This window comes from Streptomyces sp. NBC_00483 (assembly GCF_036013745.1).
Taxonomy (GTDB): Bacteria; Actinomycetota; Actinomycetes; order Streptomycetales; family Streptomycetaceae; genus Streptomyces.
The window spans coordinates 4,447,024-4,500,500 of the sequence record NZ_CP107880.1; the positions used below are offsets into that span (position 1 = coordinate 4,447,024).

Genomic DNA, 53,477 nt, shown 5'->3' on the forward strand with positions numbered 1-53,477 from the left:
CTGGTTCGACATCATCAGGGCGCGCTGGTCGTGGTCGAGGCCGCCCATGCCGTGCCGCACGTACCGGCCGAACGCGTCGCGGTACGCAGCGTTGTGGTCGATCTCGCCGCGGCCCTCGGCGTCCTCGCCGCCGCCGGTGGTGATGACGGCCTGGTCGCGCTGCACGGTGTCGAGGCGGGCCGCGCGCTCCATGCGCTCGATGTCCTGCGACAGCTCGGTCAGTTCGGCCTCGGCGCGGTCCCACTTCTCGCGCTCCTCGGCCGTGAGCGCGTCGCGGCCCTCCGTCTCGGCGCTCGACTGGATCTCCTGCATCTGGGACCAGACGTTGGCCCGCTTGTCGAGTGCTCGGGTGAGCAGTGTGCTCATGGTGGCGGTGTCCTTTCACGGCACGCCAGACAGCCCCACGGCGGACGCCAAGGGGCTGCAGGGAATGGATGGTGGTGTGGCTAGCGCGACAGCCCGTAGCGGGCGGCCAGCGCGTTCATGCGCATCGACAGGGGCAGGCCCTGGGGCTGAGTGGACACAACCGGCTCAGCAGGTGCCTGTGCGTCGCGAGTGGGCTCTCCCGGCTCGCGGTCGATGTGCACGAGGTCGAGCAGCTCGGGCCGGTGCCGGGCGGCGGCCTCGACCGCGGCGAAGTCGCCGCGCCGATCCAGCGCCCGGGCCACGGCCTTCAGCTCGGCCTCGGTCTCGGGGTAGGCAGGGAAGGTGACGGCACTGACCTCGACGAGGCGTACCTCGCGGATCACGCGGACCTCGACGTCGACCGGGTCGGCGCCCTCGACCTCGAGGGTCTCCGTGTTCCATTCGTCCTTGATGACGTAGAACCCGAACGACATTCCGGTGATGTTGCCGTTGGCGAGGTTCGCCTGCAGGTCGCGCACGTACGACAGTTCGCCGTCGAGGGCCGAGTCGACGGCCAGGCCGTGCTCGTCCTCGGCGAGGGCGAGGGTGCCGGCCGACATGCGCGACACCACGTAGTACGAGTCGTGGTCGATGAGCATCCGCGCGTCGCCCTCGGCGAGCGTCTTGGTGAACGCCCCCGGGGCGATCTCCTCGTAGAAGCCCCAGCGCAGCGGGTTCCCGATCGCGGTACGGGAGTTGAACACGGACGCGTACCCGGCGAACCGGCGCGCCCCATCCTCGCCCGCACGTACCGTCACGTCTGCATCGGAGAGCGCCAGACGGCGCCGCTCCTCACTGCTCGTCATCGTCGGCATGGACGTCGCCTCCTTGTGCCTCGTGGTCGGCCAGCAGGCGGCGAGCCTCGGCCATGAGCGCGGCCGCGCGGACCGGCGCCGGCGCATCGTCCGGCGCGAGCGGATTCGAGCCGAGCGGCGCCATGTACGTGGGCTGCAGATACGTGTCGCCCTCGGGCCCCGCGATCGGCGGGAGTTCCTCGAGGGCCCTGATGTCGTTGGCGGACATGACGCCCGTGTCGCGCATCGCCCGGTAGAACGTGGCGCGCGACGAGCTGTCGCCGCGGAGCAGGCCCTGCAGCCGGTAGTGCGCGTACTCGCCGGGCGGCAGCAGCTCCTTGGTGATGCGCTGCTCGGTCGGCGCCAGCCACGCGGGGCCGAGGTCGAACGTCACCCAGCCCTGCGCCTGCTGCTCCAGGCCGGTCCCCCACGAGGTGCTCTTGGCGGTCTCCATGAGCAGGAACAGCGGCACGCCGAACATGCGCGCCACCTCGGTGATCTGGAACTCGCGGGACTCCAGGAACTGCGCGTCCTTCAGCGGCATCGACACCGGTTGGAACGACGCGCCCGAGTCCAGTACGGCGACCTCGTGGGCGTTCTCGATCCCGCCCACCTTGGCCCGCCAACTGGCCTTCAGCGCGGCCGCCTGCTCTGAGTTCAATCGCTGCTCGGTCTGCAGGACACCGCTCACCAGATTGCCGCGGCCAAACAGCCGGGACGCGCCCAGCTCGGCGGCCTGCGCGAGCCCGATGCCCTGCGCCGCGGCCCGTACCGGCGAGCAGCCGGTGAGCCCGTCGTAGCCGAGGCCGGGCAGGTGCAGCAGATCGCGCGGAGTGAGCCGGTGCAGCACGCCCCAGTCATCGGTCGCGTAGAACCATTTGCCGCTCGGGTTGGCGTCGCTCGGTCGTTCGCGGTCCACGGACACCCGGTCCGGGCTGATCGGCCACAGCTCCTTGACCTGCCCGGACGGGGCACGCAGCTTCTGAATGTAGGCGTTGCCCCACAGCACACGGTGCGCGTAGGCCAGCCGCCACAGTTCCAGCGGCGTCAACTCCGGGTGCGGGTCGGCGAGCAGCGCGTTCTCGGTGCGGTCCTTGGTGCCGGCCTTGTACGTATGCAGCGGAAGCGCCGCGGACACGCCCGCGATGACAGCGACCGACCGCCACACGGCCGGCATGTGCAGCGCGGATCGCTCGGACACCTGCACCCCGGCCTCGACCTTGGGGCCGCCGAGCCAGTCCAGCAGCGACGAATCGGTGATCGGCACCGCCGGATTTTCCGGCGACGAGCGGCGGTCGAACAGGCCGAACAGGCTCATGACGTCGGCTCCTTACGGTGCGCGGCCGACGGCGGGGCGAGCTTCTGCTCGGCGGCCACGATGCCCATGACGCCTGCCAGGATGAGCGCCGCGGGTACGTACACGAGGGCGACGCCGTAGAGCAGGGCCAGCAGGGACACGACTTCCAGCACGGTCAGCACGACGTTTCTCACCACAGGTTCGGCGCCCCTTCCTCTTCCACTTCAGCGCCGAGCCCCCACTTGGCGAGCGTCACCGCCACCAACGGGCTGATATCCACCGACACGACCCGCCGGGCCCACGCCCACGCATCGCCCAACCGGCGCTGCTGTGCGCCCGCGAGGGCCGCGGCGAGCGGCGCCTGGTCGAGGTGCGACAGGTTCTGTTCGGTCACTGCGTCGTAGAACTGGCCGGTGGCCTGCACGACGTCTCGCGTCTTGGCCTGTACGACCGGGGCGAGCAGCTGGGGGTCTTCGGACGTGTCGTCCGGGTCGACCTTCAGTGCGTCGGTCAGGTCGCCGATGAGCGAGGCTGCAGGGCCGCCCGAGTCGATGACCCAGCAGCGGGGCCCCCACTTCTTGGTCAGCTCTCGTGCGCGCTCCTTGAACCAGCCCGTGCCCGGGCGGTGGTCGACGACCTCGACGTGCGTGCCGCCGCGCCACGAACCGGCCACGGAGATGGCGACGTGCGACCGCTCGGGCGTCATGTCGACGGCGAACGACACCGGGTCGGAGGGCGACGAGTCGGCGGCCGCGAGCGCCCGCCACGCGTCCTCGCCGATGACCTGCCACGTGTCCGCCGTGTCCGACGGGTAGTCGCCGACGCCGAGCCGCTCCCGTTCGAAGATGCCGCCGCTGCCGAGGGACGCGCGCTCGTTGCGCACGAACTCCGGCGTGATCAGGATCCCCAAACTGGGGTTGGCCTTGGCCCAGTTCGCGACGTCGTCGGGGTCGTCGTGGTCGGTGCACGCCGGGCCGCATTCGTCCCTGTGCGGGTCCACCGACCATTCGAAGTAGGCGAGGCTCGGGTCCGGCGTGCCGGACTCCAGGGCGGCCTCACAGCGGCGCCGCAGGCGGGCCAGCTGTACGGACGGATGGCCGATGCCGGCCGAACCCAGGTACCAGATCTGCGGGTTGGGGACAGCCGACAGCGTGGGCATCAGCGCGCCCATGGCGTCGTCACCCAGGATCATGTCCTCGTCGAGGATGATCGTGTCCCCGGTGAAGCCACGACCGGAGCCCCCGGAGCGGGCCAGGAAGTACAGCTTCTGCCCTGTGACCAGCTCGATGCTGGTCTCGGTGGTGTTGTTCAGGACCCGCTTGACGCGCTTGCTCAGGGCGGGCGTGCCGAGGATCAGGGAGCGGATCCGCTCGAACGCGACGCGCGCCGTCTTGAACTCGTGCGCCGAGTGGATGATGACGCGCTCGCCGAGCAGGAACAGCCCGGCCAACTCTCGCGCCTCGAGGACGCCGCCCTTGCCGTTCTGTCTGGGCACGTTCACCGCGACTTCCATCGCGGCCCATTGCCCGTCGGCGCGCTCGCGCATCCCGATGTCGAGGACGTGCTGCTGCCACGGGAACAGATCAAGTCCGGCCTTACTTGCCAGCTTGATCGCCTCGCGGCTGGCGGACGACGCCCAGTCGGGTGGCACGGTGGTCAGCCGCGGGGTCTGTACGCCCACGATCGCTTCAGGTTCGGCGAGCACGGACACGGCGTTCCACCCCCTCTTGCAGCAGCTGGTCGACGTCGTCGTTCTCGACCTTGGGCGGAGCGAGCTTGCGCAGGGTCTCCATCACCGTGCGTAGCTCGCGGCCTGTGTTCGCGAGGGCGGTCGCATTGCCGCCCTTGTCCATGATCATGGCGAGGGTTAGAGCGAGTTGCGCCAGGCCGGGAGCGATATCGCGCACACCAAGAAGATCAATCTCGGCGGCGGTCGCGTCCTCGTTCTCGAACATGATCACCCCCGTCGTCACTCAGGGTGATGTCACGGAGAGTCGCTAAATCGCTGGCGTTCGCTTCGGCGGATTAGCGAGTACAGACCCCGTGTGTACAGCCGGGCGACAAGGGCGTTTGGGTCGCCCCCTCCGGAGCCCAACTTTTGATCCACTCTCCCCACCAAGCCATGATCCACAGTGCGCGTCGACCAGTGATCGGGCCAGGTCACGGGGTGCAACCACCCCCCGGTGGCTTTGAGTTACCAGCGGCGCGAGGTCTGCGGCATGCCGGTGGCGGCCTGGCGTCGGCGGGCGTTGTACCACCGTGTGGCTACGCGCTCCATGGCTGGTGATCGCATCGCTTTGATTCGGTTCATGACGACTTCACGGCCTGGATCTACAGGCACGATGCGCGCGCCGAGCCGCTTGTACTGCGCCAACGCCTTGGCCTTGGGCATGGTGTGGATGAGGTAGACGTCGACCTTGTCGAGGTGCTTGATCGCCTCGTCGATGGCTGCGTAGCGGGCGCGCTGGGCTACCCGCTGCTGCACCTCGCCGTGGTTCCAGTGCGGTGCGCCTGGTCCGGTGAGCGCGACGGTGATGCGGTCGAGGTCGATGACGATGTCCTCGGGCTTGGCGTGCCCCTCGATCCAGCTGCTCTTGCCTGCGGCCGGCGGGCCGGTGATGACGTACAGCACGGGGCGTCACCTCACATGGACCGCTGCCAGCGGGACACTGCTACGGGGCGGCCATGTCGGTCCTGCGGTGTTGGCCAACCGATCGCGATGGGCCCGAACATGTGGACGGCGAGACGGCGGGTGCGCTTGGCGCCGCATCGACACCGGTAGTAGGCGTAGGCGCCCATGACCTGCCAGTGCGGATCGCGGTGGATCAGGTGAGGGAGGTGCAGGGTCACCACCTCCGTGAGGCTCGCTGCGGCTGCGCTCGTGGCGTGCGGTTGCCCTTGGCGCTGTTGCACCGGCGGTGTGCGGCGCGGGCGTTGGCCGGGTCGAGCAGGTCGCCGCCGCGCGAGAGCGGCCGCTCGTGGTCGAGGGTGAAGGACAGCGGGTGCCGGGCGTGCAGCTGGTAGTTGATGTTGTGGCCGCAGAGCCAGCACGGCAGTTGCTGGGCTCGGAGCCAGGCGCACAACCTGCGGTAGGGGCGCCCGTTGCGCGGGTTGCCGGCCACGGGCGCCCACCTCCTTACGCCTTGGGCACGGCCCACTCGATGGGGCTCTCGCCGTCGATCGCGTAGTCGATGGTGGCCGGCCTGGTCTTGGCGTGGACGGGGAAGGCGACCTTGCCGCGTGCGCACTTCTCGGTGCCGAGCACCTTGTCCATGGGGAACTCGGGCTTCGGCATGTCGCCGCCAGACAGGCCGGTGGACTCCATGGTGGTGCCGTCCTTGTAGGACAGCGACCATGGGGTTTGGCTGACGCTGATGTCGTCGCTGCCCGTGTTGCAGACGCGGATGTCGGCGGTGGCCCACGAGTCGCCGCCCAGCTCGTCGCCGGGCGCCTCGGGGCCCTGCTCGGTGTGCGTGTACGCGAGGACCTCGATGGAGGCCGTGGCGCCCTCTGCGCCCTCGACGGGCGCCTTGTCGCCGAGGGCGAGCGGCCCGTCCTTCTTGGGTGCGGCCTGCTCCTTGGGCGCCGCGGTCACGGTCTTGGTGACGGTGACCGCGGGCTCGGGGTCGCCGCTGCTGCTGCAGGCGGTGAGAGTGCCGAGCAGTAGGCCGGCCGCGATGGCACCGATGGTGCTGCGGTTGTGCATGATCCCCCCTGGGATGAGCTGTTGAAGCTGCATCATCCGCGACGGGAATGATCGTTGGGGAAGCCGTGATGGGCCTGTGACGCGACGAACCCCCGGCGGTGGGCCGGGGGTTCGTCGTGTGTCTGTGGTGCCGTATGCGGGCACAGTTGTTCACCGAGATCGTGACACCGGCCTGACCTGCACGTCAAGCGGCGGCGGGGGTGTCGCGCTTGGCGGCATAGGCCTGGACGTCGTCGAGGGCGAACCAGCGCTGCCGCGGCGTGCTACCCGGGGCGGGGGTGAGGTGGCCGCGGCGGACGAGCTGGCGGACGCCGTCGAGGCTGATGCCGAGGGCGGTGGCTGTCTGGTGGGCGGTGAGGTAGCCGGGGCGCAACAGCTGTGACTCCATGCGCCCCATGGTGCGCTACGGCCGCCAGAGGTCGCGCCAGTCCTCGGGGTAGTGCGGGCGTTCCTTGCGGATCTCGCGCCATGCCGCGTCTGTCTCGGCGGTGCGCCGTTCCTCGGCGGCCTGCGCAGCGTGGCGGGCTTCGTCGACCGCGCGGCGCGCTTCCGGCGTCACCGGGGCGGCTCGGTGGCCGTACAGGTAGGCGCCGTCGTCTGCCCGGCGCGGCCAGCCGCCGTCACGCAGGGACTCGTACTCGGCGTGCTTCGTCGGTTCCGGCTCCGCGCTCGCGTTGAAGAGTTCGGCAAGCGGCGGTGAGACCGGGAACAGGTAGAGCGGCTGTGGTGTCTCGTCGGGCATCTCGTATGTGCGGCCGTCGGCGGGGCCACCGACGAAACTGATCCTGACGGTCATGGGGTCATCCTCTCGCGGTCAGTGGCCGCAGTGGGGCTTGGTCCACCATCCGCAGGTGGCGCAGTACTCCAGGCCGAGCATGGTCAACAGGTTGTGGATCATTGGTCGTTCACGTCCTTCGGGGTGGTAGATGTCCGGGAGATGCCCCGGTAGATGGCGGTAGATGAGCCGGTAGACGTGCAGGTCAGACGGCGGTAGATGCGTCGGTAGACGTCTCTGGCTCCGCGGGCGGGGAAGGGGCGAGGTCGTCGCGGTGGACGCCCCGTGTCGGGCCTCCACCGGGGGCCTTGACCTTGGGTCGCACGGGGATGCCGAGGGCCTCCAAGCGGGCGCGCAGATCGGCCACTGTCCAGCCCTGCCCGTGGCCCTGCTGTTGGAGGTGGGCGAGGACGGTCCGCAGGTGCACCGCGGAGGCCTCTCCCATGAGCGTCAGCAGCAGGGTCCGCACGGCCTCGGGGTCGAGGGGTTCCGGGGCGGCCGCTGTGTCCTCGGTGGGCGTTCGGCCGGCCCTCCATGAGGCGGCGCACCAGAGCGAGACGAGGACGCCGAGCAGCCAGGGTGCGGCGCGGGCTGCTCGGTAGGCGGCCCATGCCAGGGCGCCGAGGAAGACGAGGCGGGCGAGGGGGCCGAGTGCTGCCTTCCAGCCGGTGAGGTCATCGCGGCGGCCGCGGCGAACCCAGCGGGCGAGGGCGGCGGTGCGGCGGTGCCACATCAGCGTGCTGCCGTGTGCGAGCCGGTTGGCCGCCCGCGCGCGGGCCGCATGGTTCAGGCGCTTCACAGGATGCCCGCCCCTTGCACAGCGGCCACGACCGCGTCTCCCACATCGTTCAGGGCGCCGGGAAGCCAGGACAGGGCCCCGGCGATGCCGGCAGTGAGCAGCAGTACGGAGCCGACGAACGCGCCGCCGAGGGTGCGCCGCCTGTCCTTGCGTCCGGCCGCCTTGTAGGAGAGGCCGACGAGGAACACGACGACGACCACGACAACCGCGCCGGTTGCGCCGAGACCGGTGAGCTGTCCGGTGGTCAGGCCGCTGGTGGCCGGGGCCCCAGTTGCCGCCTGTCCGGTGCGTTCGCCTGCACCGTTGGCGAGTCCGCCGGTGTGGGCGTGGGCCCATCCGAGGATGCCGCCGGGGCAGGCGGCCGCGCAGGCGGCGCCGCCGAACCCCTTGCCGAACGCGGCGAGTTTGGAGAGCTCGCGGCCGCCGGTCCACCAGGGGTGGAGGTTTGCGGTGAGGACGAGCAGGGCTGCGAGCAGTCCGCCGATGGTGAGGCCGGTCATCGGTGGACTCCTGTAGCGAAGGTGATCGGGTCGAAGAGGTCGAGGACGCCGAGGGTTCCGATCGCGGTGGTGATCAGGGCGAGGCGGGTGAGCCAGCGTCGGCGCCGCAGGTCGAGCAGGTAGGTGGCGCCGAGGACGATGCCCGCGGTGGTGTAGGCACCCGCGAGGGTGTCGGCGCGCATGTCGTGCAGTACGAGCGCCCAACCGGTGGCGGGAGACCAGCCGTTGAAAAGCGGGAGGACGCTCACGGCGCCGGCGGTGAAGGTCTGCCAGGGGCGGAGCCATTGCCACAGCCACGACCAGTCACGGCGTTCGCGGGGCTCGGCGGTGGGCTCCGTCTCCATGGCTCTGCGCGGCGCGCGCTTGGGTCGCGGGGTGGGCTGGTCGGCGTTGCCGTCGAGGATGTCGTCGAGCCAGTCGCGGGTGCGCGGCTCGAACCCGTCCGGGAGGCTCGGCGGAACGTCGGGGAGGGTGACGGGCTCGGCGTCGGGCCCGACGCCGAGCCTGCGGAGCAGTGCCTGTACGCGGCGCTCGTCGGCGCCGGATTCGGTGTGATGCGGGGTCATACGGTCCTCAGCGGAGGATGGCCACGGCGAGCGCGGCGAGTGTGATCAAGAGAGCGACGGCACCGGGGATGCGGGGCACGTCGGATGGCGCGACGGCACACAGTCCGATCAGCGCGACCAGTGCAACAGCGGGTATGAGCGCTGCGAGCACCGTGTTACGCGGCGCCGGATCCGGCGCCGCGGGCGTCCCGGACGATGTCGACGGGGCCCAAGTTCGGAGGTGGGGGCGCGTCGTGGTCCATGTGCCGCTCGACCAGGTAGCCGGTGATGCGGGGCAGGACGTCGCGCGGGTATGACCCGTGATCCCACACGTACCGGTAGCTGTGTGCGACGAGTGAGGCGGCGTGCTTCACGGCGTCGGTGAGCGTCATACCGGTGGACATGAGGGTCACGAGGTCGTCATACAGCGCCTGGTCGACGGCGACGGAGAGGCGCTTGCCGGCCTCGGGGGGCGTCTTGCGCGTCATCGCGCGTTCACCGCCTCGGCGGCGTAGGAGCACAGGTGCGCGTCGTCGCGGTGGTTCTGCATGCGGCGCGGGGCGGCCGAGGCGTAGTCGGCGGCGCACTGGCGGAGCAGGCGGGCGACGCGCATGCGGTGGGCGATGGCGGCGTTGGCCGGGGTGCGGCGGAGGATGCCCGAGGCGATCAAGTAACGCCGCGGGGCGATAGGGTTCCGCTGGGTCATGACGAGGTCCGATCTCGTTCGTGATCAAGTGGTGGTCCCGGACGGGCGGTAGGGTCGCCTGCTCCGGGATTGCCCGCTTTACGGGCCTATTCGGTTGTGGTCGGGGAGCTGTCGGCGGGGGGTAGGGTCCCGGTGCCGTGCTCGCGGATGGCACGTCTTACTGCGCTCGGGCTGATGCTTCGGTCACGGGCAACGGCCGACTTGGTGCCCAGTTCGGTCACTCCGTCTTCCAGGGCTTGGGCCCGGCGTCTGGCACTGTCCGAGATCAGGGCGAGTAAGCGTTCCTGCTCGCGGTCCTCAGCGTCAACTCGCGTGCGCCAATCGGTGGTTGGCACGCCTGCACAGTACTAGAACACTAGGGTTCTAGGCGACCGATTCGACAGAACTGGCCGCCTGCTGTGCGCGGGCCAGCGCGAGCGCGCGGGACGGCGGCCACATCGTGCCGCACCAACGGCACGTGATCGTCGACTCGTTGGGACGCCGCAGCAGGACGGCACCACACCGGGTGTCCTCGGCGTCCAGGACCGTGGGGCACAGGCCCATGCGGACGGGGCGCTCGGCCGGGTCGGTGGGGGCGACGATCGAGCGGACGTCTCGCTCGAGGCCGCGGATCTCGGCGGCCATGTCGCCGGCCATCGGCCAACTGGACGCGATCCACTCCATGTTGATCGACAGGGCGCGGGCGGCGACGACGATGCGCCGGCCAATGTCGTGCGCGATGACGGGCTGGCCCCATCCGCGGTCGTGCTGCATCGCAGCGCGCCAGTCCTCGAGGACGCCGACGATGCCGCCGGGGCCGCGGAGGCTGAAAGGTGCCTCGGCGACGGGCAGGGGAGCCTCGGTGCGGCCGCCGCTCCGGGTGCCCTCGGCGGGGCCGGTGACGGCGGGCTGCAGGAATCCGGCGAGGGCCGTGTACCAGCGGGGCGCGTCGTCGAGACGTTGCCCGGTGGCGATGGTGCAGCCGGGGCAGAGGTAGCCGTGCTCGAGGTCGCGTTCGCACAGGCCGCAGGTGGCGCTCATGGTGGTGCTACTCCTTGGGGTCGGCGAGGGCCGCGCGGACAGCGCGCGCGTATCGCAGGTCGGGAGCGAGGGCGTTCTCCCACCGCTCGGCGAGGGCGCGCACGCGATCGAGGGAGGCCTCGACCCGGTTGGACGTGTCATGCGCGATGCGCAGCAGTTCCTCGGCCTGGTCGGCCCGCTCCTCGGCCCTCTGGCGCGCCTGGTGTGGGGTGAGTGCCCCCGGGGCGACGCGCTGCAGGACGAACGCGAACCGCTCGGGCGACTCGCCCACCTTGACCTCCATCTCGATCGGGGTCTCGGTGTAGTTGGGAGCGTCCCCGAGCATGGCGCGCGCGGCGCCGACCCAGTGCGCGACCAGCTCGCGGGCGGGCTCGATCTCCATGGCCATGCCGTTGCGGAAGTCCATGGCCTTGAGCCCGGTCTCGGCGAGCTGCTTCTCGATCCAGCGATCGCGCGCTTCCTCGTCGCGGCCGCCGAGCTCGACGAGCAGGGCGTCGCGCTCGGCGTACAGCTCGTCGAGCGCCTGGTCGTTGATGCTGCTCGCGGTGTGGCGCTGCTTGGTCATGCAGCCCACCCGGCCCGCGCGCACTCGTCGTCGTGCGCCTCGCCGCGGGACGTCCACCACGTCTCGCAGCAGGCGTCCTCGAGGGCGAGGACTACCTCGTCGTCGGCGGCGATCGCCCCGACGGGGACGACGCGGATGCGGGCGGTGCTGTGGCCCACCACCCAGCCGAACGCGAGGGCGAGCAGGATGAGAACGAGGTCGGTCATCAGCTGGTCTTCTCTCTGCGGATGGCGCGGGCGATGGCGACGGCCGCGGCGGCGGTGAGGATGGCAGCGCCGGCCACCCACGCGGCGGCGCCGTAGATGACGGTGAGGAACGCGTCGGACAGCGCGATCACAGGTACTCCCCGGTCATCTCGACGGTGGTGACGCGGGCGCCGGGGTGGAGGCCCTGGCCCCACATGTCGGCGTGCTCCCCGAGGTAGCTGCGGCGGGAGCAGGCGCAGGTGCCGGTGGCGGGGGCGAAGTGGCCGCGCGGGCAGCGGGGTCGGCTCTTCACTAGGTCCTCCGCGGGGTGACGGGCTTGGGGGTGATGTGCCAGCCGAGGTCGCGGAGTTCGGTGACGACGAGGCGGGCGAGCAGCTCGGGCGAGGCGCCGGGGTGGTCGGCCATGACGGCGGTGAGGACGGCGCGGACGGCGTCGGGGATCACGCGGCGGCCCTCCCCTCGGCGGGGCGGTGGGGGCAGTGGCCGACGCGGACGCGGGCGAGCAGCTGCTCGACGGCGGCCTTGCCGGTGGCCCGCTCGTGCTCGCCGCACGCGCACAGCCAGTCAGCGACGGGGCCGCCGGTGTCGAGGCCGCGGGCTTGGAGGCCGGGCTGTATGCCCTCGATGCGGGCGGGTTGCTCGCTCACGCGGCGGCCTCGCTCTCGTAGCTGTGGCCGGGGCACCAGATGCTCGGGTGGTCGGCCCACGGGTGCGCGTCGTGGTAGTCGTCGTGGCCGCACTGCCGCACGTCCGTGCCGCTGGCCGGGTCGTGGAAGGCGCAGTGGCACGGGCCCTCGGCGTAGCCCGGGGTCTGGCACTCGGTCACCGGGGCGGGCACGTCGGTCCAGTTGGTGGCGTCGCTGATGACGAGGACCAGCTGGCCGCCGGGCACCTTGTTCCCGAGTCGCATGTCGGGGCCGATGAGCCGGGTGTGGTCGTCGTCCTCGAGGAGCCCGGCGTCGACGAGTCCGTCGACGGCGGCCTTGAACGACGGGTACCAGTTGGCCGGGTCGGCGCGGCCGGCGCGGGCGGGCCGGTAGTAGGCGACGATGCGGGCTCGCTGGTAGAGGGCGCCGGGCTTGGCCGCGGCCAGCATGCGCATCAGTGCCGGGTTCTCGGTGGCGGCCTGCATGGCGGCGGCGCGGAGCGTGCGGGTGCGGTCGGCGCGGACCCGGTGGTGGTGCCGGCGGTTGGCGTTCAAGAGCGGGAGCCCGGCGGGCAGTTCGATCGTGAAGGTGAGGCTCACAGCAGGGTCTCCTGTATCGGGCGTGGTCGACAGCGGTGGTCGGCGATGACGGTGTGGGTGCAGCGGCCGCCGGCGATGTGCCATCGGTCGCGCCAGCGGATGCGGTCTCCGGTCAGCTCGCTGGTGGCCAGGCACCAGGTGAGGCGGCCGTCCAGGCGGGCGAGGATCTCGGCGGCGAGGTCGAGCGGGGTGGGGTCGGCGCGGACGTCGACGGCGGCGACGCGGTCGGGGGTGCGGGCGACGAGGGTGTCGGCGCCACAGCGGGGGCACGGATCGCTGCGGGCGGTCTCGACACGGGCGTCGATCTTGGCCTGCAGCCGGTCGGCGAGCGTCGCCTTGGGACGCGCGGTCACGGCGGGCCTGCGAAGGGGTGCGAAGGGGTTGCGAAGGGATCCGCGAAGGGGTGCGCGAAGGGGTTGACCTGCGGTGCGTAGGGGTCGAAGGGGTTTCGCGATGCTCGCCTTGCATAGGGCGACCCGTCTTCTTCCTTCTTCTTATGTGCGTGGGTGAGGAAAAACCCCTTCGACCCCTTCGACTTGCAGGTCAAAGCCTTCGCAGACCCCTTCGCAAAACCCTTCGCAACCCCTTCGCACCCCTTCGCACCGGCGGTCATCGGGCACCGCCGAAGTGGGCGAGCGCGAGACCGACGGTGACGGAGCGGCGGGTACGGCTGTCCTTGGTCTGCTCGTAGCCGCCCTCGGCCAGGCGCATCGTGAACGCCTTCAGCGACATGGGGTTGCGGACGCCGGCCTTCTCGGCCCACTTGGTGTAGCTGGCGTACAGCTCGCTGTTCTCGGTGGCGGCGGCGAGGACGTTGTCGGTCTCCTCCTCGAGCCACATGGCGAGCGGGTTGGACTGGGCGATGTGCTCGCGGGTCTTGGCGGTGACCGAGTCGGGGACGGCGAGGCCTTGGCGTTGCCAGTCGAGGCAGCCACGGATGATCCAGTTGAGGACGCCGGGCGCTTCGCGGGCGAGGATCTGCTCGTCGAGTCCCTTGATCCGCTTGGCCGGGGGAACGATGACGTCCCATCCGATGTCGTGCAGGCGGCGGGCCATGCTGTGGCTGCCGGATACGTCGGGCAGGTGGTTGGTCGCGAGGTGGATCTTTCCGACGGGCCGGAAGTCGAAGAACTCGGCGTTGAGGAAGCGGGCGCTGATGACGTCCTCGCCGGTGAGCCGCTTCACCAGCTCCTCGTCGAGGGGCTTGCCTCGGCCCTCGGCGTTGCGGCCGGTCTCGCTCGTCGACAGCAGGCGCTTGCCGACCATGCGGGCGATATCGTTGGGGATGCCGCCGTCGTTGCGCTTGGCCATGAGGGTGGAGCCGGGCACGGCTTGGGCGTAGTCGCCGAGGATGCCCATGAGGATGCGCATGAAGACGCCCTTGCCGTTCTGGCCCTCGCCGTGGTGGATGAACATGACCTGCTCGCCGGTGCCGCCGGTGGCGGTGTAGCCGGTGACGCGGGCGAGGTAGGCGCGGCGTTCCTCGTCGGGCATGACGCTCGCGAGGAAGTCGTCGAACATGGGGCAGGTGGCGGTCGGGTCGTAGGCGATGGCCGCCTGCTGCATGAGGTAGAGGCTGCGGTCGTGGGCGCGGAGCTGGCCGGTGGCGAGGTCGACGATCCCGTTGGCGACGTTGAGCAGCATCTCGGGCCGGTCGAACGCGTCCATGGTGGAGTGCACGGCGGGGTACGCCTGGAGGACTTCACGGGCGGCGGCGATCTTCGGGCGCATGCGTTGCTTGCGGGCCCATGCGAGGAACTGGTCGCGCTGGCTGGCCTTGTCCTTCTTCGGGTCGCCGGACGGGTCGTCCTGTGGGGCGTCGTCGTACTGGTCGGCCTCGTCTTCGAGCCGGTTGACGGTGTCAACGGCGCGTGTCCAGACGCCGGTGTTGGCGGCCTTCAGCGACCAGCGGCCGGCGGTGTAGTACGCCCAGCGTTCGATGTCGGCGAGCCACCGGACCTCGCTGCCGTAGCGGTCGATGATGCGCTCGGCGGTGCCGAGGTCGTCCCATTCGCGGGCGGGCATCGGGGAGGGCAGCGGGACGGGCTGCTCGGTGGGCGCGGTCCAGGCCGCGGTCGCCGCTGCGCGGGTGGGGGCGGGCTGTTGTGGGAGCAGCAGGGTGTTGCGGTCGCGGCGGACGGGCGGCCACGGGGTGCGCGGGTGGGCGATCCCGGCGGTGAGACCCGAGTTGATGGTGGGCAGGGCCCGGCCCTCGGGGTGGTTGCCCGCGCGGGCCGCGGCGAGCAGGGCGTGCCGGGCCTCGGACTCGGCGATGGCGCCGGCGCCCACGAGGGTGCCGAGGTTGAAGGCGCTGGTGTTGATCTGGTTGTTCTGGTCGCCCTCGGCGGCGGCCGCAATGGCGTTGCACTCGGCTTGTACGGCGCTGCGGGTGTACGCGTCGAGCTGGCCGACGTGCAGGTCGAGCGGCGCTGCGTTGGCGGCCGACGCGGGGGTGGGCGTGGTGTGGACTTTGGTGGTGAGCGCGGTGAGTAGCCAGGCCGGGGCGGCGACCGGGGGCTGGTCGACGCTGTCGAGTTCGTAGATGACGCCGGTGGCGTGGACGGAGCCGGGGCCGATGACGTAGGCGTTGCCCGCGCGGACGTCGCCGGTGAACTGGCCGCGCAGGGCGCCGAGCCGGTTGCCGAGGCGCAGGTCGGCGGGTGCCCAGTAGTAGTCGTGGTGTCCCTTGGCGGTGTGCACGCGCATGGTGGGCGTGTGCTGGTGGCCGAGGCGGGCGGCGGTTTCCTCGAGGGCGCTCGGCTCGTCGGAGTCGACGACGAGCAGTTGCATCCCGTCGGGTCCGGTGCATGCGCCGATGGCGACGCCGACGTTGCGGAGCTGGTTGCCGAACAGGGCGCGGGCTTGCTGCTCGTCGCGGGCGTGGGTGCGGGTGAAGGCGACGGCGGTGTGCTTACCGCGCTGGGTGCAGGTGGCGGGGTCGTGCCCGTCGCCGACGCCGGCGCATTGGTCGAGCCCAGGATGGTCCACGGGGAACACGGCGAAGCCGTGGGCGATGAGCCACATGGCGCCGTCGATGGGCGTGGCGCGAACCGTGGTGGTGCTCAAGGTGCGGGCTCCTCAAAGCGAGGCGGACGGTGGCGAGTTGATGGGGTGGGGGTGTCCGCCGCCGGGCGGGGGCGTGGGGAGGATCCCGGCGGCGGACGGTCAGGTGGTGCTGCTGGCGAGGGACCGCAGACGGTCGATGCCGCCGCGGACGCCGACCAGCTCGAGGGCTGCGGCGTAGGCGGGCCAGCCCTGCGCGAGTCGGGCGGCGTTGGCGTAGTCGGCCTGCTCCCACGCGCGGAGCAGCGCGGTGGTGAACGAGCCGGCCGGGTAGCCGCCGTGCCCGGTGTGGAAGAGGACGTGGTTCGCGATGGTGCTGGTGATTTCGATGGGCATGGGGCCCTCCGTTCTGTGGTTGGTCCGGCCGCCGCCGTGCCGGGATCTGTACGGCGCGGCGGCGGCCGGTGTTGGGGCGGGGTCTAGAACGGGGGCTCGCCCTGCGGCTGCTGCTGCGCCGGGATCTGCGCGGCGAGCGCAGCGGTGGCCGGGTTCTGCTGCGCGGCGGCGTACTGCTGCGGCGTGAGGCCGGGCGGCGGGGTGGTGATCTCGCCCGTGGTGGTGTTCACGCCGGGCGGCACCGCGGCGGCGGCCGGCGCCGGGGCGGGAGCGGGCACCGGAGCAGGCGCAGGGGTGGCGGCCTGGTTGAACGTCGGCCGGTGCGCGTGCACCCACTGCTCGGCCCGCTTGTCGTCGACGCCCTCGTTGAAGGGGAGCAGTGCCCACGCCTGGAATCCGGACTGGGTGGGGATCTGCCCGATCCGGCCGAGGGTCAGGCCGCCGCCGACGGACAGCCGGTTGACGAGCGCCGGGTGGCTGACGATGACACGTTCCTGCAGTTCCTGGCCGCCGTCGTCGAGGTCGACGAGGTCGACGGTGGCGTTGTCCATGTCCTTCTTGCGCAGGTCGTCGTACCGCTGGGTGATCTCGTGCACGGTGGTGACGAGGATGAGGTGCCCGTTGGCGTCGGCGGGCTTGAAGAAGCCGCCGCTGCTGGTGGGCTGGTTGAACATCGACATGTGGTTCTCCTTGGTGGGTTGTCCCTGGTGGCCGTTGGCCGTTGGGGGTTGTCCGGTGTGGCCCCGCCCCGGAGTCGTGGGGCGGGGAGTCGATGGGGCTACGTGCTGCCGGGGCAGCCGGTGGCCAGGTCGGTGCTGCCGCGCTGGTACCAGTCGCAGAAGAAGCACTTGGCGTCCGGGCTGGTGGGGAACGCGGCCCATGCGGCGGGGTTGGCCTCGGGGTCGACGGCGAGCAGCTGCTCGCGGATGCGCTGCAGGCGGGCGATGGCGGCGAGCGCGACGTCGCGTCGGTACTCGTCGACCCACACGTAGGGCTCGAGGCGGTACTGCCGGGGCAGGAAGACGATCGCGACGCGCTTCGGGGCCTCGCCCGCGTTCTCCATGCCGAGGCCGTAGAGGTTGGCCTGGATGCGGTACTGGTCGCCGGGCCCGTGCCGCCGGTACTTGGCGAGCGAGGTGGGGCTGACGCACTTCCAGTCGTAGACCGTGCCGGTGAGCCGGTCGTAAAGGTCTGCGCTGCCCGCGATCGTGGCGTCCTCGGTGTAGCCCTGGTGCACGGTGACGCGCTGCTCGACGAGGTAGCGCTCCCCGTTGGGGTCGCGCTGCTCGAACAGCTCGGCGAGCCACGTGTGGAGGGCGGTGCCTTGAACGGATGCCCACGGTTCGCGGTCGGCGCCGGGTGCCTTGGGCCAGTCCATGGACTTGTAGGCGAGGGCGCGGTCGCAGGGGTTGCCGACCTCGGACGGGCCGATGCGGCGCTGCCGGGAGCGGGGCGCGTTGTTCGCGGTGTCGTTGATGAGCTGGCGGATTTGCCGGGCGATGACGTCGCCGGGTGTGGGCTCGGCGACGGGCTTGCCGTGGGCGGTGGGTTGGGCGAACATCGCGCTCCTTCCTGCTGGTTGGTGGGGGTGGCCGGGCCCGCTCGGGGGTGGTCGCGGGCCCGGCCGGTCGGTTGGCTACTCGGTGGCTACTCGGCGAATGCCTCGTCGGCTTCGCGCTCCTCGCAGTCGACGCAGCCGCAGTCGGTCCACGAACCGTCGATGAACTCGGCCATGCACTCGCCGTCGTCCTCGGCGGGGTGGTGCTCGGCGGCGCGGGCCTGCTCCTCGGTGAGGGCGCGCTCCTCGTCGGCGGCGTCGAGGCGCAGCTCGGCGTCGCGGTCGTCCGCTTCCATCTCGGCGTAGCTCATGACGTCGGCGTTGGTGAGGTCGTCGTAGTCGGACAAGGTCACTGCTCCTCGGGGGTGTCGAAGGCGCGGTCGACGGCCCAGCACACGAGCAGGCAGCCGAGCCCGAACAGGGCCAGGAAAGCGAGGGCGATGGGCACGATCAGCACGGGGCACCGCCCGCCTGCTGCTGTCCGGCGAGCAGCGCGCGCAGCTTGCGCACCTGCGGCGCCACGTCGTCGGCCCGCACGTGCTCGGCCTCGGCCGTGAGCGCGTAGCCGATCGGGTCCTCGTCGACGGGCCGGGTCTCGGCCCGCTCGTCCTCGAGCTCGGCGAGGCGCTCGCGCAGCGCGCGGTTGGCGTGCGTGAGTTTCCGGGCCTCGTTCTCGGCATTGAGGCGGGCCAGGCCCAACTCCTCGACACGAGCGAGCAGTTCCGCGTTGGTCGCGAACACGGCGTTGCGCTGGTCCCGGAACGCATCCCGCTGCCTGCGCAGTTCCGCGTGCTCGGCGGCATGCTCCGGGGAGTTGAGGAGTCCGGCGGCGTCGAGGGCGAGCGCGATGCCGGCGGCGAGGCGGCCCTGCTGCTGCGCGGCGAGGATGACCCCGGACGCAGCGTTGATGGCGCGCGTGTTCACTCGTCGTCACCGTCCTCGCGCTCCGCCTTGAGGCGGGCGATCTCGGCGCGGGCCTCCGCCAGTTCGTCGGCGGCGGTGCGCTGCCGGTCGGCGACCTCAGCGAGGTTGTCGCGCCAGCGCTGCACACCGGCGAGGACCCGGTCGGCAACGGCGAGTTGCTGCTCGATCGGCATCCCCGACCGGAACATCACCTGCAGCTCGTTGCCCCTGTGCTCGCCGTCCGGCTGCAACTCGAGGGACGCGATGGGGTACGGGCCGGACGTCGCGGTGCCGGCCTCGGTCCAGAAGTCGTAGGCGCGCATCAGGCGGTCACCGCAGCCCGGTCGCGCAGCTCGGCGGCCTGCTCGTCGGTGAGCGGCAGGTGGTGGCCGGTCATGTGGACCGGGATGCCGGCGAACTCGCCGTCGGCGGCGAGCCAACCGCGGGAGTCGGACCGGTGCAGGGTGACGGTGGCCGGGTCGATCTGCAGGGCGACGCGCCACTGCTCGAATGCCTGCCCCGTGTCCATCTGCAGGTTGATGCGGGCGTAGGGCGTCAGCGAGGTGGCCGAGTGCACGGTGATGTATCCGCCGGGCAGGTTCGCGAACATCGTCGCCATGACGGCGAGGGCCTCGAACGCGGCGCGCTGCTTGCTGATCTCCAAGTCCGAGATCTGATCGATTTCGGTAAGCTGTGTGGTCACGGTGACCTCTCTCTGGTGGGGTTGCCGGTCGTGGTCGCTCGGGCCGGGAAAGTCACGGGCGGCCATCGGCGTTTGTGGGGCCTGTGTCAGGCCGCGATCGGGGCGACCGCCGCCTGCTCCGCGTTGCGGCGCAGGTCCTCGGCGGTGAACGTGACCCGTCCGCCGTCGCGGTGGTGCCACAGCTCGCGGCGGTAGCACTTCTGCTTGAGCACGCGGGCGCTGGTGTACGGCAGCAGCTGCAGGTCGATGACCTCCTGCGGCGTCCAGCGGCGCAGCTCGGCCTGCTCCTTGACCCGGTCCGTCGTGTCCTTCGTGGGCACGTCGTCTCCTTGGTGGGTGATGGCGTCGGTGCCGACGCCGAGGGCGAGGGCGACCGCACGGAGGCGCTCCGGATCGGGGTGCTGGATCTGACCGGTTTCCAGCCGCGAGAGGTAGCTGCGGTGAATGCCGGTCCGCGCCTCTAGTGCGCGAAGGCTCAGATCACACTCAGTTCTGCGTGCCCGGATGCGGGTCCCGTTCGGTCTCACACTCGGAATCTAAGGCTGTTCTGAGGGTGTAGTCAAGGTGTTCTGAGAGTGGAGGCCTCAGAAGTGAGGGTGAGGCGAGGGTGTGAGGGTGTGGTCAAAGCGCATATGCGGGGCGCATGGTGCAACCATGGGGCGTAGAAAGATGCACCTAATGCGCAGGTCAAAGGCTCAGAAGCGCTGTCCCCTGGGCTCAGTTGTGAGGCATGATGGGGAACCATGGACCGTGATTGGAAGCGACTCGGCAAAGCCCTGAAGGCTGACCGCGAGTCCCAAGGCCTCACACAGCCGGACGTCGTCGACGCCCTGGAGTCGAGCCTGTCCACGATCCAGGCCATCGAGCGCGGCCAGGAATACGGCAAGCCGACGCGCGCGATCCGTTCCTACGCGAGGCTGCTCAACTGGACTGACGGCTCGGTCGAGCAGGTGCTGTCCGGCGGCGACCCGAACCACGTCGTCTACGCCACGGCCAGCCTCGGCGGCGGCAAGGCGCCGGCCGATGTCGACCTCGACGACAAGCGCCTGCCGCTGCGCATCGTGCACGAGCTGAAGGACGACGGCGCGCTGCTCGACACGACCGTCATCAAGGTGGGCGACCACGCGCGTGCCGTCATCGTCGTGAAGGGTGACCTCGACGCCACGGCCGAGGAGATTGAGGCGGCGCTGAAGGCGTGGCGGGCGACTCAGTCACAGCTGCAGTCGCCGGCCGATGGTGAGTCGCCGTCCGCGGCCGACGGTTCATAGCAGCACTCACGCCCCATTGGGTTGAGACAGGCACAACTGCCCCGAAAGTGTGGAACCATGGCCTGAGCTGACCAGGGGGCCACCAAGTCAGACAGGGGTGGTCCTTGGTGTGCGTTCGTTTCTGCGTACGTTTGATCAGAGTGGTGGGTATGCCCCACCAGACGCTCGTGTGGGTAGACCGCGAGCCATCCCCTGATCATCTCGAAGTCCTCGCCGATGACAGCTTGTTCCGGCGTAGCGTGCTGACGAGCGAGGGCGCGCAGGCTGTCGACGAGGCGCTCGCCGCGATCCATCCGCAGCTGAATCTGCAGACGGCACGAGTGTGCGCTGCGCATGCGGGCCACGCGGTCGCGGTCTGAAGTCGGCAGTCACAGCGGGAAGTTCGAGGGGCGGGCGCCGTGGCGTATGCAGAGAAGGTCTACAAGGTCAGGGCCGGGAAGGCCACGAAGAAGTTCACGTGGCGGTCCCGGTACCGCAAACCCGACGGGACGTACGGCAGCGAGCCGGGGTTCCCGACGAAGAACACAGCCGAGTCGTGGGGCGAGGACCAGGAACGAAAGATCAAAGAGGGCACGTGGATCGATCCCGATCTCTACCGTGCCGGGTTCGGCAAGTTCGCCCGCAAGTACATGGCCGAACGGCCCAAGCGCGGCCGCACCGTGGGCACCCGGTGGGACCTGCTCGACAAGCACATCCTGCCCAAGTGGGAGCACGCGCCGCTGATCAGCTTGAACTGGTTCGACGTCGACTCGTGGCAGATGACGCTGCCGTGCGACGACGTGACCAAGGGGCACTGCGTGTCGCTGATGTCGACGATCCTCACGGGCGCGGTCGATGCCCGGTGGCTGCCCGTGAATCCGATCCAGGGGCGTCGGCGCACCAAAGCTGTGTCGACGACGCCCGCGATCGCACCGGCCGGGAGCGACGACGAGAAGGTGTTCACCCCGGAGTCGGTGCTGCAGGTCGCCGAGCGGCTCGGCCCGGCGAAGGGGCTGCACGTCATCACGACCGCGTGGACCGGGGTCAACTGGGGTGAGGGGCTCGGGCTGCAGCGGGCGAACTGTCTGCGCGTGCGGCGCCAGCCGTGGGGCAACGGCACGTGGCAGTGCTTCGTGCTGCGCATCGTGCAGGAGGTCGCCGAGTACGAGCAGCGCGACGAGGCCGGCCGGAAGACGGGGACCGTCCAGAAGATCGAGCCGACGAAGAACGAGTGGCGCACGCGCGATCTGGACCTGCCCCCGTTCCTGGCCCGGTTGTGGTTCCACCACCTTCAGGACTGGCCGTTCGATTGGATGCTGTGCACGCCGACCGGGAAGTGGTGGCGGCGTTCGAACTGGCTCAAGCAGTTGCGGCCCGCGGCGGATGGGCGCGAGGAGCGTGCCAAGCGGCAGGGCGCGGCGTATCGCGAGGCGTGGGCGCCGATCGCGCCGGGCATGACGATGCGCTCGCTGCGGCACACGCACGATTCGTGGCAGGACCAGATCGGGGTGCGGGCGGCGCTCTCGTTCGAGCAGGCGGGCCACAAGCGGCCGGGCATCAAGGGCGTGTACCAGCACCCGACGCCGGACATGCGGCAGCACCGGCTCGACGGCATGGAGGAACTGTTCTGGACGGCGATGGGCAACCTTGGGTGGCCGGCGCTGTGGGGCCGGGTGAGTCTCGTGAAGCCGCCCACCGGGGATGATCTCCCGAATCTCTCCCAAACGATCTCCATGGAGGATTACCGCCGTGATCGGCGCGGGTACCGCAGCAGGTCAGAAGCCATGTGATCTAGGGATCCTGGGGTTTGGTAAGCCAGTCTCCTAAAGCGGGTGTCGCAGGTTCGAATCCTGCCGGGGGCACCAGTCCAGAAGGGGCCCACCTCCGAATTTTCGGAGGTGGGCCCCTTCTGACATCCAGACCTGACATCGTCGGCCTCAGTCACCGAAGGTCACCACACCCCTCCCTGAGCAGGACAGTCGTATGTCAGCCGAGGAGTGACTGTCGCCTGACGAGGTGTACGAGTACATGACCGAGGTCGAGACGACCGGCCCCTGGGATCGGGCAAGCCCTTGCGTGCGGAGCAACAACGGCAAGCGGCTGACGCCAGCGCGATAGAACTTTCCCTACTTCATCAAGGCTCGCTCCGCTCGCGGCACGGGGCGCCCCGTGCCGTCGATCATTGCCAACCCAACCGCCAAAGGGCGCTGTCGCGGATCAACGGCCGCTCTGGCCCGCCGGTTGTCGCCACCATGATCCGACCTTGTGGGGAGAACCCTTCAACACCCGTAAGCCCACGAGGCGCACGCACAAGAACACCCCATCAACCACCATCCGGCCCGAGCCATCACGATCAACCAGAAGGATCGAAGGCCCCACCACGGGGCGGCGCCAGCCGGCCGCCGCCCCGCCGCCTCCATGCCTCCGTCACCGGCTGCGCGTCGCCGACCGCCCGGCGCTCCCCAAAAGGGCCACAACCAGCAACGAGCCGTAGGAAACAAGGGGACTTACGCACCACAGGCCAACGACGCTTTGGGTCACCGATCAGGCCGGATCATGGTGGCGACAACCGGCGGGCCCACGCTGCCTGATCCACAACCGCCCTGTGGCCCGCTGATCACACAGGCCACCAGCCGCGATCAAAGACGATGCCTCCGGCGGGGGATCGGCCGACACCGGGGGCCAGGGGAAACGCCGCCGGGTGCGGGTCCGCGGGTGGTTGCGTGAAGGGCTTCCATCCCGTCCGCCGTCGACCCAGGCAAAGCCGAGCAGACGTGGCCCATGGCGTCCAGGTCGTTCGTACAGTGGCGCGCTCCACCTGGACGCCATGAACCACGCCCGCACCACATACGTGTGGGTCGACGGCGGACGGGATGGAAGCTGGGTTGAGCGGTGGGCTGAGTATGAGTGGGAATCGCGCGCAGAACCGGCGAGAGGGCCTCGGTGGGTGACGTGCTGCGGCGGGCCTGTACGCGAGCGAACGGCCAAGTACTGGGCATGTAGCAAATATGAAGACTCAGCATGCGCTCCGCCGGGTCATGCTCGGCATCCACGCACGCCACTTCCAGGCACGTTACGGCGTCCCGTGGAATAACCTGCCTCGCCTTCAGCAACGGCGAATCAGGCTCAATCAGAGATCTCACAGTCGCCGTCGGGTCATGCGCACGCTCACCGTGATTTGTGTGGCAGCCGTACTCATCGGCCTACCGTGGCTGGTGTGGCGAGGCCCCTACGTCATCGACGGCGAGTATCTGGACCGCAGCGAGCTGGCGAAGGGGTCGGCCGCTCTGGTGACTGGTCTGCGTACCGCACTAGTCGCTGGCACTGCCGCCCTCGGTGCAGGCATGGCCCTGTTCTACACCGCCCGCACATACCACCTCACTCGGCGGGGGCAAATCACGGATCGCTTCACCAAGGCTCTGGAGCGCCTCGGCTCGGAGCAGCAGTACGTACGTATCGGCGGCATTCTCGCCATGGAACAAATCTTTCAAGATGCACCAGAGCAAGCCGCCTCCGATGCCGCCACGGTTCTGCGTCAATTCATTCGCGACCGCACCTCCAAGACAGCCACCACCTCAGAACTGCCCCAAGCTCCAGACGCCGACATCCAGATAGCTCTGAACTTTCTGACAGATGTAGACCTGCGCCCGTACGTATCCATTCGCGCAGGTCTAACTCTCCACGAGCTGCACCTCGCTGGTGCAGTTCTAAGCTACGCCGACCTCACCAGCGCTTTTCTGAAAGACGCGACACTCACCAACGCCAACCTGGAGGGAGCAACGCTCACAGACGCCTTTCTGATCGACGCGAACCTTGCTGGCGCCAACCTCACCGGGGCCGACCTACGCGGCGCGAGTCTTGTTGGCGCCAACCTCACCGGGGCCGACTTACGCGGCGCAGTACTTACCAACGCCAACCTCGCCAACACCGACCTCACGCGAGCCGACCTACGCGGCACGGACCTGTCGGATGTTCGCTGTTTCACTCAACTACTCACGGAAGTGCACACAGACGAGAAGACCATCCTTCCGTCCGATCCACAGGGCGCCAGATGAAGTGCGACAAGGGTCAGACGCCTCACCACTCAAGGCCGTGCCAGACCCGTGCCAGATCGGCCGGGGAACCACGGAGAACGGCAGGCATGAGATAGGCCGAACCGCGGGGCCGTTAGGGCGCTCCCCCACACGGCAGGGCCAAACATTGAGCCACCAAGTTGACGCGGACAGGAAGCCTAAGACCTGCGGGAGGATCTCGGTTGCAGATCGTCTCGCATCGCCCTCTGCAGAGTCTCCAAGTCCCGGAAAAATGGCTGCCTCACGGCTTCGTATTCCGCTGATTCTGGCCGAAGAGGCCTGGAAGCGAGGAGTTCTCGAATAGCGCGAAGTTGGCGATAAACCGGCAGAGCCTCTTGGTAAATCCGATCCGGAGCGACAATGCCCAACTCCCGCAACACAGACTTGGCGTCACTGTTTTGAGGATCATTGTGGAAGGCGCCGTGAACCCCATTTCGGCGGGCATCATCCAACTGGTCATTAAACGCAGCGCCTATCATGCGGCTATGCGCCTGCGCCAGGGACGTCAAGAAGCGCGCATACACAATTCGCTTCGTCTCACTCCAGTACCGATCTTGTTCTCTGCGCGACCGCACGAGATCGGCAACAAGGGTCGTCCCGACGCCGAAGATCGCTCCGATGGCTGCAACCGCGAGAGTCCCCAACTCCATGTACTCATAGTAGGTTTCCCGCCACTTGAGAGCCATACCAAGTCTTTGACCACAGCCACAGGTGAGTAGCCGCAAGGCAGCGCACCACGGACAGCTAGCTACTGTGCAGCAACTGCGACATGCTCTGTCTGTCATGACCCTTACTTCAGTCGCCGCGATCGCTGATGGCCGAGCCACATAGAGCTACGGATCAGATCGCAGCTCGTGGACTATTCGTGGACGAACAGCCGCCAGCCGACCCATTTGAAGCCCGTGACCTGCGTACTCGTCTGGGACTCAAGGGGCCTCCGGAGCTGTGTGCAATCGAATCCGCCCACACCGTGTCAGCCAGATCGGCATACTTGATGACTGGACCGCGAGTGCAGGGGGTGGCGATGTACGGCCGAAGCGACGTGGTATGGGAACAGCTGACTGACGCCGGCTTGAAGTTCCTCGTTGAGCGAGCACAGCTCCGCAAGGTCACGACCTACACAGAGATGAACTCTGTGCTGGCCCGGCGGACTGGGCTTCCCGGCTTCGACTTCGAACAGGCGGACGAGCGTGCCGCCATGGGCTACCTGCTTGGACTGATCGTGGAACGGGACTACCCGAAGAGCGGGCTCATGATCTCTGCACTGGTTCACTACCTCGGGGCGAACGACGCTGGGCCTGGTTTCTACGCCCTCGCGCAGCAGCTCAGCATGCTCCCCAAGAGCTCCTCTGCAACAACGAGACTTGAGTTCTGGATTGGGCAGGTCAACTCGCTCCACGAGCTTCACTCGGCTCCTGGCCGGTAGGCGTGCGGAACCTGCTCTGTCGAATGCGTGTCGAAGACGCTGATTTCTTGCACATAGTCACCCAGCAACACCAGGTCAAGGGTGATGTGGCAACGATCGTGCCAGCCGCCTTCTAAGCGCTTGGCATTTGAAGTGGGACTCACCCACAGCTCGCGGCCGCCACGCAGGGATTACCTCAACAACACCAACAGCCGTAGCAGGGATCCCGCGCCCAGTCACTCTCCACACCAGAAGCAGACTTCGGCTCCGGGATGGCCGTACTTCTGCGTGCCGCATCGGGTGCAACTGGGTCGACGTGGGCGGGCCGTGGGTGCGTAGGGTCCAGGTCTGCCATCGGGTGTCTGCCACAGCAGCCATTCATTGACTCGATCCGCGTAGGGGTTCGGTGCCAAGTTCCCTTCGGCGGGCGGGGCCTCACGCCGCTGGCGCTCGTCATCCAGTGCCAGCTGAAGCTCTCGACGCATGCGGGCTACTTCCTGCGCGCGCTGGAGCCGCCACCTTCTGCGCAGCATGAGAACGCAGCCAGCATCCGCAGTAGCGCAGAACCATGCTCCACCGAAGTAGTCGACGTCTGCGGCCCATCCGAGCCCTACGCACAGCAGGGTAAGCGGGGTAAGGCAGATGATCAGGAAGAGAAGGACCGTGGCCCCATTGATCTCTAGATCAAGATCTCCATAGTCGGCAGACGGGCCCTCGCGCCAATGAGGGGTCACCCAGGTGCCATCGGCGCGGTAATAGCCGCGAACGTGCGGCACTACTCCCCCTTGCTTGTCATGTTGCACCAATCACGACACGCTACTGCTACCCATGATGCGCCAAGTTGCTGTCGACAGAGGTTCGATCGGTGTGGTCCTACGTACAGCCCACCATCGCGGCAGCGCAGTGTGGGAAGAGTTCACGCCGCCTTGTGCCGAGGAGGCACTGCCCACCGAAGCGCACCTCCGCTAGCTGACAGGTCGCGCAGTGGCGCCTCCTACGTCTGGACCACCTGTGGACAGAACCCTGGACTGTCGTGTTGATCATGGCGCTGACCAGCACGCTACCCACCGCACAAAAGGGCCTCCGGAGCCGTCTGCGTAGGTTGAACAAGGTCTCTATCCACAGGAGTCGCAGATGCCCGTCACTGGCAACTGCATGAAGCAACCGTCACAAAAGGCTGGCGGCTGCACGGTACGGGCCCGCTGACGCTCAATGGCAGCCTGATGCCTGGGAGCAAGGGCAGGAACTCCTCCTCCCGGAGGCAACGTGGCACCGAATCTCCGGTAGCAAGCGAGCCGCGCTTCGGCCGCATGGCGTTCGCGCTCTAGCACACCAGGTACAGGCGGCTGTCCCGCAACCGCCAACACTTCCTTGTAGCCCTCACCCACCATGCCGTCGTCGCTGTGCACGACCAGCGCGGTCAAGGGCGGATCTCCTCTTCGGTGGGCTTCACGAACCACGCGCCCGAGGACTGAGCCGATCCAGTTGTGCAGCAGAGCACGGGTGTGAATGCCAGACCGCTCCTGAACCTCCCGTCCCAACTCTTTGTAGGTGATGACAGCGTGATACGTACGCGCCACCTCGACCAGTACCGCGTAGGCAGTCTGTCCCCACGTTTCGCGAGGGTCTTGCACGTCGATGCCCATCACTGCTCTCCCCCGACGCTGCTTCTCGCTCGATACCGTCCCGCAACGTCCAGCCAATCGTGCCTGCCTGCGGCTCAAAGTGTCAGTGGAACGGGTGCGTTGAAGCGACCGGACTGGCGGGCCGTTCACCGGCGATGTGGTTCGGGTTCACAGAAGTTGTGACGCTCTTGAGTGAGGGCTTGGGGCACCATGCCCGATATGACTTACAGTGGCGACCCGTCGGCCGGAAGAATGGCCGTGAGCCCCAAGGAGCTGGCGGAGTGGGGCGATCAATGGGACAGGTACGACGCCAGTGTTGATGGCCCTCAACCAGTCCCACACCTCTACACCTGGGTCCGGCAGCGGAACTGGTGGGGCTCCGGTGCGACCCTAAGTCAGCTTCACTCACTCGCCAGGAACCATGGCATCCCCGTCGCGTGGATACCGCCCGCCGACGTCATCCGTGAACTCGTCCAGGCTGATGACCACCACGCCGCGAAGCTCGATGTCCTCGTAAGCCACCAAGCGAAGCTACGCACCGCGTGTCGCCGCACGGTTCCGGAAGACTCCGACGGCTGGCATACCGACTACCCCGAAACCGCCCGGCGTGTACTCGCCGCATGGGAGGACGGTCACCTGCTCGCTGCTGGATGCCTCGCTCTGGCAGCGGCGGAGGACATCATGTTCCTCGTAGCCCGCGTGGAGCGAACCCGGTACAAGATGTACGACGAGCTGAAGAAGGCAGCGGGTATGGAGCCGCACCCGCAATGGTGGCCGCAGGACCAGGTCGTCCTCACGCCGATCGAGCCACTGTTCAGTCAGTACTTCCCGGAGAGGCAAGATCCACTCCCACAGAACCTGTCCCGACACGCGGTAATGCATCGCCTGCCGCTGGAGCACATGAACGACGGTCATTGCATCATCGCGATCATGCTTATGCTGTCGCTGCTCGCTGAACTTGAGTGGCACATGATCCAAGAGCGGGCCGAAACGTTCTATGAGGCCGGGAGCACTGAGGAGGACAGCAAAGGAGTCGATCCCTAAGCGGCGTCTCCATCGTTGCCGACATCATCAGGTGTACTCAGCACGCCGAACGAGACGACGTCCGGGTGTGCAGTACAGCAGGGAAGTACCGCAACCCACGCCACCGAAGCCAGGCGTCATCGACTAAGCCGTGGCCACGGAACCGTGGACTATCTGTGGACGGATCCCAGCCGATCGAGCGCCCGTAAGGCGCCTACCAGCGACTTCCTCTGAGAGCCAAAGGGCCTCCGGGGTCGTGTGCGGCCCAGCCAAGGAAGGCACTCCCCCTCGTTCCGGAGGTGCGCTACGGTCCCCGCATGGCCGAAAACGACGGCGGACGCGCAGCCTGGTTGGAGTCGAAGCGCCGGCTGGTCAACCCCGAGCGACACATCGCGGCTCTGCGAGAGCTCATTGCAGAAGACGACAATGAACTTCTTCTCTACGACTACGACCTCGTCAGCGACCCGCGGGACGCAAGGATGGTAAGAGCTCAGCAGCGAGCAGCCGGGCAGAGAAACCGTCGACTCAAGCGCTTGGCGGCTCGGGAGCGCCACGCGGCACAGCAGCAATGTGCAGCGAACACAGTGCCCGATGACGTGAGTTCCTGACATCCAAGACTGACATCAACGGCGCCGGACAGTGGTGTTCATCAGCACCACTCTCTGGCCTTCGCGTCCATGGCCGACAGTTGCACAACGCCGCCTAGTTCGAGCTCCTAAAGCGGGTGTCGCAGGTTCGAATCCTGCCGAGAAAGCGCGCACACGCAGCCCGCGGGCGAACCTCTCTCGGTGCAACTCCCGCACAGTCCGAAACGAGGCCCACGCCCGCTACTGAATTGCGGGGTCGACGTCGTCAGCGTCACTCGCCGGCCTCGGGCGTGCACGCGAGGCCCCGGTGGCCAACAGGATGCCCGTCAATACGGCGGCAGAGGCCGCCGATCCCGCTGCCGTCGCCCGAACGCCCTGCGGCACGTCATCCACTGCTCTCCGCGTTCCGTCGTCCATCACGCATACGGTGCGCAGGGTGAGGAACTGGACGTCATAGTCCACCGCCCCTTTCAACTGCTCCCTGCATGGATGGTCGTACGGAAACGGCGCCGAGTCCGCCCCGCCGTCCTGCGCCACCGCCACGGTCGACAACAGCCCCATGGCTCCCCATGAGTAGGCGGCCGTGGCCGTGGCCGCGCAGGCAAAGGCGGCGGCCACGACTGGACGGCGCCAGCCCTGTCCGGACCAACGCGCGTCCCCTGGCAGGGCAACCCCGAGGCCCCGGAGCAGGAAGAACATGACCAATGCGACGGTAGCGAGAAACACCACCGGTATGAGGAGGATCAAGACGACCCTTTCTCCAGGGCACCGCGATCACGATGATCAGCGTCGGCACACGAGGATGCCGCCCAGACAGTAGACCTCGAACGCCCCTGCCGGGAGCACCCGTCTCCTGCGACCGTGATGCGCATGCTGCGCGAGCACGACGAGCAAGCCGCCGCATGAGCCGCGAGGCCAGTCGACGCCACGACGCGGCACCGGCGTCCCGAGTGGTGCGGGCGGGGCCTACTCCGGGGCGCGGGAGTAGCGCTCCACGGTGGCCTTGGACGTCGACGTGTCGAGGAGCCGCAGTTCCCACGGTCCCGTGTTCACGTCGAAGTCCTTGCCGAAGCCGACCCACTTGCCGGCCATCCGGCGCCCGGTCGGCTCGATCAGCATCTGGATCGCCCCGTGGTAGCGGGCGCCCCGGTAGTAGCCATCCGAAGCGGTTTGCTCGATCCAGGACCCGGTGACGATGTTCCGGTCCGTCGTGAGGTCGAGGTGCAGGGGGCTGTCGGGGTTGCTGGACGCGCCCGGCAGGGACTCGGCCGTGAGCCGGTTGTCCCGGTGCACGACGAGGACATGATGCTTGCCCTCGTACGTGGTGTCGCGGCCGGAGGAGTAGAACTCGTAGCGGCTCAGCCAGATACCCGAGTAGTCCACCGCCTGCGCTTCCGGCGCCGTCTCGGGTGCCTCGGCCGCCTCCGCGACACCGGTTGCCCCGGCGTCCATGTCGTGGCCGCCTGCGCCGTCCTCGTGGACGCGGGAGGCTGACACGGCGAGCGCGAACCCGAGTGCTTCGATCGGGCGGCCCGTGAACCGCTGCAATGCGCGGGCGTACAGCGGGCGGCATGTGCGGGTCTGGCCCGACTCCCACCGCTGTACGAGGCGCTTGCTGGCATCGTTGGGTTCGCCCAGCTCCTTGCCGGTCTTGCGGAGTCCGTTCGCGAACTCGTCCTGCGAGAGCTGCATGCCGATACGCACGGCACGCAGGACGTCGTTCGTCTGTACCTGTGCTGTGGTGGTCATGGTCCGAGGCTAGCTACGCGCCTCGTCCAATGACACCGGTTTGACGCCTTCGTGTGACGCCGACATACCGCCTCTCGGACGCCAGATGTGTCGCCGCGATGGTCGCCCCGCGTCCACAGGATGGGAGCCATGTCCATCCGCATCAGCGCGTACACGGTCAGAGCAGACGGCACGCAGACCACCTCACGGACCCTCTACGAGGGCGAGGGCGGAGAGCCCATGGCGACTGGTGTGATGCCGCCCTGCATCTGCCCGCGATGCCGCCGAGGCGGAGGACGCTCCCCAGGCACCACCACGAATCCCCCATCGCGTGGAGGCACACCAGCATGAGCACCGCCGTGAAGATCCGCGACCCTAAGACGTTCGTTCCCCAGGACGTGTGGGCGCGGCAAGTGAAGCTGATCATGCGGGATCCCGAGATCGGCCAGGACAAGGCAGAGCGCATCTTCGGCCAGACGATCGCGTACTTCGTGGCCGCCGGAGAGAACCCCGACCTCCTCGTGGGCCCGTCCCCCGAGGTGGACCAGGGCGTTCACTCGTTCATGCTCGACACCATCCCGTACCACCAGTTCACCTACGGGCACTTCGGCCGGTACGTCCACCACGTACCCGAACTCGAAACCGATCTGTGCGTCCAGTGCACCAACGACGGCGGTGGCGAAGGCAAGAATCACGGCGACGTCGCCTGCGTCAGCGACGACGACAAGGTGAAGGCCGAAGCCGACGGCCGGCCGATGGTCCTGGAGGCCACCGTCGCGGCGATCGAGGCCGCGGGCTTCGTCATCGACCGCGAGCTTTGGAACATGGGCGTGAAGTGCACACAGTGCCACGCCGGGTGCACCGACTCGCCCAACACGGGCAAGAGCAAGTAGGCTACAAAGACAGAGAGTTGGGGCCCACCCCTCTACATTCGGGGCGGGCCCCTTCCCCTGTGAGAGGAACCATCTGCATGTCGCTCGCCGAGACCTGGGACCGCTTCGCCAAGGAGCGCACACTTCGCCGTGCAGTGAACGCACGGGGCCAGTCGACGTGGCTCAACTGGACCCAGTACCCGGACCACGGCCCCGACGAGGGCGTTCTCGGCACGCCGTTGGCCGGCCTGAAGGTGTTGGAGCTGGGCTCCGGAAACGGCGACAACCTCGCCCACCTGGCCACGCTCGGCGCCACCTGCACGGGCGTGGACGTCGCCCCAAGCCGCGAGGCCGCCGCACGCGAGCGCTGGGGACACTTGCCCGGCCTGGACTTCCGCACGGCCGAGGCCGTCGACTACCTGACCACCGAGGCCGCCACCTTCGATGTGGTGCTGTCCATCTTCGGCGCAGTCTGGTTCGTCGACCCCGACGAGCTACTGCCCCTCGTACGGGCCCGCATGAACGACGGCGGTGTCCTCGCGTTCTCCCACCTCCCGGCCGACAGCCAGGAACTCAAGCCGGGCAGGGCCGGCATGCGTCACGACCACACACCCGACGAGTGGACCGAGTTCCTGCACCGCCACGGATTCACCGACGTCCGCACCGAGATCATCGAACCGCCGGCGGGCCAGAGCGCGGCAACGATGCTGATCCGGGCAACTGTGTAGGCGGCCGCTAGCCCTTCACCTACTCGTCGTGGCATGCGCCACCACTGCGCCCGACGGTGCGCCGTTGCGCAGGCATGAGTGAAGACAAACCAGCAAGGCCCCGGTCGCTCACCCCGGTCGGGGCTCTTTGCTGTGCGGCTACCAGTTCATGTGGCTGGGCACATCGCACGTCGTGGGGCCGGGCGATGGAGGGCAGTCGCCCAGGCCGAGCCAGACCAGCACCCCGGCGAGCGCCACCACGGCCAGACCGATCACCAGGCCGGTAGGGGTGATCAGGAACCTGCCGACGGGGCCGAGCTGCCGGTCGCGGGGCACTGTGGCCCGGCGCAGGTTCCAGAGGCCGAAGACGGCGACGGTGGCGACCCCGAAGGCTGCCGACACCCAGCCGTCGCGGAAGAGGCCCTGGGCGACGTAGGCGATCACGCCGCCGAAGATCAGCGCGTACATGATCCGGACGAGCACCTTATTGATCATCGTCGTCCCCCTTGTCCACGTACCGCTGGAGGGCCATGAACCCGGCGTAGAAGACGCCGAAGGCCAGCGGCGAGCCCCACTGTGGCGACAGGCCGCCGACGATGACCACGGCCATGACGACAGCCGTAGCGAGGGCGAGGGGGCGCAGGTATCTACTCATCGTCCCCCCTCTTGTCGGAGTGACGGCGCCGCCAGAGGCCGAAGCCGAGGGCGTCGAGCAGGGCCTTGACGACGAGATACAGCGCCCCACCGCCGAGCGTGAGACCCCAGCCGCCGCCAATGACGATGCCGACCGCGCCGACGACGACGGCGAGGACGACCGGCACCGCGAACTCCAGGACGGGCGGCTTCATCGGCGGAAACCTTCCGGCTGGGCGGCCTTGACGCGACGGCAGAACAACTCGAAGGGCACGGCGGCCACGACGGAGCCGCCGAGTACCCACCAAGCCTGGGGCGTGAAACCCTGTGCGATGCCGATGGTGCCGAGGACGAACCCGGCGCCCGCGAAGATGTGGGCCTTGCGGCGGGCGTGCTGGAAGCGGACCCACACCTCGACATTCATGGGCTGGGGCTTGATCAGCGGCATCGGCGCTTCACCTCGTCGCGCATGAGGCGGTCGAAGTGCGTCAGCCAGGCCCGGCGCAGGTCGCGGCGCTTGCGGCGCTTGCGGCGCTTCACGCGGATTTCCCGGCACCAGGCGCTGATGCCGAAGAGGCCGAGGACCAGGCAGAACACGCGGGCCCAGCCGGTGTACGTGGTGACGAGGTCGATGGTGGACAGGGTCCCCCCGGCGAGGGCGATGACCTCCCACTTGTCTTCGCGCAGGTTCACTTGCGCTGCTCCCCCGCCTTGAGCGCCGAGCGGAGCAGGAAGACGCCGAGGACGCACCAGGCGGCGGGTGCGACGCCTGCCCACCACGGCCACCCGAAGGCGAAGATCCCGATCACGCCGAGAATCTCCAAGAGGGCGGACGAGCAGACCGTTAGGAGTGCCGCGCCCTTGCGTATCGCGATGTTCTCGGGGCGGTTCGCGGGGGACCCATTGCGGATTCGCTGGATGACGCCGTAGATGATCAACCCGGCGAAGATGGCCCCGGCGATCGGCAGCTCCAGCCAGTCGGGCAGCAGCTCGCCTATGAGTCTCCCGGCACCTGTGCCGCTGTATGCCAGGTGGGCCACTGTGTTGCTCCGCTCGAAATAGCCCCCCGGCTGTCGATGTGTCCGGGGGACGCTAGGCGGCGGGCCAGGCGCGATGGAAATTGATCACGGGGATTCGTTACGGGTCTCACACAGGCTGGACGAGGTCAGCGCGCGGCCGGTGAGGCGGGCCGCAAGGCTGATGCCATGGTGACGTCCGAGAGACCGATAGTGATCTACCCGCCTGACGCTCGACGAGGTGTCGACGGGCCGGACATGTAGCGGCAGGATTTGCTTCCTTGCCGTCCGACTACGCCGCCCTTAGTCACTCGGCCCGTCGAGCGCCGAAGGAGACTGGGCTCACGGGCCCGGTCTCCAGATGCGCGGCAATGCGCGTGACCGTCCGTGCGTTGTCCTCGAACAGGTGCGCCTGCATGCCCGCCGTCCGGGCCGCCTCGACGTTGACTGGGACATCGTCGATGAACAGGCAGTTCTCCGGTCGCACGGCCAAGGCGGCGCACGCGGCATCGAACGCGCGCTGGTCGGGCTTCTCGATGCCGAGCTCATGCGAGTAGACGATCTGCTCCACCAGTTCGTCGAAGTGGTACAGCGTCGTCTCGCGCTCGCGGGCGCCGACAAAGCTGTTGCTCAGGATGCCCAGCCTGCAGGTTCCCCGCAGCCCTCGTACGTAGTCGATGAGCTCCTCGTTCGGCGTCCCCAGGTACTCCGCCCAGAGATCCGCCATGAAGGCTTCGGCCAGGGAGCCATCGAGGCCCAAGCGGGTCGATACCTGCTCCTGTACCTCTCGCTCGCTGATGCTCCCGACGCTCCCGGCCCGCCATACGTCGTGCATCCGCTCGTCGACGGTGCCCAGTGGCAGGTCCAGCCGCTCTTCCCACCGTCGCACCCACCCGGTTTCCGGCGTGATCTCCAGAACGCCGCCGATATCGAGGATGACGCAAGAAATGGTCACTCAAGTTCTCCTCTGGCTAGAGCTGCCGGAAGTAGACAGCCACCGGGTTCTGGGTGCAACCGAGTTGCTCGTATAGAGCCCTGGCGGGTGCGTGGAAGGGGTCTCCTCCTGTGCCGATTTCGACGATCTCCGCTCCGCGCAGGCGCATCTGCTCGAAGGCGTGCTCACACAGGGCCGTACCCACGGCGTGGCGGCGGTGCTCGGACGAGACCGCGAGGATCACGACTTCGCCGTGTCTGCGGTCCGGGTCGACGGCCCACGCCACGTAGCCGGCGATCACGCCTGCCACCTCCGCGACGGCGACGTAGGAGTGGCGCTCGGGGGCGTGGAGTCCCGCGACCTGTCGTCGGTAGTCGTCGCGCCAATTGCCGTGCTGGACCGTGAAGATGACCTCGCCCATCAAGGGGCGGAAGACCTCCTCGAAGAACGGCCGGAACGTCTCGATGGTCAGGTCGGTGAGTGGAGCCACGTCGTCGTGGGCGAATGCGCGGATACGCATCGAAGAGTGCCTTTCGGGCTGAGGGCTGAGGGCTTGGGACCCAGGGGAAACTGGGCATGGGTCGGCCCGCTCCCGCCCCGAACGAGGGGCGGCGAGTCGGGGCCCTCAGACCCGCGTGCGCCAAGCGGCAAAGCACTCCATGGACCGGATCGTAGTGCCGACGAGTGCTTGTGTGGATCGTCCCCCTGTTGAGGTTGAGGGCGGCCCTCCACGAAAGGCGGGCCGCCCCCCACCAGCTAAGACCGTTGCCGCATCGATCCCACCGTCCGCAGCACACGGTCCGCCCGCTCCCGCAGCTCCGGATGCGCAAGCACCGTGTTGCGCAGGCCGCGGACCGGGCGGCGCCAGAGGCGGTGGGCGGCTGCGGCGGGGTGGGGGCGGGTCGCGAAGCCCTCGGCCACCCGGAGTTCGCGGGTCTTGAGCCAGTCCTTGTACTCCTTCTCACCGCGACCCCAGTCCATGAGGCGGATGCCCTCGCGGCCCGCGGCCTCGACCATCCGCAGGTGCATGAGGAGGCCCGGGGAGTAGTAGCTGAACTCCGGGTCGTACGCGGTGAACCAGGCCGCGAAGACCGTCTTCGACGTCGGGCCGAAGTGGGCTGCGACCGGGCGGTCGCCCGCGTAGATGACCGAGAGGACTCCCGTGAAGTGGTCCTCGCGGACCTGGAAGAGATGGTCCGTCAGGTGCACGATCCACGGGCGGGCGAAGCGGTCCATGCGGCCGGTACGGCGGTACTGGGCCGACTTCCAGCGCATCAGCTGGTGCAGGACCTTGGGGTCGCGCTCGTCGTATACGAAGCGCATCTCCCCCACGTTGCGGGTCAGGCGGCGCTCCTTCTTGAGCGTCGTCTTGGCCTGACCGGGGTACGTCGCCCTCAGCCACTCCTCGTACGTCTCATGGCTGCCGTCCTTCAGGTCGAGGACGGGTGAGGCGAAGGTTCCGGTGACGTAGCGGCCGAAGGGTCTCTGTTCCTCGACGAGGTGGTCGAACTCGAAGACCGACAGGCCGCAGGCGCGCAGGAGTTGGCGGGTGTCCCAGGTGACTCCTGGCCGGTGCACCAAGGCCTGGCAGTCGGACAGGCCCATGCCGATGGCGCGGCCGATGCCCGCGGGCCCCTTCTCGTACGGGAAGAATCCGACGGGTTCGGCCCCCTCCCGCAGCACCGCCACGTGCGCGCGGCCCTTGAACCTGGCGACCCCCTCCGCGAACTCCGGTGCCAGGAACGGGTTCTGGAAGTCCGGAGACTGCTCCATCGTTTCGTGCCAGGCGGAACGCAAGGACGCGCTGAGCTCATCGGCTCTGTACGTCGTGATGTTCAACGTCGGTTCGACCGCCCTTCACCGCGGGTGCATGGGCCGGCGTTCGGACCGGTAACCGGACAGGTGCGTTGATACGCGAGCATGCTGCTCATGGGCCCCCCTCTTCCCCCCATGGGGCTCAAAGGTCGCGAAACAGTACGCACGCTGTCAAGAGCCCATCGGGGCAAGTAGAGCACTCAACGCCTGGATTTGGTCTACGAGTTGATGCAGGCGTTGATACGGGCGTGGACGTGCATGTCGTGCCAGCCGTCCGTGTGCAGCGCCGAGCTGCGGCGTGTGCCCTCCAGCGGGTAGTCGGCCTTGAGCGCCACCTTGCACGAGGGCTCGTTGCGGGTGGAGTGCAGGAGGTCGATGCGATGGAAGCCGACATCGAGGGCCCAGTCGGTCATCGCCGCCAGCGCCCTGGGGGCCACGCCCAGGCCGCGGGCGGCCGGCAGCACCCAGTAGCCGACCTCGGCGACGCCCTCCATGAGGTTCATCTGGCGCAGCGCCATCCTGCCGAGCGGCGCCCCGTCGGCCGCCCCGGCCACGAACCACTGGGCGGCCGTCTCCTCCCGCCATCCCTCGTGCGTCGACGTCACCCAGTCGCGGGCCTCGTCCACGGACTCCATGCCGCGAATGTGCCAGTAGCGCAGGGCCGGGTCCTGGAAGGCGTCGTGGATCGCGGGGGCGTCGGTGAACTCAGGTGTGCGGAGGACGAGTTCACCGTCGGTCGAGTGGAGGGTCGGTTGTGGGCCCGACGCCAGGGTGCCGGGCTTGATGATGTGCGGGATGTCGATCGGCATGATCCGCATCATGGCGGGATGCGGTCGCGGCGCGCATCCGGATTCCGGCGCGCCCCGTGGCGGCCGACGCCTCGGGGCTCCGCCCCGGCCCGCGGCGTCAGCCCTCGGTACGGACCGGCGCCGTCTCCGGGAGGCGCCATATGCACAGCGCGCTCGCGAGGCCCGCCAGCGCCATGTACCCGGCCAGGTACCAGGGGCGGTCGCCACCCGCGTCGACGAGAAGCGTCGCCACGAAGGGCGAAGTCCCCGCGAAGATAACGCCGTTGATCTCGCGGACGAAGACCAGACCGCTGTAGCGGACCTCGGTCGGCAGCGACTCCGCGTAGAACGTGCCGGTGACCGCGAAGATCGAGTTCAGCATCAGCGCGAAGGCGACGGTGATCGCCAGGTAGATCAGCCACGGCTCGCGCGTGTCCACCAGCCAGAAGAAGGGGTACGCGAAGAGCGTGATGGCCACCGCGCCGCCGATCATCACCGGCTTGCGCCCGACCCGGTCGGAGAGCGCGCCCGCCAGGGGGATCGTGAGGATCGAGACCGCCGAGGCGATCGTGATGCCGAGGACGGAGGTGCCGGAGGAGAGGCCCAGCTGGTTGGTGAGGTAGCTGGGCAGATAGCCCTGGATCGCGTACGAGGCGATGGCGGTGGCGCAGCCGGAGCCGATGAGCAGGGCGATCGCCTTGGGGCGGGTCTTGATCGCGGCCAGGACCGGGAGCTTCTCGCGCTTTCCGCTGTCGCGGGCCTGCTCGAACTGCTCGGTCTCGGGCGCGGCGTTGCGGATCAGCAGGGCGATCACGACCACGAAGGCGCTGGCCAGGAACGGGATGCGCCAGCCCCAGCTCAGGAAGTCGTCCTCGGGCAGCGTCGAGACGGCGGCCACCGCGCCGGAGGCGATGACGACGCCGATGAACTCGCCCGCGCCGGGCAGCGAACCGTAGAACCCGCGCTTGCCCTCCTCGGCCGCCTCCGTCGACATGACGTACGCGCCGCCGAGCTCGGCGCCGACGCCGAAGCCCTGCATCATCCGGCAGAGCACGAGAAGGATCGGGGCCCAGATGCCGATCGCGTGGTACGTCGGCAGGAAGCCGATGGCGAGGGTGCCGACGCCCATCAGGATCACGGTGAGGATCAGCACCGGTCGGCGGCCGATGCGGTCGCCGAGGTGGGCCAGGACGAGGCCGCCGATGGGGCGCACGGCGAAGCCGAGCCCGAAGGTCGCGAACGAGGCGAGGGTCGCCGCGAACGGCGAGACGTCCGGGAAGAAGACCTTGTTGAAGACGAGCGCGGCCGACGCGCCGAAGAGGAAGAAGTCGTACCACTCGAGGATCGAGCCGACGACGCTCGCGGCGGCTGTGCGGCGCTGGCGGGTGCGCGCGCTCATCACCTTCGCGTCTCTCGGAGCGGACGGCTCCTTGTGGGTGGATGTGCTCGTCGTCGGGCTCATCTCACTCTCTTTCCGGGCTCGGTGGGCCGACTGACGACCCGATGTTGCAACATATGCACGCCTGTTGCGTGAAGGCTGCTAATGTTCTTCATGGGCCCATCGGGATGTCAATGGGATGTCATTGGAGGACGGCGAATGTCCGGTACGGCGGTCTGCCTCGGCGAGACGATGGCGCAGGTCACCCCCGCCGACGGCGAGGGGCTCGAGCGGAGCCGGGAGCTGCGGCTCGCGGTCGCCGGTGCCGAGTCGACCGTGGCGCAGTACCTCGCGGACCTCGGGCACGAGGCCGCGTGGGTGAGCCGGGTCGGGGACGATCCGTTCGGGCGGCGGATCGTCGCGGCGGTCGCCTCGCGCGGCGTGCGCGTGGACGGGGTGCTCGCCGATCCGGCCGCCCCCACCGGCGTGTACTTCAAGGACCCGGGCCCCGACGGCACCCGCGTGCACTACTACCGGGCGGGCTCGGCCGCGTCCCGGATGACGCCGGCCGACGCGGACCGCGTCGACCTGACGGACGTACGGCTGCTGCACCTCACCGGGATCACACCGGCCCTGTCGGACGGCTGCGCCGAGCTCGTGGACACCCTCATGGAGCGGGCGGCGGACAGCGGGACGCAGGTGTCGTTCGACGTCAACTACCGTCCGGCGCTGTGGAGTTCACGGGAGGCGGCGGCAGATGCGCTGCGTGCACTCGCCCGCCGCGCCGACGTCGTACTCGTCGGGCGCGACGAGGCCGAGACCTTGTGGGGCACCGCCACCGCCGAGGACGTACGGGAACACCTCGCGCCGCGCGGCATCCTCGTGGTGAAGGACGGGGATGTGGGGGCGACCGAATTCGCCGGCGAGGGAGCCGACGGGGAAAGCGAGTTCGTGGCGGCGCCCGTCGTCGATGTCGTCGAGGCCGTGGGTGCCGGGGATGCCTTTGCTGCCGGGTATCTGAGCGGGCTGCTGGGCGGTTCCACGCCCGCCGAGCGGCTCGCGCTCGGGCACCGGCTGGCCGGGCGGACGCTGCGCAGCATCGAGGATTACGTTCCCGCCACCACACAGGAGCGCTGACCCCATGTCACAGACCGTCCGTCGCGCCATCGACATCCTCGAGTTCATCGCCCGCCGCCCGCGCACCCAGACCGAGGTCGGCGAGCACCTCGGCGTGCACCGCTCGACCGCGCTGCGCATCCTGGAGTCCCTCACCGAGGGCGGCCTCGCGCGCCGGCTCCCCGACGGCCGTTACGCGGTCGGGCACCGGCTCGCCGGGCTCGCCCACCTCGCCCTGGAACAGTTCGGGCTGAAGGACGTCGCGGGCGAACACCTGCGGCTGCTCGGCGAGCGCTGCGGGCACACCGTGCACCTCGCCGCCCTGGAGGGCGAGCGGATCGTGTACGTCGACAAGGTCGATCCCGTCGACGGGGTGCGCCTCTACTCGCAGATCGGCCGCCCGGTCACCCTGCACACCGCCGGAGTCGCCAAGGCGATCCTGGCGCACATCCCCAGGGAACGGGCCGACGCGCTGCTCGCCGACTGCGACTTCGCGCCGCACACCGGCACGACGATCACCTCCCCCGACGCCTACCGCAAGGCCCTCTCCGAGGCCAGGGCCCGCGGCTGGGCCGTCGACGACGGCGAGTACGAGGATTTCGTGAACTGCGTCGCGGTACCCGTACGGGACAGCAGCGGCGAGGTCGTCGCCGCCGCGTCCGTGACCGCGCTCAAGGCCAAGGCCGACCTGGGCGCGCTCGAATCCGAAGTACTGCCCGACCTCATGACCACCGCCGACACGATCTCCAAGGAGCTGGGATGGCGTCCGTAGCCACAACGTTCGATGAGCTGTTCGCCGGAGTGCCGGTGATGGCGATCCTGCGCGGCATGCCCGCAGACAAGTCCGTCGAACTCGCCGTACGCGCATGGGAACTCGGCATCGAGTGCGTCGAGGTGCCCGTGCAGACCGAGGAGGCGGCGGGAGTGCTGGCCGCCGTGGTCGCCGCGGGCCGGGAGCGCGGGAAGCCGGTCGGCGCGGGGACCGTCACCACGACCGAACGGCTCGGGTGGGCGGTGGACGCGGGCGCCGCGTTCACGGTGGCCCCTGGGTTGAACGCGGAGGTGGCGCGGGCCAGTGTCACGGCCGCGCTGCCGCATCTGCCCGGCGTGGCCACCGCCACGGATGTGCAGGCCGCACGGGGGATCGGGTGCACGTGGCTGAAGGCGTTCCCGGCGAGTGTGCTCGGGACGGAGTGGTTCCGGGCGATGCGGGGGCCGTTCCCGGAGGTGCCGTTCGTTGCCACGGGGGGGATGGATGCGGGGAACGCGTCCGCTTATTTGGCGGCGGGGGCGAAGGTCGTCGCCGTTGGTTCGGCGTTGGAGGATCCGGCGCAACTTCCTTTGTTGGCGGAACTGTTGCGGCCACAGGGGTGAACGTCGCGGGGCTCTGCCCCGGACCCCGCGCCTCAAGCGCCGGCGGGGCTGCATTGGGCTCAATCGCCGCCGAAGCCTATTCGTAAGGATGCGTCATGAAGATCACCTCGCTTACCACTTACCTTGTTGCTCCCCGTTGGCTGTTTTTGAAGGTTGAGACCGATGAAGGGGTCACCGGGTGGGGAGAGCCCGTTGTCGAGGGGCGGGCGCACACTGTCGCCGCTGCCGTCGACGAGCTGAGTGACTACCTCGTCGGGCAGGATCCGCTGCGGATCGAGGACCACTGGCAGGTCATGACGAAGGGCGGGTTCTACCGCGGCGGGCCCGTGCTGTCGTCCGCCGTGTCCGGGATCGACCAGGCCCTGTGGGACATCAAGGGCAAGTTCCACGGCGTCCCGGTGCACGATCTGCTGGGCGGCGCCGTCCGGGACCGGATGCGGATGTACTCGTGGATCGGCGGCGACGACCCGAGCGAGGCCGCCGAGCACGCGGCGCAGCGCCTCGAACAGGGCTACCGCGCCGTGAAGATGAACGTCGGCGGCCGGATGCGGCACCTCGAGACCTCGCGCGAGATCGACGCGGTCGTCGAGCGCGTCGCCTCCGTGCGGGACGTGCTGGGGCCGGACGGAGGCGTCGCCGTCGACTTCCACGGTCGTACGTCCCCGGCGCTGGCCAAGCAGCTCGCCCGCGCCCTCGAACCGCTGCGCCCGATGTTCATCGAGGAGCCGCTGCTCCCTGAACTGACATCGCAGTACGGCGAGTTCACCGCGTCCACGTCCATTCCGGTCGCCACCGGTGAACGGCTCTACTCCCGCTGGGACTTCGACCCGGTGCTGCGTTCCGGCATCGCGCTCGCGCAGCCCGACCTGAGCCACGCGGGCGGCATCTCGGAGACCCGGCGGATCGCCGCGCAGGCCGAGGTGCACGGTGTGGGCCTGGCCCCGCACTGTCCGCTCGGGCCGATCGCGCTCGCGGCGTGCCTCCAGGTCGACTTCGCGTCGCCGAACGCGTTCATCCAGGAGACCAGCCTCGGCATCCACTACAACGTGGGCTCCGACCTCGGCGACTACCTCGTCGACCCGTCCGTCTTCGCCTTCGACTCCACGGACGGGCACATGGCCCGGTTGACCGGGCCCGGGCTCGGCATCGAGATCGACGAGCAGGCTGTGATCAAGGCGGCTGCCTCCGGCCATCGCTGGCACAACCCGGTGTGGCGCCACGCGGACGGCTCTTTCGCGGAATGGTGATCACGCCTCGGGGGTGAGCCCAATTAAGCCCCGCCGGCGATTGAGGCGCGGGGGCCGGGGCAGAGCCCCGCGGCGTCAACCGCGGGTCACCGCAACTCCTCCGGGCACGGCGTCCCCCGGGGCAACTGGTACGGCGCCGCGAGGCGATACGTGCCGGGCTTCGGGGCCAACAGCTCCGTCCACGCGTCACCCGCCTCATCCTTCTCGGTCTCCACCAGGCACCCGTGCACGTTCGCATACCGCTTCGGGAGGGAGTCGTTCGCCTCCCGCGCCCGCTTCGACGCCTCCGTCTCCTTCGGCGCCCCCAGGCTCTTGCCCTCGGCGTCGACGACCGACAGCCACGGCGAGTACGGGACGCGGATGTGTACGCGCCCCGGCCGGGTCACCTCGATGGTCAGCTCGCCCTGCTCCGCCGCGTCGACGACCGCGTGCGGCTCGGCGAGCGGCGTCGGGTCGGTGACGGCGAACAGCTGCCAGTTGGCGTCGCCCCACACCTGCTTCAGGTACGGCAGGCCCCGCCGCACCAACTGCCGCTCGCGCTCCGCGCCCTTGCCGTCCGGCTCGTCCTTGGGCAGCACCACATAGTGCACGGCCCAACGCCGCAGCCACTCGCGGTAGTTCGCAGAGTTGAGGGTGTCGTCGTAGAAGAGCGGGTTGCGCTCCATGTCGGCCTGCCGGTTCCAGCCGCGCGCCAGGTTCACGTACGGGGCGAGCGCGGAGGCCTCGCGGTGCGAGCGGGCGGGCACCACCTCGACGCGGCCGTGCTCGGCCCGGACCTCCTGCAACTCGTTGACGAGCGGCGCCAGTTCACGGGCCCAGGAGGCGGCCGGGGTCGTGCGCACGACGTCGTCGACCGACTTGAAGCCGATCCACGCGTTGAAGGCGACGAACGTGACCACGAGGACGTACCACTTGCGCGAGCGCTTCTGCGTGAACGGCAGCGCGGCGAGCAACGCGACGCCCGCGAACAGCATCGGGAGCCGGGTGATGTTGGAGCCGATCTGCGAACTGATCAGCCACACCAGGAGGGTCGCCAGGGTGTAGACGGCGGACGTGATCCGGACCGTCACCCACTCCTTGGGCACGAGGACGTACACGAGGACGCCGTACACCATCGGCAGCAGCGCCGACCAGAACGACATCGGCTGCGTACCGGAGAACGGGAACAGCCACGCCGAGAGCACGACGACGGCGGTCGGCGCGAGCCCGAGCGCGTACGCTCCTGGCCGCCGCTTCTGAAGGAAAAGCGCCACGGCGACGAGTCCGACGAAGAGCCCCGCCACCGGCGAGCAGGCGGTCGCGATGCCCGCGAGCGGCGCCGCCACGGCCGCCTTCGCCCAGCGCTTGTAGCGCCAGCGGTACGGCCAGCAGAACACCGCGGCCGTCGCCGCGAGCCCGAACATCATGCCGAGGCCGAAGGTGACGCGCCCCGACGCGGCGTTGCACAGGAGCGCGAAGACGCCGGCGAGCGCGGGCCACAGGGGCTTCGCCACCACCCGCGTACGGATGAGGATCATGGTCAGCAGCGTCGCCGAGAGCGTGCCTGCGCCCATCATCGTCGTGCGCACGCCGAACACCGACATCAGATACGGCGAGACCACGCTGTACGACACCGGGTGCATGCCGCCGTACCAGGCGAGGTTGTACGCGGAGTCGGGGTGCCGACCGACGAACTCGGCCCAGGCGTCCTGCGCCGCGAGGTCCCCGCCGCTGTTCGCGAACGTGAAGAACCAGATGAGATGGAGGAGTGCGGCGACCGCTGTGGCGAGGGTGACGGGGTGCCGGACGAAACGCGCCAGGCGCGTGCCGACGTCCGGTTCGCCGGTGGCCGCATTCGCTGTGTTCGCATGCCCTTTGGGCTGCTCGGGGACTTGTGTCCGGGGGCGGCTCCCGCCCGTCCCGGGCTTCGCGTCGTCGGCGCGCGTCGGCCTCGCTGTGGCCACTCCCTACACTCCCGTTTACCCGTGTGCCGTTGTGAATGAACGGGTGGGCGTCCCCCGCCTGCCCGGTCTCGCGACGCTAGCACGGGGTCCGCGAACGGGCGCCGTGGGAGGCCGAAGGGCTTCGGCCTCCCACGAGCGGACCGGGGGGCGGTCCTTGGGGCGATCAGCCGACGCGGGTCAGCTTCGCGCCGAATCCGGGCTCGGTGAGGCCCTTCTGGAGGGCCACCGGCACCTCCACGGCGCCGCCCTCACCGTCGCCGACCTCGAGCACGCCGACCGTCTCCCCCGACTTGCCGGTGTGCGGCACGGACTTGCCGTCCTGGTCGGCGAGTTGCAGGTGCACGGTCTTGCCGGCCCAGCCGACGGCCTTGACGTCCTTCGTGACCGTGACCGGGGTGTGCCCGCCGAGCTGGTCGTCGACGTAACCGACGACGTCGCCCTTCTTCAAGACCGTGGACGAGGTGACGGCGTCCTGGGCAGCGAGCATCGCGGTCTTGCTGACCGCGTTGACCGTGTCGATGATCGGCGCCTTGTGCTGGCCGAGGATCGCGCCGACGACCGTGACGGTCGAGCCGCCGGCGTCCTTGGTGGCGGCGAAGAGCAGGTTGCCGCCGGCCTTGGTCGTCGTGCCGGTCTTGATGCCGATGGCGCCGTCGTAGGGCACCAGGCGGTTGTAGTTGGTCCACTTCTTGCCGGACGGGTCGGTCCAGGTGGGCAACTTGGTGATGTCCGTCAGCGCCGGAATCTGCACCAGCTCGTTGCCGAGCTTCACCTGGTCCTCGGCGGTGGAGACGGTGCTCTCCTTGAGGCCGGAGGGGTCGGTGTAGGTGGTGTTCTTCATCCCCAGCTTCTTGGCGGTGGCGTTCATCTTCTTGACGAACGCCTCCTCGGAGCCGGCGTCCCAACGGGCCAGCAGACGCGCGATGTTGTTCGCGGACGGGATCATGACCGCCGCGAGCGCGTCCTTCTGGGAGATCTTGTCGCCCTCCTTGACGGTGTTGAGCGTCGACTCGTTCTGCCCGTCGGCGTCGTAGCCGCCCTCCTTCTCGGCGGTGGCGTCGACGGTGATCGACGGACCGTCGGCGCCCGCCTTCAGCGGGTGGTCCTTGAGCACGATGTACGCGGTCATGGACTTGGCGACGGAACCGATCGGCACGGGCGTCTGCTTGCCGAAGTTGTCCATCGTGCCGATGCCCTGGACGTCCATCCAGCCCTGGCCCTCGCCCGGCCACGGCAGCGACGCCTTGTCGCCGTCGAAGCTGTACGTGGCGTCGCTGGTGAGCGTGAGGGACGGCGTCGGCAGCGGACGGACGGCCTGCACGACCCCGAACACGATGATCAACAGGATGACGAGCGGCGTCCACACCTTGACCCGGCGCACCGCGGTACGGACCCGGGTCTCCGCGGGCGGCGGGGTGTTGGTCAGCTCGGCGAGCAGGTCGAGCGGCGGCTTCGGCGGCAACGGCTGCTGGGTCGTCCGCTCGGCCGGCTCGACGGTGGGCTGCTCGGCCTCCGGCGGCAACTCCTTGCCCGTGGCCTTGCCCTCATCAAGCCCCTTGAGCGGCACGAACTTACTGCTCTTCGCGGTCCCGGCCGCCTTGAGCGTGGTGGTCGGCTGATCCACGGGCTGCGGGACGGCCTTGAAGACGGCGGTGGGCTGGTCGACGGGCTGGTCGGCCTTGTCGGCCGCCTTGCCCTTGGCCTGGTCGGCCGCTTTCCCGTCGGCCTTGGCACCGGCCTTGTCGGCCGGCTTCCCATCGGCCTTGGCGTCGGACTTGGCGTCCGGCTTGGCGTCGGACTTGGCGTCCGCGGTGCTGGCGGCCTCGGCGACCGGCTTCCCGCCGGCCTTGGCGGCCGCCTTGCTGTCGGCCTTGTCGGCCGGCTGGACGTCGGCCTCGGCGTCCGGCTGGGCGCCGGATGTAGCGGCTGACTCGCTGTCGGCCTTGTCGACCGGCTTCCCGTCGCCCTTGGCGCCCGGCTTCGCGTCGTCCTGAGTACCGGTCTTGGCGTCCGGCTTCGCGCGGCCCTGAGCACCGGACTTGGCGTCCGGCTGGGCGCTGGACGTGGCGTCCGTCTTGGCGGCCGGTAGGGCGCCGGACTTAGCGGCCGCCTTACCGTCGGCCGACTTCCCGTCGCCCTTGGGACCGGACTTGGCGTCCGGCTTCGCGCCGCCCTGAGCGGCGGACGTGGCGTCCGCCTTGCCAGCTGACTTCCCGGCGCCACGGGCGTCGGACTTGGCGGCCGGCATGGGGCCGGGCTTGCTGTCGCCCTCAGCGACCGGCTTGGCGCCGGACTTGGCACCGTCCCGGCCGTCGCTCCGGGCATCGCCCTTGGCATCCGCCTGGGCGTCCGTCTTGCCGTCGCCCTTGGCGTCGGACTCGCTGTCGCCCTCAGCGGCCAGCGTGGCATCAGCCTTGGCCGCCGCCTTGCCGTCGCCCTCAGCGACCGGCTTTGCGTCGGCCTTGGCGCCGCCCCAGGCATCGCCCCGAGGATCCGTCTGGGCCTCGCCCTGGGGATCCGCCTGCGCGTCGCCCTCAGCGGTCGGCTTGGCGCCCTCCCCGGCCGTGGACTTGCCGTCACCCTTGGCGGCCAGCCTGCCGTCGGCCTTGGCGCCGCCCCGGGCATCCGCCTTGGCGGCGGGCTTGTCGGTCGGCTTGTTGTCGCTCGTGGCGTCCGCCTTGTCGTCGTTCTCAGCGGCCGCCTTCGCGCCGGAGGGCTTGTCGGCGTCGGTCGTGGTGTCGTCCGCGTCGGAGTCGGCGTCACCAGCGGAACCGGTGGCCGAGTTGGTGGGCTTGGAGCCCGCGCCCGCACCCGCACCCGCGGCAGCCGCGGACGCCGATTCCGTCTCCCCGTCACCATCGCTCGAATTTGCAACTGCAGACGCGTCGGTGGGGCTCTCGTCGCCCGCCACCCAGGCCGCCACGGCCGCCCGCAGGCGGTCGTCGCCGGCGTCCGGATCGGGGGCCGAGGCGCCCGTATCCGGGTCCTCGCCCGCCGCGTCGCGGACCGAGAACACCGCCGTCTCCTGGTCCACGCCCCGCGACACCGCGAGACGCGGGTCCTCCGGAGCCGGGCCTCCCGACGCCTTGTGCTCTCCCGACTTGTCGGGGGTCCCCGCCACCGATGCCTCCTCGACCGAATGAACCACTCAACCACTTGTCGCCGGACAGACCAGCCCTGTCCGAACCATGTACCAGTGTCCTGTGTGGGGGCTTAACCCACGTGGTAGACGAGAACGACATACCTACAGGTTCCCGTCCAAACCCCCCACGCACTCTCGACAGACCAATGTGAGAGGGGTCACCCTGTCATTCATCCACGCGGGGAGGCATGGATGGGCAGGAGCCGCAGAACACTTCCGGAGGAGCTTCTGCTGCTCGCTCTGGACCCGGCCACGGGTACCACAGCGCAGCCGCAGTCGCTCGACCTAGGTCTGGCCGGAGCACAGCTAGTAGAGCTGGCGCTGGCCGGACGGATAGCCCCAGACGGGGATCGTATCGCCGTGGTGGCACCACGGCCGACCGGAGATCCGACTCTGGACTGCGCGTTGGAGTTGCTGCGAAGGCGTGGCGCTCCCGTACGGGCCGTCCACTGGATAGGCGGGCCACGACTTGGCCTGCGACAGACCTACCTCTCGCACCTGGAGCGGTGCGGCATGGTGCATGCCGTGGCCGGACAGATGTGCGGGGTACTGCCGACGACTCGCTACCAAGCGACGGAGTCGGCGGTCAGCCGGGAGATCAGAGCCCGGCTGGACAGCGCGATCCGCACCGGGGTCCCACCGGACCCACGGACCGCGGCGCTCGCCGCACTGGCCCATGCGGTCGGACTCGGCAAGCACCTGTATCCGGGCAACGAGGGCAGGTCCTCACGCTCCCGGCTGCGGGACCTGATCAGGCACGACCCGATGGGCGGCCTCGTGGCGCACGCCGTGATGGACGTCCAGAACGGTGTGGCGGTACAGCCACGCCGCTCACCGGCCCCCTCGGCCGGTCGGGGCGCACCGGAGCCCGCTCGCGGCGTTCCGATGCAGCCACGCCGCGGTTCCATGGCTCGGGCCGTGGCCCACTAGGCGAACCGCAGCACCAGCACCACCCGCAGCACCACAAGCACCACCCGTAGCACCACAGCGCCGCACCGTAGTCCCCAAGAACCGGTCCGGGAGCCGCTGTACCGCGCGGGGTGATGCGCCGGGCGTGAGGACGACGCCCCGGCACGTCACCCCGCGCGGTCGCGTTTGTGCTGCGTAGGAGGCACGTGCAACCCGCATGTGCGTTCCCGTGCACATCCGCCGTTTCCCAGCGCAGAGCCGCCCCGGGGTGGCAATCTGCTGAGCAATAGACACGCAACGTATGCAGAACAAAGAAATGCACGTAGCCGGAGGTGCACGTCCGTGGCGTCCAACGTCAATCCCACCGTCAGGCGACGCCGGTTGGGCCAGGAGCTGCGCCGGCTCCGCGAACTCAAGGGCATGACCGCCGAAGAGGTCGCCGAGCGCCTGCTGGTGTCGCAGTCGAAGATCAGCCGCCTGGAGAACGGGCGGCGCAGCATCAGCCAGCGCGACGTACGCGATCTGTGCGGCGTGTACGAGGTCGAGGACCACCGGGTCATCGACTCGCTGATGCAAATGGCCAAGGATTCGCGCCAGCAAGGCTGGTGGCACTCCTTCGGCGACATTCCCTACAGCGTCTACATCGGCCTGGAGACCGACGCCGCTTCCTTGCGCGTGTACGAGTCGCAGTGCATCCCCGGTCTGCTGCAGACCCGCGGCTACGCGGAGGCGCTGATCCAGGGCGCGATGCCCGAGGCCTCGCTCACGGACGTCGAGAAGCGCGTCCAGGTCCGTATCCGCCGCCAGGAGCGGATCGACGACGAGGCCAACTCGCTGCGCCTGTGGGTGGTCCTGGACGAGGCGGCGCTGCGCCGCGCCGTCGGCGGGTCCGTGGTGATGCGCGAGCAGCTTGAGCACCTCGCGGAGGTGTCCGGGCTCCCCCATGTCACCGTGCAGGTGCTGCCCTTCGAGATGGGCGCGCATCCGGGGATCACGGGGCAGTACGCGATTCTCGAGTTCCCCGACGCGGCGGACTCCAGCGTCGTCTACATCGAGGGCGTCACCAGCGACCTCTACCTGGAGAAGACGCAGGACGTGCAGAAGTACAGCGTCATGTACGAGCATCTGCGCGCCCAGGCGCTGAACGTGGAGCAGTCCCGGCAGTTCATCCTGGAAGCCGCGAAGCGCCACACGCGCTGAAGTCCGACACACTCACTGAAGGTCGAAGAAGTCCAACTCGCGTAACGGACCGCAGAGTTCAGGCCTCCGATCCGGGCCCGGCCCGTGGGAAAGCGCCGCACGGTACACCTTTCCCACGGGCTCATGGAAGACCCACCTGGAATATGCCATCCGGTCGAGTGAATGGCCCCACCGCCGCCCCCGGTCGGCGAGTAGCGTCGATCACGCCACCAACCGACATGGTGTTGGCGCAAAGCCGCAGCAAGTCCGCGGCTCAGCAAGGGATCAATGGCCAGACCGGAGCAGATCATGGCAATCACCAAGGGCGCACAGCCCACCTGGATCAAGTCCTCGTACTCCGCAGGGAACGGCGCGTGCGTGGAGATCAAGTCTCCCGCCGCCCACGCGGTGGACGTACGCGACTCCAAGGACCCGCAGGGCCCGAACCTGGCGTTCGCGCCGGCTTCATGGAGCGCCTTCGTCACGGAGATGAGCCGGGTCGCCAGCTGACCCCCCAGCCAACTCCGTGAGACAACCGAACACGCAAGAAAGCACTGCGCAAGACCGCAACATGCAAAACAGCACCACGCAAAACAGCACCACGCAACATCGCACCACTGACAGAGCCCTCTCGACTGGTCCGCCGTCCTGGCCGAGGGGGCTCGGCGCTGTCCGGAGCAGGACAGCCCGGGTCAGCGCAGCTGATCCACGTACTGATCCGTGCCCGGCACCGTCGGGATGAACGGGGCGACCAGTTCCACCCGGCCGAGGCCCGACGCCGCCACCGCCTCGCCCAGGCCCGTGAAATGGTCCTGCCAGCACTCGCGCGGGTCGGCCTGGAGGAACCAGAGCAGGGTGAGCCGGGTGTCGACGCCCTCGACCTGCTTCACGTACGTCATCTTGTCCCCCGGCAGCGGTGTCGGGCGGAAGACCGTGACCATCGCGGCGGGCGATCCTGCCACCCGCTCCGGCAGATGCTCGGTGCGCAGCCACTCCAGCAACTCGGCGCGCTGCTCGGGACCTTCGGCGTCGATCACCTCGACGACGAGCCCCTGGTAGGGATGGTCGAGCGCGTGGAAGTCGCGCGGCCCCTCGTCCCCGTCCCGGTACACCGTCGCCTCGTGGTCCTGGAACGCCGTGAAGACGTGCGTGCGGTCCTGGTGGACGCGGTCGTCCCGGTTGAGCCGCTTGTTGATGCCGACGGTCCACTTCATGTGGTCGGCGTAACGGCCCTCGGTGATCCAGTACGTGGAGATGTAGCAGCCCGCCGTGACCGGCTCGGCGACCGCGGACTTCTCGGGGTAGCGCAGGAGTTGGAGGTCGCGGGTGGCGACCCAGCGGCGCCCGGAGTACATCCACGGCATGGCCATGGCGCCGGCGTAGTAGTGGTCGTCCTCGTACCAGCGGTTGTACGCGTGTTCATGGCCCGGGTGCGGTTCGACCATGGTGATCAGGGCGTGCCCCGGGCGCACCCCGTACGGCCCGACGGCCGCCAGTTCCGCGTACGTCTCGCTGTGCGTGTCCTCCATGCCGCTCCCCTTCCGGCCTCTCGCGCCCTCTCGCGCAGGCCTTCCATCTCCCGTTGGACGCCCATACTCTGACGCCCCGTCAGACATAACGCCAGAGCCGGGAGGCGAACCGATGGTGAATGCGGAACTGCTTGCGGGGAAGACCGTGATCGTCTCCGGGGTGGGCGCGGGGCTCGGCCGCCAGGTGGTGGAGGCCGTGCTGCGCGACGGCGGGAACGCGGTGCTCGGGGCGCGCACCGAGGCCCATCTCGCTGCATGCGCAAAGGAGTTGGACCCGGAGGGCAAGCGGACCGCGTTCCGCTCGACCGACATCGCCGACGAGGCGCAGTGCGAGGCACTCGCGGATCTGGCGCGCGAGCGGTTCGGTGGCGTGGACGCGGTCGTCCACGTCGCGGCCTGGGACAGCTACTTCGGCGGCCTGGAGGATGCCGACTTCGAGACCTGGAGCAAGGTCGTCGACGTGAATCTGTTCGGCACGCTGCGGATGACCCGCGCGTGCCTGCCGGCCCTCAAGGAGCGCGGCGGCTCGGTCGTCTTCATCGGGACGCAGTCGGCGATCGCGGCGCCCTCCCAGGTCCGGCAGGCGGCGTACGCGGCGTCCAAGGGCGCCCTGACGAGCGCCATGTACTCGCTGGCGCGGGAGGTCGGGCCGCACCGGGTCCGGGTGAACACCGTGCTGCCCGGCTGGATGTGGGGCCCGCCCGTGCAGGCCTACGTACAGATCACCGCGCAGACCGAGGGCGTGCCCGAGGACGAGGTGCTCGGGCGGCTCACCGAGCGGATGGCGCTGCCGGACCTCGCGACGGACGGGGACGTGGCGGACGCGGCGGTGTTCCTCGCCTCCGACCGGGCGCGCGCGATCACCGGCCAGCAGCTCCTGGTGAACGCCGGAGAACTCATGCGGTAGCCGACCGGCTCGGGGCACCTGCCGATACCGCAGGTCAGCCAGGGTGAATGCCTTCCTCCCCGAGTTTCGCCACGTTCTGAATTCTGTCCGGGGTTCATATCCATGACTGCAGAACCCTTGACCGGCCCCAAGCACGGAGGTTCAATCCCCCACGTCCCCAACACCCTTACCGGGGGCAACCGTTGTGCAGCGGAACCCCTGGAGGGGGCACATGAACAGTCTCGACTGGGTCGTGCTCATCGCCTACTTCGGCGTGATGGTCGCGATCGGCGTCTGGTCCCACAAGCGCGTCGACAACGTTTCCGACTTCTTCACCGCGGGCGGCAAGATGCCGTGGTGGCTGTCCGGCATCTCGCACCACATGTCCGGCTACAGCGCGGTGATGTTCACCGGGTACGCCGGTATCGCGTACACCTACGGCGTGACGTCCTTCGTCACCTGGTCCTTCCCGATCGCGCTCGGCATCGCCATCGGCGCCCGGCTGTTCGCGCCGCGCATCAACCGGCTGCGCTCCAAGCTCCATGTGGCCTCCCCGCTGGAGTACTTGAAGAACCGCTACAACCTGGGCACCCAGCAGGCGCTCGCCTGGTCCGGGATGCTGCTGAAGATCGTCGACGTGGCCGCGAAGTGGGCGGCCATCGCCACGCTGCTGTCCGTGTTCACGGGTGTGTCCCTGAACCAGGGCATCCTCATCACCGGTGCCATCACCGCGGTCTACTGCACGATCGGCGGCCTGTGGGCGGACGCGCTCACCGAACTCGGCCAGTTCATCATCCAGTTGCTGGCCGGGGTCTCGATGTTCATCGCGGTCGTCCTCAAGCTCAGCGACAAGCACATCGGCTTCTTCGAGGCCTGGAGCCGGCCCGAGCTGCAGGGCCACGACAAGCCGCTGGTCGGCCCGTACGGCACGGTCTTCCTGCTCGCGTTCCTCTTCATCAAGCTCTTCGAATACAACGGCGGCATGCTCAACCAGGCCCAGCGCTACATGGCGACGAGCAGCGGGCGCGAGGCCAAGCGGTCCGCCTACCTGTCGGCCTCGCTCTGGCTGATCTGGCCGGTCGTCCTCTTCTTCCCGATGTGGATGTCGCCGCTGCTCGTGCAGGCGCAGAAGCCGGACGGCTCCGACTCGTACGGCCTGATGACCGAACAGCTGCTGCCGCACGGCCTGTTGGG

Annotated in this window: 70 protein-coding genes (2 of these 70 only partly in view); 18 read left to right on the forward strand and 52 right to left on the reverse strand. The window is 69.1% G+C overall.

Annotated elements, in window-relative coordinates; genetic code table 11:
* The 35 genes from OHA73_RS19665 to OHA73_RS19835 form a co-directional block, all read right to left on the reverse strand.
* Window positions 1-366: the 5' portion of a phage major capsid protein gene (locus OHA73_RS19665; protein WP_327655703.1), read on the reverse strand. Its footprint begins 882 nt before the window's first position; only the first 366 of its 1,248 coding nucleotides appear in the window; it begins with the start codon at window positions 364-366; its stop codon lies off the left edge, out of view.
* Window positions 367-446: 80 nt separating this feature from the next.
* Window positions 447-1,220 carry an HK97 family phage prohead protease gene (locus OHA73_RS19670; RefSeq protein ID WP_327655704.1) on the reverse strand — a complete coding sequence of 258 codons (774 nt, stop codon included), beginning with the start codon at window positions 1,218-1,220 and terminating at the stop codon, window positions 447-449.
* Window positions 1,198-2,517 (reverse strand): phage portal protein, encoded by a 1,320-nt coding sequence (locus tag OHA73_RS19675; protein ID WP_327655705.1) that lies wholly within the window; start codon window positions 2,515-2,517, stop codon window positions 1,198-1,200. The genes OHA73_RS19670 and OHA73_RS19675 overlap by 23 nt, the downstream gene beginning before the upstream one ends.
* Window positions 2,514-2,693 (reverse strand): hypothetical protein, encoded by a 180-nt coding sequence (locus tag OHA73_RS19680; RefSeq protein ID WP_327655706.1) that lies wholly within the window; start codon window positions 2,691-2,693, stop codon window positions 2,514-2,516. The genes OHA73_RS19675 and OHA73_RS19680 overlap by 4 nt, the downstream gene beginning before the upstream one ends.
* Entirely contained in the window at window positions 2,687-4,201 is a 1,515-nt protein-coding gene (locus tag OHA73_RS19685) for a terminase (RefSeq protein ID WP_327655707.1), read from the reverse strand. The genes OHA73_RS19680 and OHA73_RS19685 overlap by 7 nt, the downstream gene beginning before the upstream one ends.
* Window positions 4,185-4,451, reverse strand: a complete 267-nt coding sequence (locus OHA73_RS19690) for a hypothetical protein (protein WP_327655708.1) — start codon at window positions 4,449-4,451, stop codon at window positions 4,185-4,187. The genes OHA73_RS19685 and OHA73_RS19690 overlap by 17 nt, the downstream gene beginning before the upstream one ends.
* A gap of 239 nt (window positions 4,452-4,690) precedes the next feature.
* Window positions 4,691-5,128: a hypothetical protein gene (locus OHA73_RS19695; protein WP_327655709.1), complete on the reverse strand. Its 438-nt coding sequence runs from the start codon at window positions 5,126-5,128 to the stop codon at window positions 4,691-4,693.
* A gap of 11 nt (window positions 5,129-5,139) precedes the next feature.
* Window positions 5,140-5,349: a hypothetical protein gene (locus OHA73_RS19700; protein WP_327655710.1), complete on the reverse strand. Its 210-nt coding sequence runs from the start codon at window positions 5,347-5,349 to the stop codon at window positions 5,140-5,142.
* Window positions 5,343-5,618 (reverse strand): HNH endonuclease, encoded by a 276-nt coding sequence (locus OHA73_RS19705; protein WP_327655711.1) that lies wholly within the window; start codon window positions 5,616-5,618, stop codon window positions 5,343-5,345. The genes OHA73_RS19700 and OHA73_RS19705 overlap by 7 nt, the downstream gene beginning before the upstream one ends.
* A gap of 14 nt (window positions 5,619-5,632) precedes the next feature.
* The gene (locus tag OHA73_RS19710) at window positions 5,633-6,202 is read right to left on the reverse strand and encodes a DUF4352 domain-containing protein (protein WP_327655712.1); all 570 of its coding nucleotides are present in this window, start codon (window positions 6,200-6,202) and stop codon (window positions 5,633-5,635) included.
* 184 nt (window positions 6,203-6,386) lie between these two features.
* Window positions 6,387-6,590, reverse strand: a complete 204-nt coding sequence (locus tag OHA73_RS19715) for a helix-turn-helix domain-containing protein (protein ID WP_327655713.1) — start codon at window positions 6,588-6,590, stop codon at window positions 6,387-6,389.
* A 15-nt stretch (window positions 6,591-6,605) separates the two neighbouring features.
* A complete protein-coding gene (locus tag OHA73_RS19720; protein WP_327655714.1) occupies window positions 6,606-6,998 on the reverse strand; it encodes a hypothetical protein in 393 nt (130 codons plus the stop codon).
* A 184-nt stretch (window positions 6,999-7,182) separates the two neighbouring features.
* On the reverse strand, window positions 7,183-7,776 hold the full coding sequence (locus tag OHA73_RS19725) for a hypothetical protein (protein ID WP_327655715.1): 594 nt from the start codon (window positions 7,774-7,776) through the stop codon (window positions 7,183-7,185).
* Entirely contained in the window at window positions 7,773-8,276 is a 504-nt protein-coding gene (locus tag OHA73_RS19730) for a hypothetical protein (RefSeq protein ID WP_327655716.1), read from the reverse strand. Before OHA73_RS19730 ends, OHA73_RS19725 begins: the two co-directional genes overlap by 4 nt.
* Window positions 8,273-8,842: a hypothetical protein gene (locus OHA73_RS19735; RefSeq protein WP_327655717.1), complete on the reverse strand. Its 570-nt coding sequence runs from the start codon at window positions 8,840-8,842 to the stop codon at window positions 8,273-8,275. Before OHA73_RS19735 ends, OHA73_RS19730 begins: the two co-directional genes overlap by 4 nt.
* Window positions 8,843-8,997: 155 nt before the next feature.
* Window positions 8,998-9,309, reverse strand: coding sequence for a hypothetical protein (locus OHA73_RS19740; RefSeq protein WP_327655718.1), 312 nt, complete (start codon window positions 9,307-9,309; stop codon window positions 8,998-9,000).
* Window positions 9,306-9,527 carry a hypothetical protein gene (locus OHA73_RS19745; protein ID WP_327655719.1) on the reverse strand — a complete coding sequence of 74 codons (222 nt, stop codon included), beginning with the start codon at window positions 9,525-9,527 and terminating at the stop codon, window positions 9,306-9,308. The genes OHA73_RS19740 and OHA73_RS19745 overlap by 4 nt, the downstream gene beginning before the upstream one ends.
* 363 nt (window positions 9,528-9,890) lie before the next feature.
* Window positions 9,891-10,547, reverse strand: coding sequence for a hypothetical protein (locus OHA73_RS19750; RefSeq protein WP_327655720.1), 657 nt, complete (start codon window positions 10,545-10,547; stop codon window positions 9,891-9,893).
* A 7-nt stretch (window positions 10,548-10,554) separates the two neighbouring features.
* A complete protein-coding gene (locus OHA73_RS19755; protein ID WP_327655721.1) occupies window positions 10,555-11,112 on the reverse strand; it encodes a hypothetical protein in 558 nt (185 codons plus the stop codon).
* A complete protein-coding gene (locus OHA73_RS19760) occupies window positions 11,109-11,318 on the reverse strand; it encodes a hypothetical protein (protein ID WP_327655722.1) in 210 nt (69 codons plus the stop codon). Before OHA73_RS19760 ends, OHA73_RS19755 begins: the two co-directional genes overlap by 4 nt.
* The gene (locus OHA73_RS19765; protein ID WP_327655723.1) at window positions 11,318-11,449 is read right to left on the reverse strand and encodes a hypothetical protein; all 132 of its coding nucleotides are present in this window, start codon (window positions 11,447-11,449) and stop codon (window positions 11,318-11,320) included. The genes OHA73_RS19760 and OHA73_RS19765 overlap by 1 nt, the downstream gene beginning before the upstream one ends.
* The gene (locus OHA73_RS19770; protein ID WP_327655724.1) at window positions 11,446-11,610 is read right to left on the reverse strand and encodes a hypothetical protein; all 165 of its coding nucleotides are present in this window, start codon (window positions 11,608-11,610) and stop codon (window positions 11,446-11,448) included. The genes OHA73_RS19765 and OHA73_RS19770 overlap by 4 nt, the downstream gene beginning before the upstream one ends.
* On the reverse strand, window positions 11,610-11,762 hold the full coding sequence (locus tag OHA73_RS19775; protein WP_327655725.1) for a hypothetical protein: 153 nt from the start codon (window positions 11,760-11,762) through the stop codon (window positions 11,610-11,612). Before OHA73_RS19775 ends, OHA73_RS19770 begins: the two co-directional genes overlap by 1 nt.
* Window positions 11,759-11,965 (reverse strand): hypothetical protein, encoded by a 207-nt coding sequence (locus tag OHA73_RS19780; protein ID WP_327655726.1) that lies wholly within the window; start codon window positions 11,963-11,965, stop codon window positions 11,759-11,761. The genes OHA73_RS19775 and OHA73_RS19780 overlap by 4 nt, the downstream gene beginning before the upstream one ends.
* Window positions 11,962-12,564, reverse strand: coding sequence for a hypothetical protein (locus OHA73_RS19785; protein WP_327655727.1), 603 nt, complete (start codon window positions 12,562-12,564; stop codon window positions 11,962-11,964). Before OHA73_RS19785 ends, OHA73_RS19780 begins: the two co-directional genes overlap by 4 nt.
* Window positions 12,561-12,917, reverse strand: coding sequence for a hypothetical protein (locus tag OHA73_RS19790; protein ID WP_327655728.1), 357 nt, complete (start codon window positions 12,915-12,917; stop codon window positions 12,561-12,563). The genes OHA73_RS19785 and OHA73_RS19790 overlap by 4 nt, the downstream gene beginning before the upstream one ends.
* 256 nt (window positions 12,918-13,173) lie before the next feature.
* Window positions 13,174-15,630 (reverse strand): phage/plasmid primase, P4 family, encoded by a 2,457-nt coding sequence (locus OHA73_RS19795; RefSeq protein WP_327655729.1) that lies wholly within the window; start codon window positions 15,628-15,630, stop codon window positions 13,174-13,176.
* Window positions 15,631-15,729: 99 nt separating this feature from the next.
* A complete protein-coding gene (locus tag OHA73_RS19800; protein ID WP_327655730.1) occupies window positions 15,730-15,963 on the reverse strand; it encodes a hypothetical protein in 234 nt (77 codons plus the stop codon).
* Between the two features lie 83 nt (window positions 15,964-16,046).
* Entirely contained in the window at window positions 16,047-16,643 is a 597-nt protein-coding gene (locus tag OHA73_RS19805; RefSeq protein WP_327655731.1) for a hypothetical protein, read from the reverse strand.
* A 98-nt stretch (window positions 16,644-16,741) separates the two neighbouring features.
* Window positions 16,742-17,524 carry a hypothetical protein gene (locus OHA73_RS19810; protein ID WP_327655732.1) on the reverse strand — a complete coding sequence of 261 codons (783 nt, stop codon included), beginning with the start codon at window positions 17,522-17,524 and terminating at the stop codon, window positions 16,742-16,744.
* An 86-nt stretch (window positions 17,525-17,610) separates the two neighbouring features.
* Window positions 17,611-17,868, reverse strand: a complete 258-nt coding sequence (locus tag OHA73_RS19815; protein WP_327655733.1) for a hypothetical protein — start codon at window positions 17,866-17,868, stop codon at window positions 17,611-17,613.
* Between the two features lie 103 nt (window positions 17,869-17,971).
* A complete protein-coding gene (locus OHA73_RS19820; protein WP_327655734.1) occupies window positions 17,972-18,445 on the reverse strand; it encodes a hypothetical protein in 474 nt (157 codons plus the stop codon).
* Entirely contained in the window at window positions 18,442-18,747 is a 306-nt protein-coding gene (locus tag OHA73_RS19825; protein ID WP_327655735.1) for a hypothetical protein, read from the reverse strand. Before OHA73_RS19825 ends, OHA73_RS19820 begins: the two co-directional genes overlap by 4 nt.
* Window positions 18,747-19,127 carry a hypothetical protein gene (locus tag OHA73_RS19830; RefSeq protein WP_327655736.1) on the reverse strand — a complete coding sequence of 127 codons (381 nt, stop codon included), beginning with the start codon at window positions 19,125-19,127 and terminating at the stop codon, window positions 18,747-18,749. The genes OHA73_RS19825 and OHA73_RS19830 overlap by 1 nt, the downstream gene beginning before the upstream one ends.
* 86 nt (window positions 19,128-19,213) lie before the next feature.
* Complete coding sequence (locus OHA73_RS19835; RefSeq protein WP_327655737.1) at window positions 19,214-19,654, reverse strand: helix-turn-helix domain-containing protein; 441 nt, start codon at window positions 19,652-19,654, stop codon at window positions 19,214-19,216.
* A gap of 216 nt (window positions 19,655-19,870) precedes the next feature.
* Between OHA73_RS19835 and OHA73_RS19840 the strand changes: the two genes are divergently transcribed.
* From OHA73_RS19840 to OHA73_RS19860, 5 genes are all read left to right on the forward strand, one after another.
* Window positions 19,871-20,395, forward strand: a complete 525-nt coding sequence (locus tag OHA73_RS19840; protein WP_327655738.1) for a helix-turn-helix domain-containing protein — start codon at window positions 19,871-19,873, stop codon at window positions 20,393-20,395.
* A gap of 149 nt (window positions 20,396-20,544) precedes the next feature.
* Window positions 20,545-20,754 carry a hypothetical protein gene (locus tag OHA73_RS19845; RefSeq protein ID WP_327655739.1) on the forward strand — a complete coding sequence of 70 codons (210 nt, stop codon included), beginning with the start codon at window positions 20,545-20,547 and terminating at the stop codon, window positions 20,752-20,754.
* A gap of 39 nt (window positions 20,755-20,793) precedes the next feature.
* Complete coding sequence (locus OHA73_RS19850) at window positions 20,794-22,164, forward strand: hypothetical protein (protein ID WP_327655740.1); 1,371 nt, start codon at window positions 20,794-20,796, stop codon at window positions 22,162-22,164.
* 1,368 nt (window positions 22,165-23,532) lie between these two features.
* Window positions 23,533-24,429, forward strand: a complete 897-nt coding sequence (locus OHA73_RS19855; protein WP_266711211.1) for a pentapeptide repeat-containing protein — start codon at window positions 23,533-23,535, stop codon at window positions 24,427-24,429.
* Window positions 24,430-25,471: 1,042 nt separating this feature from the next.
* Window positions 25,472-25,873, forward strand: coding sequence for a hypothetical protein (locus OHA73_RS19860; RefSeq protein WP_266711213.1), 402 nt, complete (start codon window positions 25,472-25,474; stop codon window positions 25,871-25,873).
* A 1,094-nt stretch (window positions 25,874-26,967) separates the two neighbouring features.
* Here the strand turns inward: OHA73_RS19860 and OHA73_RS19865 are convergent.
* A complete protein-coding gene (locus OHA73_RS19865; protein ID WP_266711215.1) occupies window positions 26,968-27,498 on the reverse strand; it encodes a hypothetical protein in 531 nt (176 codons plus the stop codon).
* Between the two features lie 237 nt (window positions 27,499-27,735).
* Here OHA73_RS19865 and OHA73_RS19870 point away from each other — a divergent pair, with 237 nt between their 5' ends.
* Window positions 27,736-28,521, forward strand: coding sequence for a hypothetical protein (locus OHA73_RS19870; protein ID WP_266711217.1), 786 nt, complete (start codon window positions 27,736-27,738; stop codon window positions 28,519-28,521).
* Between the two features lie 296 nt (window positions 28,522-28,817).
* Window positions 28,818-29,108 (forward strand): hypothetical protein, encoded by a 291-nt coding sequence (locus tag OHA73_RS19875; RefSeq protein WP_266711218.1) that lies wholly within the window; start codon window positions 28,818-28,820, stop codon window positions 29,106-29,108.
* A gap of 219 nt (window positions 29,109-29,327) precedes the next feature.
* Here OHA73_RS19875 and OHA73_RS19880 read toward each other — a convergent pair whose 3' ends face one another.
* Window positions 29,328-29,834 (reverse strand): hypothetical protein, encoded by a 507-nt coding sequence (locus OHA73_RS19880; RefSeq protein WP_266711219.1) that lies wholly within the window; start codon window positions 29,832-29,834, stop codon window positions 29,328-29,330.
* Between the two features lie 219 nt (window positions 29,835-30,053).
* Window positions 30,054-30,836, reverse strand: a complete 783-nt coding sequence (locus OHA73_RS19885; RefSeq protein ID WP_266711220.1) for an XRE family transcriptional regulator — start codon at window positions 30,834-30,836, stop codon at window positions 30,054-30,056.
* Between the two features lie 326 nt (window positions 30,837-31,162).
* Here OHA73_RS19885 and OHA73_RS19890 point away from each other — a divergent pair, with 326 nt between their 5' ends.
* Window positions 31,163-31,708 carry a glycine-rich domain-containing protein gene (locus tag OHA73_RS19890; RefSeq protein WP_266711221.1) on the forward strand — a complete coding sequence of 182 codons (546 nt, stop codon included), beginning with the start codon at window positions 31,163-31,165 and terminating at the stop codon, window positions 31,706-31,708.
* Between the two features lie 77 nt (window positions 31,709-31,785).
* Entirely contained in the window at window positions 31,786-32,415 is a 630-nt protein-coding gene (locus OHA73_RS19895; protein WP_266711222.1) for a class I SAM-dependent methyltransferase, read from the forward strand.
* A gap of 138 nt (window positions 32,416-32,553) precedes the next feature.
* On the opposite strand, the gene OHA73_RS19900 is transcribed toward OHA73_RS19895, so the two are convergent.
* From OHA73_RS19900 to OHA73_RS19950, 11 genes are all read right to left on the reverse strand, one after another.
* Window positions 32,554-32,889: a hypothetical protein gene (locus OHA73_RS19900; RefSeq protein WP_266711223.1), complete on the reverse strand. Its 336-nt coding sequence runs from the start codon at window positions 32,887-32,889 to the stop codon at window positions 32,554-32,556.
* The gene (locus OHA73_RS19905; RefSeq protein WP_266711224.1) at window positions 32,879-33,049 is read right to left on the reverse strand and encodes a hypothetical protein; all 171 of its coding nucleotides are present in this window, start codon (window positions 33,047-33,049) and stop codon (window positions 32,879-32,881) included. The genes OHA73_RS19900 and OHA73_RS19905 overlap by 11 nt, the downstream gene beginning before the upstream one ends.
* Window positions 33,042-33,242 carry a hypothetical protein gene (locus OHA73_RS19910; protein ID WP_266711225.1) on the reverse strand — a complete coding sequence of 67 codons (201 nt, stop codon included), beginning with the start codon at window positions 33,240-33,242 and terminating at the stop codon, window positions 33,042-33,044. The genes OHA73_RS19905 and OHA73_RS19910 overlap by 8 nt, the downstream gene beginning before the upstream one ends.
* The gene (locus OHA73_RS19915; protein ID WP_266711226.1) at window positions 33,239-33,475 is read right to left on the reverse strand and encodes a hypothetical protein; all 237 of its coding nucleotides are present in this window, start codon (window positions 33,473-33,475) and stop codon (window positions 33,239-33,241) included. The genes OHA73_RS19910 and OHA73_RS19915 overlap by 4 nt, the downstream gene beginning before the upstream one ends.
* Window positions 33,466-33,720 carry a hypothetical protein gene (locus tag OHA73_RS19920; RefSeq protein WP_266711227.1) on the reverse strand — a complete coding sequence of 85 codons (255 nt, stop codon included), beginning with the start codon at window positions 33,718-33,720 and terminating at the stop codon, window positions 33,466-33,468. Before OHA73_RS19920 ends, OHA73_RS19915 begins: the two co-directional genes overlap by 10 nt.
* On the reverse strand, window positions 33,717-34,067 hold the full coding sequence (locus tag OHA73_RS19925) for a hypothetical protein (RefSeq protein ID WP_266711228.1): 351 nt from the start codon (window positions 34,065-34,067) through the stop codon (window positions 33,717-33,719). Before OHA73_RS19925 ends, OHA73_RS19920 begins: the two co-directional genes overlap by 4 nt.
* Window positions 34,068-34,350: 283 nt before the next feature.
* Entirely contained in the window at window positions 34,351-34,998 is a 648-nt protein-coding gene (locus OHA73_RS19930; protein WP_266711229.1) for an HAD-IA family hydrolase, read from the reverse strand.
* A 16-nt stretch (window positions 34,999-35,014) separates the two neighbouring features.
* Window positions 35,015-35,497, reverse strand: coding sequence for a GNAT family N-acetyltransferase (locus tag OHA73_RS19935; protein ID WP_327655741.1), 483 nt, complete (start codon window positions 35,495-35,497; stop codon window positions 35,015-35,017).
* Between the two features lie 236 nt (window positions 35,498-35,733).
* The gene (locus OHA73_RS19940) at window positions 35,734-36,816 is read right to left on the reverse strand and encodes a GNAT family N-acetyltransferase (RefSeq protein WP_327655742.1); all 1,083 of its coding nucleotides are present in this window, start codon (window positions 36,814-36,816) and stop codon (window positions 35,734-35,736) included.
* A 194-nt stretch (window positions 36,817-37,010) separates the two neighbouring features.
* A complete protein-coding gene (locus OHA73_RS19945) occupies window positions 37,011-37,601 on the reverse strand; it encodes a GNAT family N-acetyltransferase (protein WP_327655743.1) in 591 nt (196 codons plus the stop codon).
* Between the two features lie 97 nt (window positions 37,602-37,698).
* Window positions 37,699-39,042: an MFS transporter gene (locus OHA73_RS19950; protein ID WP_327655744.1), complete on the reverse strand. Its 1,344-nt coding sequence runs from the start codon at window positions 39,040-39,042 to the stop codon at window positions 37,699-37,701.
* Window positions 39,043-39,177: 135 nt separating this feature from the next.
* Here OHA73_RS19950 and OHA73_RS19955 point away from each other — a divergent pair, with 135 nt between their 5' ends.
* From OHA73_RS19955 to dgoD, 4 genes are all read left to right on the forward strand, one after another.
* Complete coding sequence (locus tag OHA73_RS19955; protein ID WP_327655745.1) at window positions 39,178-40,095, forward strand: sugar kinase; 918 nt, start codon at window positions 39,178-39,180, stop codon at window positions 40,093-40,095.
* Between the two features lie 4 nt (window positions 40,096-40,099).
* On the forward strand, window positions 40,100-40,846 hold the full coding sequence (locus tag OHA73_RS19960; protein ID WP_327655746.1) for an IclR family transcriptional regulator: 747 nt from the start codon (window positions 40,100-40,102) through the stop codon (window positions 40,844-40,846).
* Window positions 40,834-41,448 (forward strand): bifunctional 4-hydroxy-2-oxoglutarate aldolase/2-dehydro-3-deoxy-phosphogluconate aldolase, encoded by a 615-nt coding sequence (locus OHA73_RS19965; protein ID WP_327655747.1) that lies wholly within the window; start codon window positions 40,834-40,836, stop codon window positions 41,446-41,448. The genes OHA73_RS19960 and OHA73_RS19965 overlap by 13 nt, the downstream gene beginning before the upstream one ends.
* A 95-nt stretch (window positions 41,449-41,543) precedes the next feature.
* A complete protein-coding gene (gene dgoD, locus OHA73_RS19970) occupies window positions 41,544-42,695 on the forward strand; it encodes a galactonate dehydratase (protein ID WP_327655748.1) in 1,152 nt (383 codons plus the stop codon).
* An 86-nt stretch (window positions 42,696-42,781) separates the two neighbouring features.
* On the opposite strand, the gene OHA73_RS19975 is transcribed toward dgoD, so the two are convergent.
* Together OHA73_RS19975 and OHA73_RS19980 are read right to left on the reverse strand one after the other, a co-directional pair.
* Complete coding sequence (locus OHA73_RS19975; RefSeq protein ID WP_266711238.1) at window positions 42,782-44,638, reverse strand: MFS transporter; 1,857 nt, start codon at window positions 44,636-44,638, stop codon at window positions 42,782-42,784.
* Between the two features lie 163 nt (window positions 44,639-44,801).
* On the reverse strand, window positions 44,802-47,759 hold the full coding sequence (locus OHA73_RS19980) for a D-alanyl-D-alanine carboxypeptidase (protein ID WP_327655749.1): 2,958 nt from the start codon (window positions 47,757-47,759) through the stop codon (window positions 44,802-44,804).
* A 213-nt stretch (window positions 47,760-47,972) separates the two neighbouring features.
* On the opposite strand from OHA73_RS19980, the gene OHA73_RS19985 reads away from it, so the two are divergent.
* The 3 genes from OHA73_RS19985 (at window position 47,973) to OHA73_RS19995 (ending at window position 50,378) form a co-directional block, all read left to right on the forward strand.
* Window positions 47,973-48,710, forward strand: a complete 738-nt coding sequence (locus tag OHA73_RS19985) for a GOLPH3/VPS74 family protein (protein WP_266711240.1) — start codon at window positions 47,973-47,975, stop codon at window positions 48,708-48,710.
* Between the two features lie 321 nt (window positions 48,711-49,031).
* A complete protein-coding gene (locus tag OHA73_RS19990) occupies window positions 49,032-49,889 on the forward strand; it encodes a helix-turn-helix domain-containing protein (protein ID WP_266711241.1) in 858 nt (285 codons plus the stop codon).
* Window positions 49,890-50,177: 288 nt separating this feature from the next.
* Window positions 50,178-50,378 carry a DUF397 domain-containing protein gene (locus tag OHA73_RS19995; protein WP_266711242.1) on the forward strand — a complete coding sequence of 67 codons (201 nt, stop codon included), beginning with the start codon at window positions 50,178-50,180 and terminating at the stop codon, window positions 50,376-50,378.
* A 182-nt stretch (window positions 50,379-50,560) separates the two neighbouring features.
* On the opposite strand, the gene OHA73_RS20000 is transcribed toward OHA73_RS19995, so the two are convergent.
* Window positions 50,561-51,397 (reverse strand): hypothetical protein, encoded by an 837-nt coding sequence (locus OHA73_RS20000; RefSeq protein ID WP_327655750.1) that lies wholly within the window; start codon window positions 51,395-51,397, stop codon window positions 50,561-50,563.
* 112 nt (window positions 51,398-51,509) lie between these two features.
* On the opposite strand from OHA73_RS20000, the gene OHA73_RS20005 reads away from it, so the two are divergent.
* On the forward strand, window positions 51,510-52,304 hold the full coding sequence (locus OHA73_RS20005) for an SDR family oxidoreductase (RefSeq protein ID WP_266711245.1): 795 nt from the start codon (window positions 51,510-51,512) through the stop codon (window positions 52,302-52,304).
* Window positions 52,305-52,515: 211 nt separating this feature from the next.
* Window positions 52,516-53,477: the 5' portion of a sodium:solute symporter family protein gene (locus OHA73_RS20010; protein WP_266711246.1), read on the forward strand. Its footprint extends 613 nt past the window's final position; the window shows 962 of its 1,575 coding nt (coding positions 1-962); the start codon lies at window positions 52,516-52,518; the stop codon falls past the right edge of the window.

Bases quoted from the DNA above. Each gene is read 5' to 3' on its own strand.
- OHA73_RS19900 (WP_266711223.1), bottom strand. From the start codon at position 32,889: ATGATCAATAAGGTGCTCGTCCGGATCATGTACGCGCTGATCTTCGGC.
- OHA73_RS19805 (WP_327655731.1), bottom strand. From the start codon at position 16,643: ATGTCGATGTTCAACCAGCCCACCAGCAGCGGCGGCTTCTTCAAGCCC.
- OHA73_RS19895 (WP_266711222.1), top strand. From the start codon at position 31,786: ATGTCGCTCGCCGAGACCTGGGACCGCTTCGCCAAGGAGCGCACACTT.
- OHA73_RS19750 (WP_327655720.1), bottom strand. From the start codon at position 10,547: ATGAGCGCCACCTGCGGCCTGTGCGAACGCGACCTCGAGCACGGCTAC.
- OHA73_RS19690 (WP_327655708.1), bottom strand. From the start codon at position 4,451: ATGTTCGAGAACGAGGACGCGACCGCCGCCGAGATTGATCTTCTTGGT.
- OHA73_RS19945 (WP_327655743.1), bottom strand. From the start codon at position 37,601: ATGCCGATCGACATCCCGCACATCATCAAGCCCGGCACCCTGGCGTCG.
- OHA73_RS19985 (WP_266711240.1), top strand. From the start codon at position 47,973: ATGGGCAGGAGCCGCAGAACACTTCCGGAGGAGCTTCTGCTGCTCGCT.
- OHA73_RS19810 (WP_327655732.1), bottom strand. From the start codon at position 17,524: ATGTTCGCCCAACCCACCGCCCACGGCAAGCCCGTCGCCGAGCCCACA.
- OHA73_RS19905 (WP_266711224.1), bottom strand. From the start codon at position 33,049: ATGAGTAGATACCTGCGCCCCCTCGCCCTCGCTACGGCTGTCGTCATG.
- OHA73_RS19855 (WP_266711211.1), top strand. From the start codon at position 23,533: ATGCGCACGCTCACCGTGATTTGTGTGGCAGCCGTACTCATCGGCCTA.
- OHA73_RS19735 (WP_327655717.1), bottom strand. From the start codon at position 8,842: ATGACCCCGCATCACACCGAATCCGGCGCCGACGAGCGCCGCGTACAG.
- OHA73_RS19935 (WP_327655741.1), bottom strand. From the start codon at position 35,497: ATGCGTATCCGCGCATTCGCCCACGACGACGTGGCTCCACTCACCGAC.
- OHA73_RS19715 (WP_327655713.1), bottom strand. From the start codon at position 6,590: ATGGAGTCACAGCTGTTGCGCCCCGGCTACCTCACCGCCCACCAGACA.
- OHA73_RS19890 (WP_266711221.1), top strand. From the start codon at position 31,163: ATGAGCACCGCCGTGAAGATCCGCGACCCTAAGACGTTCGTTCCCCAG.
- OHA73_RS19745 (WP_327655719.1), bottom strand. From the start codon at position 9,527: ATGACCCAGCGGAACCCTATCGCCCCGCGGCGTTACTTGATCGCCTCG.
- OHA73_RS19800 (WP_327655730.1), bottom strand. From the start codon at position 15,963: ATGCCCATCGAAATCACCAGCACCATCGCGAACCACGTCCTCTTCCAC.
- OHA73_RS19875 (WP_266711218.1), top strand. From the start codon at position 28,818: ATGGCCGAAAACGACGGCGGACGCGCAGCCTGGTTGGAGTCGAAGCGC.
- OHA73_RS19740 (WP_327655718.1), bottom strand. From the start codon at position 9,309: ATGACGCGCAAGACGCCCCCCGAGGCCGGCAAGCGCCTCTCCGTCGCC.
- OHA73_RS19950 (WP_327655744.1), bottom strand. From the start codon at position 39,042: ATGAGCCCGACGACGAGCACATCCACCCACAAGGAGCCGTCCGCTCCG.
- OHA73_RS19865 (WP_266711215.1), bottom strand. From the start codon at position 27,498: ATGGGCATCGACGTGCAAGACCCTCGCGAAACGTGGGGACAGACTGCC.
- OHA73_RS19910 (WP_266711225.1), bottom strand. From the start codon at position 33,242: ATGAAGCCGCCCGTCCTGGAGTTCGCGGTGCCGGTCGTCCTCGCCGTC.
- OHA73_RS19960 (WP_327655746.1), top strand. From the start codon at position 40,100: ATGTCACAGACCGTCCGTCGCGCCATCGACATCCTCGAGTTCATCGCC.
- OHA73_RS19885 (WP_266711220.1), bottom strand. From the start codon at position 30,836: ATGACCACCACAGCACAGGTACAGACGAACGACGTCCTGCGTGCCGTG.
- OHA73_RS20000 (WP_327655750.1), bottom strand. From the start codon at position 51,397: ATGGAGGACACGCACAGCGAGACGTACGCGGAACTGGCGGCCGTCGGG.
- OHA73_RS19755 (WP_327655721.1), bottom strand. From the start codon at position 11,112: ATGACCAAGCAGCGCCACACCGCGAGCAGCATCAACGACCAGGCGCTC.
- OHA73_RS19760 (WP_327655722.1), bottom strand. From the start codon at position 11,318: ATGACCGACCTCGTTCTCATCCTGCTCGCCCTCGCGTTCGGCTGGGTG.
- OHA73_RS19860 (WP_266711213.1), top strand. From the start codon at position 25,472: ATGTACGGCCGAAGCGACGTGGTATGGGAACAGCTGACTGACGCCGGC.
- OHA73_RS19710 (WP_327655712.1), bottom strand. From the start codon at position 6,202: ATGCACAACCGCAGCACCATCGGTGCCATCGCGGCCGGCCTACTGCTC.
- dgoD (WP_327655748.1), top strand. From the start codon at position 41,544: ATGAAGATCACCTCGCTTACCACTTACCTTGTTGCTCCCCGTTGGCTG.
- OHA73_RS19955 (WP_327655745.1), top strand. From the start codon at position 39,178: ATGTCCGGTACGGCGGTCTGCCTCGGCGAGACGATGGCGCAGGTCACC.
- OHA73_RS19675 (WP_327655705.1), bottom strand. From the start codon at position 2,517: ATGAGCCTGTTCGGCCTGTTCGACCGCCGCTCGTCGCCGGAAAATCCG.
- OHA73_RS19720 (WP_327655714.1), bottom strand. From the start codon at position 6,998: ATGACCGTCAGGATCAGTTTCGTCGGTGGCCCCGCCGACGGCCGCACA.
- OHA73_RS20005 (WP_266711245.1), top strand. From the start codon at position 51,510: ATGGTGAATGCGGAACTGCTTGCGGGGAAGACCGTGATCGTCTCCGGG.
- OHA73_RS19915 (WP_266711226.1), bottom strand. From the start codon at position 33,475: ATGCCGCTGATCAAGCCCCAGCCCATGAATGTCGAGGTGTGGGTCCGC.
- OHA73_RS19730 (WP_327655716.1), bottom strand. From the start codon at position 8,276: ATGACCGGCCTCACCATCGGCGGACTGCTCGCAGCCCTGCTCGTCCTC.
- OHA73_RS19995 (WP_266711242.1), top strand. From the start codon at position 50,178: ATGGCAATCACCAAGGGCGCACAGCCCACCTGGATCAAGTCCTCGTAC.
- OHA73_RS19825 (WP_327655735.1), bottom strand. From the start codon at position 18,747: ATGCGCGCCTACGACTTCTGGACCGAGGCCGGCACCGCGACGTCCGGC.
- OHA73_RS19670 (WP_327655704.1), bottom strand. From the start codon at position 1,220: ATGCCGACGATGACGAGCAGTGAGGAGCGGCGCCGTCTGGCGCTCTCC.
- OHA73_RS19840 (WP_327655738.1), top strand. From the start codon at position 19,871: ATGGACCGTGATTGGAAGCGACTCGGCAAAGCCCTGAAGGCTGACCGC.
- OHA73_RS19845 (WP_327655739.1), top strand. From the start codon at position 20,545: ATGCCCCACCAGACGCTCGTGTGGGTAGACCGCGAGCCATCCCCTGAT.
- OHA73_RS19965 (WP_327655747.1), top strand. From the start codon at position 40,834: ATGGCGTCCGTAGCCACAACGTTCGATGAGCTGTTCGCCGGAGTGCCG.